Source organism: Methylotenera sp. G11, from assembly GCF_000799735.1.
Taxonomy (GTDB): Bacteria; Pseudomonadota; Gammaproteobacteria; order Burkholderiales; family Methylophilaceae; genus Methylotenera.
The window spans coordinates 1785995-1843665 of record NZ_JUHH01000001.1; the positions used below are offsets into that span (position 1 = coordinate 1785995).

Here is a 57671-nt window from a genome sequence, read left to right on the forward strand (position 1 = left end):
GAAGAACCATACTGCACGTTTATTGAAAACGCGCTTGCAAAAGCGCGCCACGCCAGTAAGCATACCGGCCTGCCGGCACTGGCGGATGATTCCGGCCTGTGTGTTGATGCGCTGCAAGGCGCGCCGGGCGTATTGTCTGCACGCTACGCCGGCAAAAATCAGGCGCACAGCCTGCTCACGCAGGACGAACGCAACAATGACAAACTATTGCAGGAAATGAGCAGCATGTCGAATCGCCATGCGCATTTCTACTGCGTCATGGTACTGGTACGCCATGAGCATGACCCTGAGCCTATCATTGCCGAAGGCTGCTGGCAGGGTGTCATTCTGCGCGAATACCGCGGCAGTGACGGCTTTGGCTATGACCCACTGTTCCTGGATGATAAAACCGGCAAGACCGTTGCGGAACTACCGCTGGATATCAAAAGCCGCATCAGCCACCGTGGCCACGCCATGGCTAAGCTGCTGCAAAAGCTGGAAAGGCTGAGCAATGAGTAGCCCTGATAAAACCACCTGGCCTAAATGGGTGCGCGATGACCAAAGCGTGGTGTCATGTACCGAAAAAGTCAAAGTGATGACCGAAAACTTTGACGAAATCAGACAAATCGCACAGGATGCGCTTGAAGACGGCCTGCTCATGGAAGTTTCCGAGCAGCAGATGCGCGATGCATTGCATCAGCTGGTTGAATCACTGATCAATCCTTACAAAAAGTAAATCCACAAAGCGCATCCATACAAAAGGTAACTGGTATCAAAAAAATCATCGAAATCAAACCTGCTGCCGGCTTCACTCAGGCACCGGTCAATACGGTCGCCCCGCTAACAGGTGCCAATACTGTCTCAGGTTTAACGAATCCGCCGCCTTTGTCGCTGTACATCCATATCCCCTGGTGTGTGCGCAAGTGTCCGTATTGCGATTTCAACTCGCATGAAAGCCGTTTCAAAAACGGTGAAATCCCTGAAGCGGCCTACATCGATGCTTTAATCGCCGACTTGGGGGCCGCTACCCCCAAAGTATGGGGCAGAAAAATCAGGAGCATATTTTTCGGCGGCGGCACCCCCAGCCTGTTTTCCCCAGAGGCCATAGACAGGATTTTAAGCAACGTGCGAGCACTCACTCCGCTTGAATACGATGCGGAGATTACACTTGAAGCTAACCCCGGCACTGTAGACAGCGCGCATTTCTCCGGCTACAGGCAGGCAGGTGTCAATCGCTTGTCGCTCGGCATACAAAGCTTTAATGCCGATTACCTGAAAGCGCTGGGCCGGATTCACGATGACAGGCAGGCCATCGCGGCGGCCGAACTCGCACTTGAAACCTTTGAGCGCGTCAATCTGGACGTGATGTATGCACTCCCCCGACAAACACTGGAGCATGCGCTGAAAGATGCAAAACAGGCCATCGCGCTGGGCCCTGACCATTTATCGTTCTACCATCTGACGCTGGAACCCAACACGCCGTTTCACCGCACGCCCCCCAGCCTGCCCGATGATGATACCAGCAGCGACATGCAAGTTGAAATCGAACACTTACTGGCCGCGCATGATTATGAACATTATGAAACTTCAGCCTTTGCCAAAAAAGGCATGCAAGCCAGGCATAACCTCAATTACTGGCAGTTCGGCGACTATCTGGGCATTGGCGCCGGCGCGCACAGCAAGCTGAGCTATCACGATAAAATCACCCGTGAAAGCCGGCCCAAACACCCTAAGGCCTATATGGAGCAGGCCATTCTCGGCAATGCGATAGAACGCGTATGGGATATTGAGCGCGATGAGCTCGGCTTCGAATTCATGATGAATGCACTGCGGCTGATTGAAGGCGTGCCCGCCAGCCTGTTCCGGCAGCGTACAGGGCTAAGCCTGCACACACTGGATAACGCCATCAGGACTGCGCGGAACAAAGGCCTGCTCACGGCGGACCAGGACCGCCTGCAGCCTACCCTGCTTGGACAGCGCTTCCTGAACGAATTGCTGGAGTTATTCCTCGAGTAACGCCAGCAGTAATTCCCGGTCGCCCACAAAATAGCACTTGCTACGCGCCAGGCATGCTAGTAGATTTATACGCACCCTCTTTAAAATCTGCGAAAGAATGACCATCATGTTTAAAACCACCATTGGCTTATTCATCATCTTTTTGCTGTACGGGTGTAGCTCCACCCCTTCTTCTTCCACCGGCGGAGAAAGCTCGACGGTAAAGACGCATACGATAGCGCTCGATAATGGTAAAAAATTCACATTCAAGTCTTCCGGCTGCAAGCTGGAACAAGGTTCATTAAGCAATACAGCAGACTTTGCCAGCGCCGGCTCATATGGCACCCTGGTCGCAGCCAACAGCAAGAGCAATACCACGGTAGACCAGTACCGGGTGTCATGCAGCGCCGTAGCGGCCGGAGCAAAATCTGCATGCGTGATACAGCGCGTTCAGGGCACCGGCACAGCGAATGATTTCGGCGGCCCCAATTGCCCGGACATGAATTTCAGCTTGATCAATTTCAGAAGCTTCTAAACCCGGAAAAACACGCCTGTTAATTAACAGCTATTGACGGCAAAGGGCCCGGGGCAATCCGGGCCCTTTGCTTTTCAGGCTTGCACAGGTCCTGGCGATACAGGCTGAATCCTGGACACAGATAACGAGCCATATCAACCGCATTAATTGATAGACACGGTATGCCTCTATCGGATATATTGATTCCATAATAACGGTAAAAATAATAATAATAGGATTAATTCGATTATGTCTATTCAAACGTCAGAATCCGAGTATTAGTTCAGAGCTGGAATTATCATGCGCACACTTAAAAACCGGCAATGATGTTCAGAGCTTTAGCCTTATTTCTTCTCTTATTGGTCAACGATAGCGTTGCTGCGGGCGACGAAGACGTCGTCATCGCCGTTAACCAGAATTTTACGGACAATCAGATTTCGCGCAGTTTCGCCCGCCGCATATTCACCATGAAAGCCAGGCAATGGCCGGATGGCAGCCCGGTGATTGTATTCGTATTGCCTGACGGAAGCCCGCATCACCTGACGTTTGCAAAGGAAATCCTGGAAACGTTCCCCTACAAACTGCGCTCCGTCTGGGATCGCCAAGTCTACTCAGGCACGGGTCAGGCGCCGCGTGAAGTTGCGACGATAGACCAGATGGTGACCAATATTGCCAACACGCCCGGTGCGATTGGCTACCTGCCAAGGGAAAAAGTTGATGGCATCAAAATACGTTTCATTGAGGTACGCTGACATGTCAAGAATCTATATTGCAGGCATGATTTCTTTATTAAGCGCGCTATGCCCAACCCCATCATCGGCACTGGAATTCAATGACGGAAAAGTACAGGTTCACGGCTTTGCAAGCCAAGGCATCGTATCCAGTACAGATAATAATTTTTATGGCGACAGTTCGCACAATATCAGTTTCGATTTCCGTGAAATCGGCATTAACGCTTCATACCGCCCCCGGCCAGATTTACAGTTCTCTGCACAAATCATCAACCTTGATGCCGGAGATGTAAGCGAAAATGGCCTGCTGCTGGATTATGCCCTGGTTGACTACACGATTTCGTCAACCGAGGACAGGCAGTTCGGCATCAGGCTTGGGCGGGTCAAGAATCCGTTCGGCCTGTATACCACGACCCGCGATGTGGCCTTTACGCGGCCGAGCATTGTATTGCCGCAGTCTATTTATTTTGACAAGGCGCGCAGCCTTGCACTCTCATCCGATGGCGTCGGGTTTTATCTGAACAAGGAAAGCAATTTCGGCAGCATCAATTTTGACCTGGTAGTCGGCAATGCCAACGTCGACCGGGGCAGTGAAGCAACATTCTTAAGGGCCGATTTGCCTGGCAGCATGCAGTCCGAAAAACCGTCGCGCCTGATGCGTATCATGTACATTACCCCAAATGACCGTTTGCGCATTGCCTTTACCGCTGCCAATATAGACCTTGAATACGATGCACGCTCCTATGAGTTTGATCCCAACCTGGCCGTACACCTCGACCCTAAAATCATTTCTGCACAATACAGCAATGAGAAATGGGAGCTGACAGCAGAATATTCACAAATGAAGTCATCGATCACCAGGAGCTTCTTTCCGAACTTCAATAATGTGATTGAGGGCTATTATATTCAGGGCAGCTACCAGCTCACCCCGGCTTTGCAGGCGGTCGTGCGCTACGATGCAAGTTTCAATAACAAAAGCGACCACTCCGGGAAAAAACTTTCCGCAGAAACAGGCCTGCCCGCCCACGTATTTTTCGCCAAAGACTGGATGGTCGGCCTGCGCTACGATGTCACGCCCACGTTCATGGTCCGGGGCGAATGGCATCATATCGACGGTACCGGCTGGCTATCCACCCTCGATAACAACTCAGACCCGGGAGCAATGGAGCGCAGATGGGACATGCTGATGCTCATGGGTTCCTGGCGGTTTTAATCCATCGTGAAACACGAAAGCACACCGCACCAGCACTTCCTCAGCCTGCGCTGGAAATTGCTGCTGATCCTGTTCATTGTTTCCGCAATCATCGGCATTGCCAGTTCATATTACTTCCAGCACCAGCTGCTGATCCAGTTCGACCAGGCACGTAAAGAGGCGCAGCTCAAATACACCAGACAGATTAACGGCCTGATCAGCCTCGATGTTGAACGGGTTCGCCAGCTGACCGCGACACTCCCGACTTTCGTCAGCCTGAACAATGACCTCATGGAATATGCCAGTCCCGCGTTCTACCGTTATTTTGATAACTTCTGGTCGAACTTCCAGATCGATATGGGCGTGAATGATGCCAAGCTATATGCCCCGGACGGACATATCATCGCCTCGTGGGGCAATGATGCACAAGACAACCTGTCTGTTCAGTCCAGGTCATGGAAAAGCAACTGGGAAGCGATCCTGAGTACAGAAACATCGAGCGGGCTGATCGAGTGCTCGTATACGTGCAGCATTTATGCCTTTGCCCCCATCCTTAAAAAAGGCGAGACCGTCGGTGTTTTCTCAATCGGCGCTTCGCTCGCCGATGCTGTCCTGTCATTCCAGAAAACATCCAAAGCAGACGTTGCCATTGTTTTCTCAAAACCTGGCGCAGGCAATATTCCAAAATCGCTGTGGGGAATGCATATCGCAGCAGCTTCCAACCCAGAATCCTTAGTGCCTTTAATCACCAGGGCTGCCAGCATCCATTCTTTTTCAGAATTATCTGAAAAACCCGTACGCTATGCGGAAGCAGATAACATCTATGAAATCAGCCTGGTTAAACTTGAACAATCCTACTGGACCGACGGCATGCAAATGATCATCGTCGAAAACATCACCCCTGACCTTGCCATCGTGCAGCAGAACAGCAAACAGATCATGATATTTGCAATGCTGGCGACTGTGCTGATACTTTCATTGCTTTATTTCCTGCTCAGCATCCCGTTAAAACGCCTGCGCCGCATCGCATCGTCAATGCCGCTGCTTGGCCAGGGGGCATTCCAGGAATTGCGCTCCGGCCTGAGGCCGCATCGTCATCAATTAACGGACGAAATGGATGTACTGGACCAATCCACGCTGGACCTGTCCAATAAACTGGAATCCCTGGAACATGAAGTGCTTGAAAAAAACCTTTCCTTGAAAAACCTTTTTAACGAGGTGTTGAGGGAGAAAGAATTTGCGACAAAACTCCTGAACCAGGCCGAAGCCATCATTGCCACCATCACCGTGGACGGACGCATTTTATCCATTAACCAGTTCGGACTGACCCTGACCGGGAAAAACAAAGAAGAGCTGATGTACAGCGACTTATCCCAGGCTGACTGGACTGCCCTCAAGGAAAAACTGGCGGAAGTTGCCAGCACGGATTTATATAATTATGCGCATGAGTCGGTACTCATTGCGGCCGACCGGTCTCCGCGCAATATTTCCTGGGTGCATACCCGGCTGCAGGATGATCTAAAAGGTGACACGATTCTTTTGTCGGTCGGCATGGATATCACCGAACGCATCCGCTCTCAGGAAGTCATCCATCATCTTGCAAACTATGATGCACTGACCAATCTTCCGAACCGGCGCCTGTTGATCGACAGGCTCAAACATGCCCTGAGTTCCAGCACCCGCAGCGGCCAGCACGGCGCATTGCTTTTTATCGACCTTGATAATTTCAAATCACTCAATGACACCCTTGGCCATAAAATTGGCGACCTATTACTGCAGGAAGTCGCCAAACGGCTCACCGTGTGCATCCGTGAAGGAGACACCGTCTCACGCATCGGGAGTGACGAGTTTATTGTCGTACTGGAAGACTTAAGCAACAAGGCGATTGAATCGGCAGGGCAAGCCGAACATGTTGCAAGAAAGATCCAGCATAGGCTTAACCAGCCATTCCAGCTCAAAGCGCACTCATACCAGAACACGGTCAGCATCGGTATCAGCTTGTTCAGCGACCACGATAAAGATACGGAAGAACTGCTGAAACAGGTCGATATTGCGAGTAACCAGGCCAAACGCAACGGTAACAACAGCATTTGTTTCTATGACCCCAAAATGCAGGAAAGCCTTACCGCGCACGTAACGCTTGAACGTGAACTGAACCAGGCCATCATTGCCCGGCAATTCATACTGTATTACCAGATCCAGGTGGACAATACAGGCAAGGCACTCGGTGCTGAAGTGCTGATCCGCTGGCAGCACCCGCAGCGGGGCATCGTGTCGCCTTTTGATTTTATCCCGCTGGCAGAAGAGACCGGGCTCATTATCCCGATCGGGAAATGGGTGCTGGACAATGCCTGCGCACAGCTCAGCACATGGCAGAAATCGGAGCACACCAGGCACCTCTCTTTATCAGTCAATGTCACCGCGCAGCAGTTCCTGCAAAACAACTTTGCGGCACAAGTGGAGTCTGCCATCCGGATCAATGCCATCGACCCTGCGCTGCTGAAGCTGGAACTGACTGAAAGCATGCTGGTGAATGAGCTGGATAAAACCATCGCCACGATGCACGCGCTGCAGAAAATCGGCATCAAATTCTCGCTGGATGATTTTGGTACCGGCTACTCATCATTGCAGTACCTGAAGCGTCTGCCGATCTATCAATTAAAAATAGACCAGTCTTTTGTGCATGAGCTTGCCAATAACCTCAGTGACCAGGCAATCGTGCGCACGATCATCGCTATGGCGCAGACCCTGAACCTGAACGTAATTGCAGAGGGCGTGGAAACGTCTGAACAAAGGCAGATGCTGCTGGATAACGGCTGCTATTGCTATCAGGGTTATCTGTTTGGCAAGCCGTTACCGATTGATGCGTTTGAAGCCTTGCTCAAGAAAAGCCTGGCCTTCTAGTTTTTTTAATCCCCCGCGTGCGCCGGCTGTGGACGCGGTTATGCCACGCAGCCTACCTCTTTTTTGACAGCTGCCGGATGCTTGGAATCAAAACCCGGTGTTCCTGCTCAAACACAGTCGTCGGCTGCAACTCAGGCTGCGTTTCGCGATTCAGCCTGATGGCTTCTGCAACGAAGCGCTGCTGCATGGACGCGCTTTTCGGGTAAATCAGGCGTGACAGATCCCGGATACTTTCTTGAGGCTGCAAAGGCCAGTCCATCGCTGATAGCGACTCATTACTCGCAGCGGCGGACAGCAATGGAACATGCAACAGCAGTGCTAGCGCGATGCGTGTCAATAGCTGTCTTGCCGCGTAAGCTTTCATGTTCAGCCCATTTCTTTTTTAGCCCGTGCAATAGCCGCTTTAACCTGAACCGGGGCTGTGCCGCCAATATGGTTACGGCTTTGCAGGGAACCTTCCAGCGTCAATACGGCATACACATCATCACTGATCTCCGCCGCGAATTTCTGCAGGCTTGCCAGCGGCAGGTCACTTAAATCCACGTTCTGCTCTACCGCGTGGCGTACAGCCAGCGCTACGACTTCGTGCGCATCCCTGAACGGCATGCCTTTTTTCACGAGATAATCAGCCAGGTCGGTCGCTGTCGCAAAACCTTCACTGGCGGCCTGGCGCATGTTTTCTTTATTGACGGTAATGCCACGCATCATGTCCGCATAGATTTCCAGCGTAACCAGTAAAGTATCCACCGTATCGAACAACGGCTCCTTGTCCTCCTGGTTATCTTTGTTATAGGCAAGCGGCTGGCCTTTCATCAGGGTGAGCAAGGCCGTCAGGTGCCCGTATACTCGGCCGGTTTTACCGCGCACCAGTTCCGGCACATCCGGGTTCTTTTTCTGCGGCATGATCGACGAGCCGGTACAGAAACGGTCCGCAATATCAATAAACGCAAACCGTGGTGAACTCCACAAAATTAGCTCTTCAGACAGGCGCGACAGATGCGTCATCACCAATGAAGAGGCAAAGGTAAATTCAATGGCAAAGTCACGGTCTGACACTGCATCCAATGAATTTTCACATACGCCGTCAAAACCCAGGTTTTTCGCAACCATTTCACGGTCAATCGGGTAACTGGTACCGGCCAGCGCAGCAGCACCCAGCGGCAGGCGGTTGATGCGTTTCCTGCAATCCACAAAGCGCGCGGCATCGCGTTTCAGCATCTCATAATAAGCCATCAGATGGTGGCCAAACGTCACAGGTTGCGCCACTTGCAGGTGCGTAAAGCCCGGCATTACCGTGTCGTAATGCTTTTCAGCCAGATCGAGCAGGCTGCCCTGCAATTGATGCAAGCCGGCAACCACCTGGTCTGCCGTCGCCCGCAGCCACAAACGCACATCGGTTGCCACCTGGTCATTACGGCTTCTGCCCGTATGTAAGCGCTTACCTGCGTCGCCAATCTTGTCGGTCAGGCGTTTTTCAATATTCAGATGCACATCTTCCAGATCCAGCAGCCATTCAAACTGGCCGGCTTCGATTTCCTGTGCGATTTCCTGCAAGCCTTTTTCAATCGCGGCGAAATCCTGCCTGGAAATAATCGACCGCTCACTCAACATGCGAGCATGAGCGATAGACCCCTGTATGTCATATGGCGCCAGGCGGTAATCGAAGCCCACAGAGGCTGTATATTTTTTTACCAGCTCTGCTACCGGCTCATTAAAACGCCCTGACCAACTGGTGTCTTTTTTATTGAGCGAATTTACTTTTTCTGTCAATTTCTTAACCTATCTATTTTAAACTTTGTCGTTAACGACGATATACTGTAAGTATAATGCAAAATAAATACTTTTAAGGCCGATTGTATCAATACGGCAACCCAAGCAAGGCAAAACCACACGCCAAACCAACATGAAAAATACCGGCCGTTTACCCAATATCCGTAATCTGGGCATACTGTTACGCGTACTGATCATCGCTAACACTGCCTTAATATTGGTTGCCTATACCTTGAGCGCAGACCCGGTAGATTTCTTCGAACACATGGCGGCCATCTCCGCGCTGGCGCAACCCATGCTGTTAGGCTGCCTGCTTTTACTTTATGGCTGCTACCCCCTGATTGTCAGGTTAAATTATCCACAGGGGCTGGTCGCGATATTCACCCTGGTCATGCTATGCACCTTAATCATCTATATGCTGTTTGCCCGGCTCTGGGTTTTCGATGACCTGCCGGCATTGTCACGCATACTTTTTACTGCCGCCGCCATCAGCGCAATCACGCTGTATTATTTTAACCTGCGCTATCGCGCGCAGTCGCCGGCCGTGACCGAAGCGCGGCTGCAGGCGCTGCAGGCACGCATCCGCCCGCATTTTCTGTTTAACAGCATCAATGCCGTGCTCTCGCTCATCCGCAGCCAGCCCAAGCAGGCCGAAACCGCTTTAGAAGACATGGCAGACCTGTTTCGCGTACTGATGGCCGACAACCGTGAATTGGTGCCGCTCGCACAGGAAATCGCACTGTGCCGGCAATACCTGGCACTGGAAAAGCTGCGCCTGAACGAACGCCTGAATATTCAATGGCAGATTGACAATATGCCACCGGATGCCATGATTCCGCCACTGGTGCTCCAGCCGCTGGTGGAAAATGCGGTTTACCACGGGATTGAGCCGCTGGCCAGCGGCGGCACTATTACGATTCAGATCTATACCAGATTGAACGAAATCCACCTGGTGCTGAAAAACCCCTACAATACGCAGAATAACCGCCAGCACGGCAATAAAATGGCGCTTGGCAATATCAAGGAGCGACTGGCACTGCACTTCGATCTTGAAGCCTCCCTTAAAAACAGTCAGGAAAAAGGCGAATATGTCGTGCATATCGTCCTGCCCCATCAGAAACAGACACAGAAACATTGATGCCCATGCTTAACATCCTGATCGCCGATGATGAAGCCCCTGCCCGCAATCGTTTGCGCGACCTGCTGACCGATATCGGCAACACCCATATTGTTGCCGAAGCCAAAAACGGGAAGGAAGCCCTGCTGCGTGCAGATGAGTTGCAGCCGGACATCGTGCTGCTGGATATCCGCATGCCGGAAATGGACGGCATCGAGGCTGCGCAGCACTTGCAGAATCTACCCAGGCCGCCAGCCGTTATTTTCACCACCGCCTTTGATAATTACGCTATCCAGGCCTTTGACATGAATGCCGTCGACTATTTATTAAAACCGATCAGGTTGGAGCGGCTGGAAAAAGCGCTGCAAAAGGCACGCGCCCTGCAGCCGCAGCAGCTTGCTGCAATCACACCGCTATCGCCAAGAAAAACGCACCTCACGATCACAGAGCGTGGCCGCATCCTGCTAGTACCTGTTGACGACATCATCTACCTGCGCGCCGAACTCAAATACGTCACCGTACGTACGGCAGAACGTGAATACCTGCTTGAAGAGTCGCTGACGCATCTGGAACAGGAGTTCGCGCATTTATTCATCCGCCTGCATCGCAACTGCCTGGTTGCACAGGCTTATATCCTCGGCTATGAAAAACGCAGCAGCGATGAACATGGCGAAAAACAATGGGTAGCGCTGTTAAAGCACGTGCCGGAAACCGTCACGGTCAGTCGCCGTCAGCAGCATCTTATCCGCATGACCTGATTCAGCTTGATATCAGGGCGCTTAAAGACTGTTTAGCCAAGGCTACCGTACAGCTTGTGATAAAATAAACGCTCATTATTTAAAATCAGCATAGCCTGTACTTAGCGCATGAACAACTCCGCCAACCCAACCCCAAATACACCGGCTCCGAAAAAACTGGTGATCGCATCCCGTGAAAGCGCGCTTGCCATGTGGCAGGCACGTCATATTCAAAGCCGCCTGCAGGCGCTGTACCCGGAAACCGAAGTCACTATCCTGGGCATGACGACAACCGGCGACCAGATTCTGGACACCCCCTTGGCCAAAGTCGGCGGCAAAGGTCTGTTTGTGAAAGAACTGGAAACAGCATTGGCAGATGGTCGCGCCGACCTTGCCGTACACAGCATGAAGGATGTGCCGATGAACCTCCCGGAAGGCTTTGTGCTGGCAGCCACCGGTGAGCGTGAAGACGCCCGCGATGCCTTTGTTTCAAACGACTTTGCATCACTTGAAGACCTGCCGGCAGGCAGCATCGTCGGCACCTCTAGCCTGCGCCGCCAAAGCCAGCTGCAGGCGCGTTTTCCGCACCTGAAAATCGAATCCCTGCGCGGCAACCTGCAAACGCGCTTACGCAAACTGGACGAAGGTCAGTATGCCGCGATCATTCTTGCAGCAGCAGGTTTAATCCGCCTGGAACTGGGCAGCAGGATCCGTCAGTTCATTACCCCGGAACAGAGTATTCCGGCTGTTGGTCAGGGCGCGCTGGGCATAGAAATAAACGCCAGCCGAACTGATATGGTCGCGGTGCTTGCACCGCTCAACCACGCTGACACCCAGGTATGCGTTGAAGCAGAACGCGGCATGAGCCGCACCCTGGCAGGCAGCTGCACCGTACCACTCGGTGCCTACGCGGTATGTGAAGGCGATAACATCCGTATCACCGGTTTTGTCGCCAGTGTCGATGGCACACAGATGCTGGTTGAAACTGCAACCGGCAACAGAAACGAAGCCGAAGCCTTGGGTAGGAAACTGGCAAGCCAGTTGATTGCGCAAGGTGCAGATAAAATCCTGGCTGCTCTGTAGCAAAAGCCAACAACCCTCCGGTATACCTGAATATGACTTCTGACCAGCTGCTGAAGAATTTGCATGTCGCGGTAACACGGCCGGTCGATCAGGCGCAAAGCCTTTGCAGGGCGATCGAGAAAAATGGCGGTGTTGCTATTGAGTTTCCATTAATTGCCGTTTCTGCGCTGGAGAATTATCAAACTTTTGAACAGCAGATAACACAGTTAGTTAACACTGACCTGGCCATATTCATCAGCACGAACGCCGTAGATTTTGCGGTGCCGCGTGTACTTGAAAAATATGGTCAATTTCCGCAGCAATTAAGATTTGCCGCTATCGGTCACCAGACTGCGAATGCCCTGCGCCAGTACGGGATCAATGATGTGCTGATTCCCGAAGGCCGTTATGACAGTGAAACCCTGCTGGCACTGCCTGAGATGCAGGAGGTTTCCGGCAAGACTGTCGCCATCTTCCGCGGCGCAGGCGGACGTGAGCTGATGGCAGAGACACTGAAAGCGCGTGGCGCCCATGTGTATTTTGCAGAAAGCTATCGGCGCATCAACCCGCAGCATAGCACCGAGGCTCTGAGCGGCAGTTGGCAGCAGCGCAAGCTGGACGCCGTAATCGTGACCAGCAGCGAAGCCATGCGCTACCTGCTGCAAATGGCCCAGGGCGAAACCTGGCTGCAGCATGTCACTTTATGCGTCAATCATGAGAGAATAGCTGAACTGCCAAGGCAGCTTGGTCTGAAAGTGCTGGTTGCCGAAGCCCCTGGAGATGCTGCAATGCTGCAATGCTTATCACAACTTGTTAATTCACAGCCTGTTAATTCACAGCCTGCTGGATCTGGACATGTTCAACATCATGAATGACCAGGATATGCAAGCGCAGCCGATGCAGAAAAACAAGCCATCCATGGTGAACATAAGCTGGGTTGTACTGGTAATCGCCGCACTGTCCACACTTGCCTGGCAATGGCTCAATACCCGGCATAAATTTAACGAGATCGAGCTATCGCTGAGCCAGAAGCTGGAACAATACCAGGCCATCAATAAACAAAGCCTGGCTCTCGCCAAGCAAGCTGAAGAACGCAGCGTCCAGGCCAATATGCGCACCATCGTGCTGGAACAGAAACTTGCTGAATCACGCGACCAGCAAGAGGCTCTGCAAACACTTTACACCCAGCTCGCAGAAAACCGTGAATCAACCGCAGTGGCCGAAGTAGAACAGCTGCTCACCATTGCCAGCCAGCAACTGCAATTGAGCGGCAATGTAAAATCAGCCCTGCTCGCCTTGCAGGCTGCCTATAAACGCCTCGAACCCCTGGAGTTGCCACGCGCTATCCAGCTGCGCGAAACCCTCAATCTCGAAATAGAGCGCCTGCGCGAAATACCGCAAGTAGATGTGATCAGCATGAGTTCGCAGCTTACCCATCTGTCGGAGCTGTGCGGAAAGCTGCCTTTAATCAGTGAGCGCCAGCCGACGCTGAATGCGAAGGCTGCTGCAGAGCAACTGCCGGTGCAAGCGGAAACTACCTTACAGAAACTGGTTAACGGCATCTGGGATGACATCAGGAACCTGGTCACGGTAGAGCGCATCAACAAACCGGAACCACCATTACTGGCGGTGGACCAGTCTTTCTATTTGCGGGAGAACCTGAGGCTAAGGCTGCTGACCGCACGCGTGGCGCTGCTGCAGCATGACGAGGCAACTTACAAAGCCGATTTGAACACCGTTAAAAACTGGCTGAATGAATATTTTGATACCAAACATCCGGACACCATCAAAGCCTTCGCTCTGCTGAACAAATTATCCAGCAACAATATCAGCATTGAATTGCCGCAGCTCGCAGAGAGTTTTGCCGCGGTCAATCGCTATAAGCTGACATTGGAACAGAATGACTGATAATCCATGATCAAGCATAGAATCTTCTGGTGGCTGCTGATGCCCCTGCTACTGGCAGGCTTGGTATGGCTGGCCAGCAATAATGAAGGCTACGTACTGATTGTACGCACACCTTACCGCATACAGGTTTCGTTTAACTTTTTCCTGGTTTTATATGTGCTGAGTTTTCTAGGCTTGCATTACTGCCTGCGCTTTGTGCATTTCCTGCGCTGGCTGCCTTTTAAAAGACGCAGCAAAAAAGAAACCCTGCGCTTGAAAGCGGGCAATGCGGTATTGCTGGAGGGCATGCATGCATTGGCGGAAGGCGACCTGGAAAAGGCCGAAGCCTCTGCCAAACTGGCACAGGAGCTGATACAGAATACTGACCTGGAAAAATTGATTCAGGCACTGGCGGCTGCAAAAAACAAACAGGGCCTGCTATTTAAATAAACAGGCCCCGTGCCGTGACCGCTATTAATTTATACGGCAGCAGCCGGCGGGGTTACCGGCTTGGCGTAATTGAAAGCATCCGAATAAAAGGCATCTTCCGGCAAGCCGGCCTGCTGGAAGCTGGCATGGGCAACTTCCACCATGGCCGGGGCACCGCAGCAATACACTTCATAAGCACTTAAATCCACAATATCATCCAATACGGCCTGGTGTACCAATCCGGTTCTGCCCTGCCAGTGATCTTCGGCAACGGCGTCCGACAATACCGGGATAAACTTGATATGCGGGTATTCTTTTGCCCACGCCTCCGGCAGCTCAGGCATATACAGGTCTGCGCCCGCCCTGGCACCCCAATACAGCGTGACCTCACGTTTAATATTGTTGTGTATCATATGCTCAATAATGCCCTTGATCGGCGCAAACCCGGTACCGCCAGCAACCATGACCATCGGTTTATCAGAGTTATCACGGTAATAAAAACTGCCAAACGGGCCTTCAATGCGCAAAATGGCTTTATCCGGCATTTCATTAAACACATATTCAGTAAACACGCCGCCCGGAATCAGGCGCAGATGCAGTTCCAGCAAGTTATCCGCATGTGGCGCATTCGCGAGTGAGAAAGCACGGCGCTTGCCGTCTTTGAGCAGGAATTCGACATATTGACCTGCCATGAACTGTAAACGCTCATTGCTCGGCAGTTTCAGAAACAGCGCCATGACATCATGTGATAACTGCTGCTTGCGTTCAACCCTGGCTGGCAGGATACGCGGCACGATGGTGCCGATAATCACTTCCCTGCACTCAACGGTCAGGTCAGACAAAGGCCGCGCGCAGCAGAAAAGCGCTTTGCCTGCCGCCTTTTCGTCTTCAGATAATGCGCTGCTTGCATAGTCCCCGTAATCAACTTCCCCGCTCAGGATCTTTCCCTTACAGCTGCCGCAGGCACCGTTACGGCATCCATAAGGGATATTAAAGCCAGCCTCCAGGGCTGATTCCAGAACTGTTTCGTAAACTTTGGCACTGCAAGTATGCCCACTGGGTTGAATCGTAATTTGATATGTCATGTCAGGTACTTCTAAGGGGTTGATTAAAGTTAATATCAGGGCATTTCTATAGATGCAGGGTTTGGTGCAGTATTACCCGCATGCCCGCGCAACAGTGTCATGCGTCCTGGCGGCTTAAGCAGGCAATCAGCCAGGCTGATACCCGAAAAAATGTATCGATAAAAATGTCTTCAGTCTTCACGGCGGAATTCTCCCTCTATTACATCGTCATTCGCGGCCTGATAAGGTGATGATCGATACGGTTCATCTGGAGAAGGCGCATTCAATGGCTGCGTATTTCTGATCGGGATCAACAGCAGGGTTACCGCAATAATATCAGTGATCACTCCGGGCAGCATTAACAATACGCCTGCAATGATATTGCGTAAACTACCGAATACCGCTTTTGCAGGGCTGCCGCCGCTGGTCAGATTCTGCATCATGCGTAAACTGAATGAGGATTTCTCCTCACGGATCAGGCGCAGCCCCAACCAGCCTACCGCGATCAGATACACCAGCAATAACCAGCCATAGCGATCTGCCAATTGAATCAACAGCCATATCTCTGCGATTGGAAAAGCGAGTAAAATCAAACCTACAAAAAAACGCATGTGATGCTACCTTTAAATGTCGAATCAAAAAACAGCCATACAAAATGAAGTCATTCTGGATGAAGTCATACTAGTGCTGACCAATATGCCGGACGAACCGAGCGCCAGGCACCTGGCGGAAACCCTGCTAATGCAGAAACTGGCGGCATGCGTCAACCTGCTGGCGGCCTGTCAGTCACTATACTCATGGCAAGGCAAGCTGGAACATGCCACTGAAATACCGGTGCTGATTAAAACCAGCCAGGCACAATACGGCGCAGTGGAAGCTGCCATTATAAAAATGCATCCTTATGAACTTCCTGAAATAATCACTATCAACGTAGATGGTGGCTTGCCCCGATATTTACAATGGGTAAATGCACAATTATCTGCTGAAGGCTCTACATGTTAAAAAGATTTCCATATTTTTTATTAATTCTGTTCACAGTCTTTACCGCCCAGTTGAGCCATGCCGGCAATGCCAGCAGCTTTACAAAAAGCCTGTTCAGCAACGACACGGCTGAAGATGAATTTCTGTCTCCGGATGCTGCATTCGCATTGGACATTGTTCAGGCCGACGGTCAGATCAATGCCGACTTCAAGATTGCGCCAGGATATTACCTGTACAAAGAGCGCATCAAATTTGTGTTATCGCCCGACCACGATCATGAAGTGAAGCTACCTGCCGGCGACATCAAGAACGACCCTAATTTTGGCAGGATGGAAGTCTATCATCATGATTTCACTGGCAATATCATACTCAAAGGCACTGACAGCGCCCCCATCACGATCAAAGCCACCTATCAGGGCTGCAGCGAGAAAGGCTTATGTTATGCGCCTCAGCACAAGACATTCATCGTCAATCCACAGGCGGCTGATAATTCAGATAATGCTGCCGGCCTGAAAGTTCCAGACAACGCAAACCCTGGTAGTGCCGCCAGCCGTGGCAGCATTTCCGATAGCGACAGCCAGGCGGCCAACCTGCTCAAAAGCGGAAAATGGTGGCTGATCATCCTGGGTTTCTTTACCGCCGGCCTGCTGCTGTCATTCACGCCTTGCGTATTCCCGATGATTCCGATCCTGTCTTCGATCATCATTGGCAAAAACGCACATGTTTCGCGCCTGCATGCATTCAACCTGTCCCTGGCTTACACATTCGGCATGTGCCTGACTTACACGCTTGCGGGTATCGCTGCAGGCTTATCCGGACAGATGCTGAGTGCCGCATTGCAAACGCCATGGGCACTGGGCTTTGGTGCGCTGGTGTTCGCACTCCTGGCACTATCGATGTTCGGTTTCTATGAGCTCAAGCTGCCGAGCAACCTTGAAAACGGGCTGATGTCCGCCAGCCGCCGTATCAAAGGCGGAAAATTCTTCAGTGATTTCCTGATGGGCATACTGTCGGCATTAATCATCAGCCCCTGCGTAGCGGCACCGCTAGCCGGTGCGTTGCTGTACATCAGTAAAACCAGCGATGTAGTACTGGGCGGCGTAGCCCTGTTTTCACTATCGCTCGGCATGGGCGCACCGCTCCTGCTTATCGGTGCATCTGCCGGTACGCTGCTGCCTAAAGTCGGCAGCTGGATGAATGCCGTACGCAACTTGTTTGGCGTACTCATGCTGGGGGTTGCGCTGTGGCTGATTACGCCGATTATTCCAGTCAGCCTGCAGCTTGCATTATGGGCAGCACTCCTCATCGTGCCCGCAATTTTCATGCATGCGCTGGATCCGCTGCCTGTTGATGCAAAACCGGCGCTCAGGTTCTGGAAAGGCATCGCCTTGATGCTGCTGGTCACCGGCCTGGCGATGCTGATCGGCGCATTATCCAATGCAAAATCACCACTGCAGCCGCTTGGTGGCCTGCTGGCAGCAAAAAACGGCTCATCCCAACAGCAGCCGCAGCATGCCAGCCTGGATTTTAAACGCGTCAAGAACCTGACTGAACTGGATGCCGCATTAAAATCCGCGCAAGGCAAACCGGTAATGCTCGATTTTTACGCTGACTGGTGCGTATCATGCAAAGAAATGGATCAGTTCACATTCAGTGACCAGCGTGTGCAGGCTGCACTGAAAGACACCGTTCTGCTGCAGGCTGATGTCACCGGCAATACGACTGAAGACAAAGCCTTATTACAGAAATTTGGCCTGTTTGGCCCTCCGGGCATTTTATTTTTCAACGACAAAGCACAAGAAGAAACCCGGCTTAAAGTGGTCGGTTATAAAAATGCCGATGATTTCCTGCAAATCCTGAACCAGCGGGGCAGCTGCCTGCCGGAAACTATCCAATGTTAAAAAAATCACTTTCCTTAACCGCCTACCTGGCAGTGATTATTATTTTGGGGCTGATTATCAGGCACTTTTCCATCAACCCGCCGGCCGGCAAACCGGCCATCAGCGCAGCGCCGCTATTTAACGCTCCGCTCACTGACATCCACGGCAGCAAACAGGATCTGAGCCAATATAAAGGCAAAATCATCGTGCTTAATTTCTGGGCGACATGGTGCCCGCCCTGCCGCGAAGAAATGCCGGAACTTTCCCAGCTGCACATGGAGTATAAAGACAGGAATGTTGTGGTATTAGGCGTCGCGGAAGATGAGCCGGCTCCAGTCAGAGAATATCTGCAACTTTCCCCTGTGGCATATCCGGTTTTTATTGCCGAAAATGAAAGCGCGGATCTCGGAATGCATCTGGGCAATGATAAAAGCGTCTTGCCTTATACAGTAATTATAGGGACAGATGGCAACGTGATAGGTACATTTTTTGGCAGAATAAACAAACCACTGCTCGAAAAATCGCTGCAAATCTTATTGCCGCAACAGAAATTGGCATATAATTAAAACACCGCCGTATAAAAAGCCTTGATCTGCAACCGCATAATTTATATGTAATTTCGCTTAATTACATTAATGTTGCTGGACAAAATCCATTAACTTCGGCAAACTTGCGTTTATGAAATACCGTAATAAACGCACAAATTCGCTCATAAAGGCACACCTCCATGCAATCTAAATCGATTTTAGTATTACATGGTCCCAATCTCAACCTGTTGGGGCTGCGTGAACCTGAACATTATGGCAGCGCTACACTGGACAGCATTAACCATGCACTCTCCAGCAAAGCAAAGTCAGCCGGTATCGCATTGGAGTCCTTTCAAAGCAATTCTGAAGCCGAGCTTGTCACTAAAATCCAGTCTTTAGCCACAAATAAGGCTGATTTTGTAATCATCAACCCGGCAGCATTCACGCATACATCAGTTGCCATGCGCGATGCATTAAGTGCAGTAAAAGTGCCTTTCATTGAAGTACACCTATCTAACGTTTTTGCACGTGAAACATTCCGCCACCACTCATATTTCACTGATATTGCAGTTGGCATTATCAGCGGCTTGGGCGCACAGGGCTATTCCTTGGCGCTTGACTACGCTATTCAACATATAAATCGTTCTAATTAATATAATTAAAATTAAAATTTTCAGAGGGTTATCATGGATTTACGCAAACTTAAAAAGTTAATCGATTTGGTAGAAGAATCTGGCATCTCAGAACTTGAGCTTACAGAAGACGGCGAGAAGGTACGCATTAGCCGCAATTTCACATCAAATGCAGCAGTACAGCAATACGCTCCCGCGCCTATGCAATACAGCACCCCGCAATTTGCAGCGCCTGCTGCTGCACCGGCTGCCGAAGCACCTGCGGCTGAAGAAGGCCATGCAGTTAAATCGCCGATGGTAGGTACTTTCTACCGCTCACCCTCACCGGACGCAAAAGCATTTGTAGAAGTCGGCGACACGGTTGCCGTTGGTGACACCCTGTGTATCGTTGAAGCGATGAAACTGCTCAACGAAATCGAGTCTGATAAAGCCGGTGTTATCAAAAAAATCTTAGTCGATAATGGTCAAGCCATTGAATACGGCGAACCACTCTTCATTATTGGCTAAAATTTTTTAAAGAATGGGATTCAACTTTCATGGCTATGTTTGACAAAATCTTAATCGCAAATCGCGGCGAAATCGCATTACGCGTTCAGCGCGCCTGTCGCGAGCTTGGTATCAGGACGGTCGCTGTTCACTCAGAGGCTGACCGTGATGCCAAATACGTAAAATTAGCAGACGAATCCGTTTGTATCGGCCCGGCTCCATCCAGCCAAAGCTACCTGAATGTTCCGGCCGTGATCAGTGCCGCCGAGGTTACCGATGCTCAGGCGATTCACCCCGGTTATGGTTTTTTATCTGAAAATGCCGACTTTGCGGAACGAGTAGAACAAAGTGGTTTTGTATTCATTGGCCCACGTGCCGAAACTATCCGCCTGATGGGTGACAAGGTTTCTGCCAAAGATGCAATGCGTAAAGCCGGTGTGCCGTGCGTACCGGGTTCTGATGGTGCCCTGCCTGACGACCCTGCAGAAATTATTAAAATCGCCAAGCATATCGGTTACCCGGTCATTATTAAAGCGGCCGGCGGCGGCGGCGGTCGGGGCATGCGCGTGGTACACACGGAAGCAGCCTTGCTCACATCCGTGAACATGACCAAGGCTGAAGCGCAGGCTGCCTTTGGCAACCCCATGGTTTACATGGAAAAATACCTGGAAAAACCACGCCATATCGAAATCCAGGTGTTAGCGGACCAGCATGGCAACGCAGTGTTTTTAGGTGAGCGTGACTGCTCTATGCAGCGTCGCCACCAGAAGATTATTGAAGAGGCGCCTGCGCCCTTATTGAATACTCGCCTGCGCGACAAAATCGGCGAACGCTGTGCCGAAGCATGCCGTAAAATCAAATATCGCGGCGCCGGTACTTTTGAATTCCTGTATGAAAACAACGAGTTTTATTTTATTGAAATGAATACGCGTTTACAGGTGGAGCATACCGTTACCGAAATGATTACCGGTATTGACCTGGTGCAGCAGCAGATTTTCGTGGCCGCCGGCGAAAAACTGAAATTCCGCCAGAAAGACGTCCAGCTGCGCGGACACGCGATTGAATGCCGTATCAACGCAGAAGACCCTTACAGCTTCGTACCGTCACCCGGCAAGATCAACCGCTTCCACATGCCAGGCGGACCCGGCGTTCGCGTCGATACACATGCTTTTGGCGGCTACACAGTGCCTCCGCACTATGACTCCATGATCGGCAAGTTGATTACCTACGGCGATACGCGCGAACAGGCGATAGCACGGATGCGCATTGCACTGTCTGAAATGTATGTCGAAGGCATTCACACCAATATCGAACTGCACGCGGAGTTAATGGCAGATGCAGCGTTTCACCTGGGCGGCACCAGCATTCATTACCTTGAGCAGAAACTCGGTATCTACAATAAATAAACAGGGTAAGTATGACTTGGGTATCACTTAAAATTGAAGCACAGGATAATACCGCTGATCTGATCAGCGATACCCTCATGGAGCTGGGCGCATTGTCTGCAATCATTGAAGACGCCAATGCAGAAACCATCGATGAACAGCCTATTTTCGGCGAACCTGGCGATCCGCCGCCAGGCATCTGGCAACAGAACCTGGTCAGCGCCCTGTTTGATGAAGGCGTAGATATTGATGCCGTGATCGCTGACTTGCAGTCACAGACTAAGTTACCCAACTTCAATTACACCACTGAAATCATTCAGGAACAGGATTGGGTGCGTGCAACACAATCTCAATTTGACCCGATAAAAATTACCGATACCTTGTGGATCGTGCCAACCTGGCATGATTCCCCCAATCCGGACGCCATCAACATCATCCTGGATCCTGGCTTGGCATTCGGCACCGGCAGCCACCCGACCACACATTTGTGCCTGGCTTGGTTAACGCAGACTGTCAAAGCCGGTCAAACCGTGCTTGATTACGGTTGTGGCTCGGGTATTCTGGCAATTGCAGCTAAAAAACTGGATGCAGGTAAAGTAGTAGGGGTTGATATTGACCCGCAGGCGATTCAATCCAGCCTATACAATGCTGAACAAAACTATGTAAGCGCTGATTTTTATCCGGCCACTGAATATCAGTCTGCGGAATTCGACATTGTCGTTGCCAATATTCTATCCAGTGCATTGAGTGTGTTAGCCCCGGCGCTCGCCAGATCATGCAAAGCTGGAGGAAGAATCGCACTGTCCGGCATTTTGCGTGAACAGGAATCCGCCGTTTCTGATATTTATGCCGAATGGTTTGATATGGAAACGCCGCAGTATATGGACTCCTGGGTTTTGCTGACTGGCACTAGAAAATGCGCGTCATAACCCATTGCCCAGCCTGCCAGACTCAATTTTTCGCTACTGAAGAACAGCTCAATCAACATGGCGGCAAGGTTCGCTGCGGGCAGTGCATGCAGGTTTTCGATGCCAGAGCACAACTCGTTTCCATCAATGAAGGCACCGAGAACATCACCAATGCCGACGGCAACTTCAAAGAGGATACGCCTGCAATTGATAGCGCAGCGCCTGTACAGGCGACCCCAGAGCAGGAAGCACCAGATAGCGTGATTGAAATAACCGCTCCGGAAACTGCAGCGGATACGGCTAAGCAGCCCGCGTACTTGGGCGATGCCATCAAAAAAAACAGGCTCCGCACCAGCCATGCCACCGGCAGTAAATCCCGTAAATGGCTATGGGCTGCGGCCTCGCTGCTTATGGTTCTGCTTGCAACGATACAGAGTGTATATTTTCTGCGTGAAGAAATCGCAATCTATTATCCGCAGGCTAAACCTTTCCTGGTGCAAGCCTGCCAGAAACTATCCTGCACGATCAATCTGCCTAAAAAAATTGAATCCATTGCCATTGATGACTCAGATATGCAGGAAGATGCAGATCACCCGGGATTGGTACATTTTGCAAGCACCCTGATCAATAGCGGCCACCATGTACTGGCTTACCCGAACCTTGAACTGACACTGACAGATGTTGAGGACAAACCCGTGCTGCGCCGGATTTTCAAACCCAATGAGTATCTGCCGGCCGGAACCAATATTGCCGAAGGCATTCAGGCCGGTGAAGAATCCAGGATCAAACTGGCGATCTCGACTGGCGACATTGCCGTCGCCGGCTATCGCGTATTTGTTACCTACTGAATCCAGGCCGCAGTTACATCCAGTTTCTAATGATAATCATGAGTATCATTTAAGCGGTTTACATAGCGCTATTTTTCCTGGGCCGGGTATTATTCTTTCCATAAAGTCTGTACTTAACTAAATAACTTCAGGAGATTTATCATGTGGACAAAACCAGCTGCTACTGAAATGCGTTTCGGTTTCGAAGTAACAATGTACGTTTGCAATCGTTAATTTTCAACGCAACAGATATACATCGAACTTACTGAATCATAATGATTTAAACCATAACGATAAAATCATAAACAATCAGAGTCAGTAAGATTAAAAAGGATACCTCGGTATCCTTTTTTTACACCCGGAGCTTTGCTTTACTCACTCAGGCTGCATCAATCATCTGCAGGCATTCCGATTCAATCTGTCTGATGGAATCAGCCACACAGCTGATCGCAAGTTCACGCGCATAACTTTTGCGCCATGCCAGCGCCACCCTTCTCACCGGTACCGGCTCAGAAAACGGAATCACCCTGACCAAGGGATTAACATAACGCTCGCTGGCCGCGCTGCACGGCAGTACGGTAACCCCCAGATTGGAAGCCACCATATTCCGTATCGTCTCCAATGAATTTCCCTGCAGCACCTGCCCCTTGCGTGACAGGTCCGGGCAAGCCTGCAGCACCTGATGGCTGTAGCAATGACCGCTATTCAGCAGCAGCACATTTTCATCAGCAAGCTCTTCTGCGCTGATAGACGCACGATCTGCCCAGGCATGACCTACGGGTACCATCACCACATAATTCTCATCGTAGAGCGGCATAGTATTGATTCCAGGCACATCAAACGGCAGCGCAATCACCGCAGCATCAATAACGCCGTTTTTCAACTGTATTTCCAGCTGGGCTGTCAGGTTTTCTTCGATTTCCAGCGGCATATCCGAAGCACTATGGCGCAGGATAGGAATCAGTTCCGGTAATAAATAAGGCCCCACCGAGTAAATCAGGCCCAGGCGAAAAACACCGCTTAGCTGGTTATTGCCTTGCTTTGCAATTTCACGGATATGGTTGATTTCTTCCAGCGCCTTGATCGCCTGCTCGATAATTTTTGCACCGATCGGCGTCGGGCTGATATCGGTACGGCTGCGTTCAAAAATCATGACGCCCAAATCGTCTTCGAGCTTTTTTATAGCCAGGCTGAGCGCAGGCTGGCTGACATAGCATTTCTCAGACGCACGCCTGAAATTGCGCTCTTTAGCTACCGCTACTACAAAACGTAATTCGCTTAGAGTCATGATGTATTTTTGGACATGTTTTTGATAAATTCAGTATATCAACAAAAACCGGATGTTCAATAATTCAAATCATGACCATCTGATATTGAACTCCGGTTATTAAGGCTGCTGTTTCCGTGTCGCGATCAGGCTTAATAAAATGCTGGTGCCAATTACGGCAACCACCACACCTAATGAAACTGCTACAGGAATCTTGAACCATTCCACAATCAGCATTTTCGTACCCACAAACACCAGCACTACAGCCAATCCGAATTTAAGCAGATGGAAACGTTCTGCCATGTCGGCCAGCAGGAAATATAGTGCCCGCAAACCCAGGATCGCAAAGATATTGGATGTAAATACGATAAATGGATCACTGGTAATCGCAAAGATTGCCGGAATACTATCCATTGCAAAAATCACATCAGAAAACTCGATCAACACCAGCACCAGGAACATAGGCGTAAACCAACGCACGCCTTTCTCCATGATCCAGAATTTATCACCGTGATAATCATGCGTGATGCGCATGTGTTTTCTTACCCATTTCAGCAAAGGGTTATTTGACAGGTCAGGCTCATGGTCGGCAAACAAAAACATCTTGATACCAGTCGCCACCAGAAAAGCCCCGAACACGTATAACACCCAGTGGAACTGGGCTATCAGCCAGGCACCCAGAACAATCATCAACGCACGCAGGATGATCGCACCCAGTACGCCATAGACGAGTATGCGCTTCTGGTATGCCAAGGGCACTGCAAAGTAACTGAAAATCATCACAAAGACAAAAATATTGTCCATCGCCAGGGTTTTTTCCAGGAGATACCCGGTCAGATACTCCATGACTTTGGCATCTGCAATCTCGCGACCTGCCGTATGATCCAGCCAGCCCCAAAGCACGGCACCAAACAGCATCGCCATGGCAAACCAGACCAATGACCAGACAAGCGCTTCTTTCGCGCCCACTTTCTGTGCGCCATTACGGTCCAGCAGGAACATATCTACCGCCAGCATCAACAGTACAAATACCCCAAAACCACCCCACATCCACCAGTTACCTATCGATTGCAGCTCGCCCATGTATCTCTCGTCAATATTAATAACTACTATTATTTGCAACAGCTCACCTTGCGGTGATCTGTTGCAGGCCACATCTTATTGCTGGCGTAATGCCGCGATACGGTCATCCAGGCTTGGGTGACTTGAAAACAGTTTTGCAAAACCGCCGCCGCCTGAAATACCGAATGCCGCCATCTGCTTAGGCAACACGGATGGCTCGTGCTGTGCCTGCAGGCGCTCCAGTGCGGCAATCATCTTGCCCCTGCCGGATAACTTGGCTGCACCTGCATCCGCGCGGAATTCACGTTGGCGTGAGAACCACATCACGATCATGGAAGCCAGCACCCCCAGTACCAATTCGGCAATGATCATCGTTACAAAGAAAGCCGGGCCGGTACCGCGTTCTGTTTTAAAGATCACTTTATCAACCGTATAGCCAATCACGCGCGACAGGAACATCACGAACGTATTCACGACACCCTGAATCAAAGTCAGCGTCACCATATCGCCATTCGCAATATGCGACACCTCATGCGCAAGCACCGCCTCAGCCTCATCCTTGGTCATGGCATCCAGCAAGCCGGTAGATACCGCAACCAATGAGCTGTTTTTAGTCATTCCCGTAGCAAAGGCATTGACCTCCGGTGAGTTGAACACGGCCACTTCCGGCATTTTTATACCCACGGCATCAGCCTGCTGACGCACTGTTTTGATTAACCATATTTCAGTCGGGGTACGTGCTTCTTCAATCACTACCGCACCAGACATACGCTTGGCCGACCATTTCGACATGGCCAATGAAATAAAGGCACCGCCAAAACCCATAATGGCGGCAAAAGCCAGCAAGTTACCTAAATCCAGGCCGTTAGCATTCAAATATGGTTCTACGCCCAATAAACGCATGGTGAAAGAAAGCACCAGCATAATGGCTACGTTGGTAGCCAAAAAATAAAGAATACGTTTCATAATATTTTTCCTCTAATGAATTCTTACCGTGTCCAACTTATCGCATCCAGGCATGCAGCCATCACTGCATCAGGATCATCTGATGATAATACCCCGTAATGTAGTACGTTTTAATATTCATAAAAAGCAGAATGTTTCTGATTGATTATTCGGTTTTTTCGAGCTATTGTTTGGTGATGGTCAATTACAAACAACTGCATTATTTCTGGGCGGCAGCAAAAGCCGGCAGCATCGTACGCGCGAGCAGGCAGCTGCATATCACACCGCAAACCCTGAGCGGCCAAATCGGTATTCTTGAAGAATCACTGGGCGTCGCCTTATTCAGGCGCGTAGGCCGCGGCATAGAACTGACCGAGACCGGCCAGCTGGCACTGAGCTATGCCGATGATATCTTCCAGACCGGCAATGCCCTAGAAGAAGCATTGCGTACCGGAACAAAAGAACGCTATCGCCTGTTCAAGGTGGGCATTTCGGATTCCGTACCAAAATCTATCGCCTATCGCCTGCTCGCACCTGCAATGTCGCTAAAAGAACCTATTAAGATCGTTTGCCGTGAAGGGAAGCTGGAACCGCTGCTAGGTGAGCTTGCTATCCATAAGCTGGATCTTGTCCTGGCTGATAGGCCTATGCCAAGTGAAATGGATATTAAAGGCAGCAGCAGGTTATTGAATGAATGCGGTATCAGTTTTTTCGCGAGTGAAAATCTCGCCCGCCAGCATGGAAAATCATTCCCGAAGAATATCAATAACGCCCCGCTGCTGGTACCCGGTGTAGACAGTACAACCCATAAACGCCTTATGCAATGGCTAAGTGCGCAGCGTATCCATCCGCAAATTGTCGGTGAATTTGATGACAGCGCCCTGATGCGGGCATTTGGTCAAGCGGGCATCGGTATTTTTACTGCACCCAGTATTATTGAAGAGGAAGTACTACAGCAGCATAACGTAACTAAATTAGGCCAAACGGATGAAGTCATTGAGCGGTTTTATGCGATTTCTGTTGAAAAACGCGCCAATCACCCCGCAGTAGTCGCAATCAATGCCGCTATATTTCAGAGAAATGCGCCCTTGCAAGCTGATCTTGAGCCAGCCTGAGTTTTCACTTAGGGCATTATCCTGCTCAGGATAATGCCTCGATCTTTTTATACAACCATCCACCGAGATAAAAACTGCAGCCAACCACAAGCAGGCTGCCTATTCTTACCAACGGCGCTGATGAAGATAAATCATAAATTAAAACCTTAGCCGATGAAATTGCAAATATCAGCAGCGATGACTTACCCAGCAACTTGTCCTTGTATTTAAGCGCTAGCAACAGGCACGCCAGCGCCAGCAAGCCCCAGGTAAGCGAGACTACAACCCGGTTATCAAAAATATGTACTGCCGCCGCAATTGCTGCCAGATGCCCTCCCACCAATAACAGCGGCCAAAATGCCCTGAGCGTCGCTGATCTGCGTGACCAATAATAGGCTGCGTAAAGTTCACAGGCATATAAAACGGAAAGTATATCCGGAGCGATTACCGCCTGGCGGTCGAATCCGGTCACGATACGCAGGTAATTGAGCATAAAAATAATAAACACTGCAAGCCAGATAAAGGCTCCAGGTGCTGAGATGTTGTTACGCAGTACTCCATAAAAGGCGACTATCAGTACTAATACGAACGCCACCCACGGTTCCCACGCGGATGAAACAGACTCAAGATAGCCGACATGAAACAATACCAGTGCTACATAAGCCTGCAGCAACATCCTGCCGCCTGCAAGTTCCTGCTTTGACAGACGGCTAGCTGCTGCATAACATATGAAAATAAATACAGCACTGCCCACAGCAACCCATGGCGCAATTGCCGGGATGTTTTTTTGCAATAAAGAATATTGCAAAAAATAAAAAATCAGCAACGCCGGCAGATGCGCAAATGCTGCATCCTGCTGCATAGGAGCATTATTCCTCACTGTATAATAAGCCGCAGCCAGGCCGAAAATGATCACTAACACCAATTGAAACAAAACAGCACTTATCCATTGCTGTGTATCACTATCCATATGCCAGCTCAGGTCAAAACCTATCATCGCCATATAAAGCGCGAGCAGATAAACTGCTCTGCTACGCACCCATAATGCAAATATGCTGAATAGAATGCTCCAGCAAGTGTAATAAATTGCCAGGTCAGTAATATCCAGCATTAAGCTGCGCATTAAGAACGGGACGGAATATGCACCTGTCACAGCAAAAAACGCGTAAAGCGTGCTTTGAAATAAACGGCAAAGCCACAGCGACAGCAGACACACGAAAGTGACCATAGCCAACGCCGATGACTGGCCTATGAGACCATAATATAAATGTGCTCCATATATCGCGATAAAAAGTATGGTGACACCGCCGGCAGGCAGTAAACTGGCGTAACTACGGTCGTTTTGACGCAGCCTTATACCCAGGCCTATCATGAGCAATGCACCGAGAACTGCAACACTCAATTGTCTTTCCGGCGTGAGCCAGCCTGATGATAAAGCCAGTTTTATAATATATGAAGCCGCAAGTACCAATGCAGCCGCCCCTCCCCAGCCTAGCAGCTGTGCTGCCAAGGGCGGACCTGCATGTACAGGTTTGTCTGCTGTCATTGATTTCACTGGCTGCACTTTTGGTAAAGGTGCTGTCACATTACCCTGCTTTTCCAGTGTACTGATACGCGCTTCTAGTGCCGCAAGACGTTCTTCCATCGTTGGCATATCATTTATTCCTTGCATTAAAAACGGTAATTGACTGTAAACACTCAATCACCCCATATTTAAGCACCTCTGATTTCGCCAGAATTATAAAATCCTGTATTTATGCACTCGCCACTGCCTGAGGCGGCGCTGCGGCTGGCACACTGATTGCCGCCTGGAGGTTTTGAGACTCTTCTGGCTCTTCTTCCTCTTTTGGTTCTTCATGCAATGATAATTTATCTGCCAAACCTGATTTTTCCTGGTTCTTGCTCTTGAGTTTGAATCTCAGCCTTAATTCATTAATTGAGTCTGCGTTTCTCAGTGCATCTTCCTGCGTAATCCTGCCCGACTCCGCCAAGTCAAACAGAGCCTGGTCAAAAGTCTGCATGCCTAACTCTGTTGATTTAGCCATAATCTCTTTGATCATATTAGTCTCGCCTTTAAGGATCAGATCCGCAATCAAAGGTGAATTCAACAGTATCTCAATTGCGGCAACACGACCACCACCTGCTTTTGATACTAGGCGCTGCGATACGAAAGCCTGTAAATTCAGCGAGAGATCCATATGCAGCTGTGCGTGACGTTCCTCAGGGAAAAAGTTAATAATGCGATCAAGCGCCTGGTTGGAACTGTTTGCATGCAAGGTTGCCATGCACAAATGGCCGGTTTCGGCAAAAGCCAAAGCAAACTCCATGGTTTCCTTGTCGCGTATCTCACCTATCAAAATAACATCCGGCGCCTGCCTTAATGTATTTTTCAGCGCATTAAACCAGCCATTGGTATCACGTCCGACTTCACGATGGGTAACCAGGCAGTTTTTACTTGGGTGTACATACTCAACAGGATCTTCCACAGTAATAATGTGGCCATAACTATTTTCGTTTCTATGATTGATCAATGCTGCCAGGGTCGTTGATTTACCGGAACCGGTGCCGCCTACCAAAATAATAAGACCGCGTTTTGCCATCATGACGTCTTTTAATACCGGAGGTAATCCAAGGTCGTCAAATTTAGGGATACTTGTGGTAATGGTACGCAGTACCATTCCTATTTTTTCCTGCTGAACAAATACATTCACACGAAAGCGGCCAATTTCCTTTGGCCAGATAGCAAAATTACACTCTTTTTCTTCAGCAAATTCTTTACGCTGTTTTTCGTTCATTAAAGCATCAGCAAACGCTTTTGTATGCTCTGCACTTAATTTTTGCTGGGTGACCGGTGTCATTTTCCCATCGATTTTCATGGCTGGCGGGAAATCTGCAGAAATAAATAAATCAGAAGCTTTTTTATCCAACATGCCTCGTAATAAATTATGCATGTAACTCAGTGCTTGTTCGTTAGTCATTTTTTTATTTTATTAATTATTATCGATAAATACTGATTTAGTCTTTAGAAAATCCCTATGGGGGACTTTTAAATTATTTTATTCGATAATCAATTAACAAAGTAAATTTAAATTTACATTCGTTTAGTTTGGGTGAAGTGAAGAATTTTTAATATTCTTGTATTTAAGTTTTATATTGAATATATAAAATAATAACAATAATAATGAAGTTAATTTCTGTGTATAACTTGTTATTTATATTTAAAATCAGCAGCTTGATTTAAATATGGTTTTCTTGGTAAAGCCATAATCTGTTGTGGATAGATTGTTGAGTAAAAATCCGGTATTTTAAAAACACAACCTTATCCTAATTCTATCCACAAGCTATCCTTAACCTTTATATGAAAAATCATCTATAAATAGAGTTTAAACAGGATCAATATTGTTATCTTTACACCAATCCAGTAATGCAATCTCGGATGCATTCGCTTCAAAAACATGCCATTTTTCCAACTTTCCTTCTGATCGCAGCAGCTCTTTAAAACGTCTATATGCCCCTCTTTTACGAAATAAACTGGCAGCAAAGTTGTAATCATGCGGAATTTCTTCACTGACAAAAGATAGCGCCAAATTCTGTCCAAGTTTTAAGTTGTTTTTATGAGGAACGGGAATATATCGATCAGATGTTTCAAGGTCGTCCGGACCTTTTTCTTCCAGGTCAATGACAGTCGATTTCCAGTAAATAGTGCCAGTATTCATGCATATATAGGCACTGTGTTGAGATGATGGTCCGGAACTTACAAATTCAAATGCATTACGTAATTCGTTGAAATTTATACTATGCATACCGTTCCATAAAATTTAAATAGTGATCATGAAGTATCAGTTACAAAAAAAGCCCTTAGAGGGCTTTTTTTGTTTGTATTGCGAATGTTTTTTAAGAAGTTTTAAACATCCAGGTTATTAGCGCCTAATGCATTATTTTCAATAAACGCACGTCTAGGTTCTACGTTATCTCCCATCAGCGTTGTAAAAATCTCGTCTGCTGCAATTGCATCATCAATCTGTACTTTCAATAAACGGCGGACTTTTGGATCCATTGTTGTTTCCCACAACTGCTCAGGGTTCATTTCTCCCAGACCTTTATAGCGCTGGATATTCAATGTATTTTTAGCTTCGCCTTGCAGCCAGTCCAATGCCTGTTTGAAAGTGGTGACTAGTTGCTCTTTTTCATTACGTTTAATCGTTGCACCCTGGCCTACCAGGCCTTGCAGCATGGTAGAGGTTTTCAGGATCTGCCTGTAATCACCACTGCTCAGAAACTCTGCATTAATGACGCAGCATTGCAGATTACCATGTACATATTTGTTGATTTCCAGGCGGTAGGCATTGGTTTCCGCATCAAACGCTACAATCACTTCACTGCCCACTGCACCTAGAATTGGCCGCAGTTTCTCAGCAATCTTGTTTGCACTTTGTTCGTCAGACAGGTTAATCTCGCCGGCATCCTGGATTGCACGCAATACGCTTTCGTCATACAGGGATGATATGCGACGAATCACTGCTTCAGTGAGCACTACCTGCCTGGCAATTTCTGTAAGCTGATCACCGGTCAACACACCTGCTCCGGTCTTGGTATCCAGCTCAGCGCCTTTTAAGGCTGACTGCAATAGGTAGATGTCCAGTTCCTGCTCATCTTTAAGGTAGCGCTCATCCCTACCCTGTTTCACTTTGTAGAGCGGCGGTTGCGCGATGTAGATATGGCCACGTTCCACCAACTCGGTCATTTGGCGGTAGAAGAAGGTTAACAGCAAGGTGCGGATATGTGCACCGTCAACGTCAGCATCGGTCATGATGATAATGCGGTGATAACGCAGTTTTTCAGCTTTAAAATCCTCTTTGCCAATGCCGGTACCCAGCGCGGTAATGAGTGTGGCAATCTCTTGCGACCCTAATAATTTATCAAAACGTGCTTTTTCAACGTTGAGAATCTTACCTTTAAGCGGCAGAATAGCCTGGTTTTTGCGGTCACGGCCTTGCTTGGCAGAACCTCCGGCAGAGTCACCCTCGACCAAGTAAATTTCACACAGTGCCGGGTCTTTTTCCTGGCAATCTGCCAGCTTACCCGGTAAACCCATGGTATCCATAACCCCTTTACGGCGGGTAATATCGCGTGCTTTACGCGCAGCTTCCCGTGCACGGGCTGCTTCTACCACTTTACCGCAGATAATTTTCGCATCTGCCGGGTTCTCTTGTAAGAATTCTGCCAGTTTTGCAGAAACAACTTCAGATACTACCGGCTGCACTTCACTTGAAACCAGTTTATCTTTTGTTTGTGATGAGAACTTTGGATCCGGTACTTTGACTGACAATACGCAGGTAATCCCTTCACGCATATCATCGCCGGTAGTTTCCACCTTAGCTTTTTTCGCGATTTCACTTTGCTCGATATACTGATTCAAGGTACGCGTCATTGCGGTACGCAAACCTGTTAAATGGGTGCCGCCATCACGCTGTGGAATATTGTTGGTAAAACACTGTACGGTTTCCGAGTATGAATCGTTCCACTGCATGGCAACTTCGATAGTCATGCCGTCCTTTTCACCCATTGCATAGAATGTTTTGGGGTGCAGCACGGTTTTGGTACGATTCATGTATTCTACAAAACCTTTTACACCACCTGAATAAGCAAAGTTTTCGCTTTTTCCGCTACGCTGGTCTATCAACTCGATTTTCACGCCATTATTCAGGAATGAAAGTTCACGGATACGTTTAGCCAGAATCTCAAAATGATATTCAACCAGGCCGAAAGTTTCAGTAGATGCCAGGAAATGTACTTCGGTTCCTTTTCTGTCGGTAATCCCTGTTTCCAATAGCGGCGCCACTGCTTCACCACGACGGAATTCCATCTGATGCACTTTTCCATTTCGGTAGATTTTTAATTTGAGCCAATCAGAAAGTGCATTCACTACAGAAACACCTACCCCATGCAGGCCGCCGGAAACTTTATAAGAGTTCTGGTCAAATTTTCCGCCTGCATGCAGTTCAGTCATTACAATTTCAGCAGCGGAGCGTTTTACCGCCCTGATATCATCATGTTTGATATCGGTTGGAATACCGCGACCATTATCAGATATGCTTACGGAGTTATCAGGATGAATGATGACTTTAATATCATCGCAGTGACCGGCCAGCGCTTCATCAATTGCATTATCCAGCACCTCGAACACCATATGGTGTAAACCGGAACCATCTGAGGTGTCGCCAATATACATACCTGGACGTTTACGTACCGCATCCAGGCCTTCCAGGATTTTGATACTGGATGAATCGTACTCGGGTGATATTGCTTGTTTATCAGTCATGCCATTAAGTCTTTATAAAATTTGATTAAAATGATGTTTCACGTGAAACAGGCCTTTGTTTAGATGCGCATCGGCATTACTACATATTTATAATCAGCATTGCTTGGTACAGTGATCAGGCAACTGCTATTAGCATCTGCAAATGAGAATGTCACCTGATCGCTATTGGTATTATTGAGTACATCAATTAAATAAGTAACATTGAAGCCTATATCCAGACTGTCACCGTTGTAATCGATTTCCAACTCTTCCTCAGCCTCCTCCTGATCGCTGTTAGTGCTGATCAGCTTTAGGTTGTTATTACTCAATACCATACGGATACCGCGATATTTTTCATTAGATAAAATTGAAGCGCGCTGCATGGCCAGTAAAACATTTAAACGTTCGGCAGAAAATGTATTCTTATGCCCGGTCGGGATAACACGGTTGTAATCAGGGAATTTCCCATCGATGACTTTAGAAATAAGTTTGATATTGCCAAAGTTAAAGTTCACCTGATTGTTCGAAATCTCTACCGTTACGTCTTCTTCGCTATCATCAAGTAATTTAATTAATTCGATGACGGTTTTTCTAGGCAGGATTACTTCCTGTTTTTCATAATTCTGTTTAAGTTCGGTAGATGTGAAACTCAGGCGATGTCCGTCCGTACCTACGATATTCAAACGATTGGCATTCACTTCAAATAGCAAACCATTCAGGTAATAACGAATGTCCTGCTGGGCCATTGCAAATTCAACCTGCTTCAGCAGATCTTTCAATTGCCCCTGACCGATATTGATTAAAGTCGCCTGGCTAGTGGTTTTAGTCATTACCGGGTAATCGGCAGCAGGCAATGTCTGCAGGTTAAAACGGCTTTTACCGGCTTTTACGGTAATGCGGCTATCATTGGTAGCCATATTGATTTCCGAACTGTCAGGTAAAGATCTGCAGATATCGAGTAGTTTTTTTGCAGAGATGGTGGTTGAAAAATCACCGCTAGTGCCGCTATCTACTGACAATGAAATCTGCATTTCCAAATCTGTAGCAGTCAGATGAATCTTATTCTGTTTTGCTTCAAGTAACAGATTGGACAGAATAGGTAATGTATGCCTTTTTTCTACAATGCTTGTTACTGAAGTTAATGGTTTTAATAAAGTTTCACGGTTGATTTGGATATTCATCTTTATAACCTAAATAATGTATATAAAATAATAACAATAATAATGAAGTTAATTTCTGTGTATAACTTGTTATTTATATTTAAAATCAGCAACTTGATTTAAATACGGTTTTCTTGGTAAAGCCATAATCTGTTGTGGATAGATTGTTGAGTAAAAATCCGGTATTTTAAAAACACAACCTTATCCTAATTCTATCCACACGCAATCCTTAATATTAACCTCTTATTACTTGTACTAAAAATCCGATATCCCTGGCTATTGTAGGATCATTTTGCCTTAATTGATCGACTTCATCACATGCGTGCATGACAGTTGTATGATGCCTGCCGCCGAAAGCCTCACCAATCTCCGGAAAACTGTGATTGGTAAGTTCACGTGACAACGCCATAGCTATTTGCCTAGGTCTTGCAAAGTTACGTGTTCGTTTTTTGCTGTACATTTCCGCTACTTTGATTTTGTAGTAGTCAGCTACTGTTTTCTGAATATTTTCCATGGTCACTTGCCTGCCGCGTACAGCGATTAAATCACGCAAGGCATCTTTGGCTAAATGCACATCAATTGCATGGCCGGTAAACTTCGCCATGGCAATAATACGGTTAAGCGCCCCTTCCAGCTCACGTACGCTGGATCGAATCTGTTTGGCAATAAAAAATGCTACGTCTTCGGGTAGGTTTAAATGTACAGCTTCAGCTTTTTTAAGCAGGATGGCTACCCGCATCTCAAGTTCCGGCGGTTCAACCGCAACGGTTAAACCCCAGCTGAAACGTGTTCTTAAACGTTCATCCACATCTGCGATTTCTTTCGGGTAAGTGTCGCAGGTAATTACAATCTGTTTTTTAGTTTCAATCAGCGAGTTGAACGCGTAGAAGAATTCTTCCTGGGTGCGAGTTTTTTTTGCAAAAAACTGAATATCGTCAATCAGCAGCAGATCCAGAGAGTGATACTGGCGTTTAAACTCATCGAACGCTTTATGCTCGTATGCCTTGACTACATCAGAAACATAGCGTTCTGCGTGCAGGTAACGGATCTTTGCGTTTGGGTTGTGAATTCTCAACTCGTTGCCTATAGCCTGCAACAAGTGTGTTTTACCCAAGCCTACGCCACCATAGATAAACAAAGGGTTGTAAGCGGTGCCTGGATTTTCTGCAACCTGTATAGCGGCTGCACGTGCCAACTGGTTGGCGCGGCCGGTCACATAATTGCTGAAATTAAAACTTGGATTTAGGCCGGAGTCATCACTCTTTTTATGTGTGGATTTCGAGCTGCCCGAACTTTTTCCGGCTGTTGAATTCAGTGCTTTAGCTAAGTTGATTTTAATGTTCTGCTGTAGTTCTGCTTTAAGATTTTCTTCATCCAGCAGATTTTCTTCACTCAGGTTCTTTTCAACAGTGTTTTGCGGGGTATTGTTTTTAGTTTTTGGCTCCGCTTTTTTGCTGGCAACCGGATTGGCAGCCTTTCCCTTGGATTCACCGACGATGAATTCTATTTTTAAACCAGCAAGATTGAGTTCATCGGCAAATTGTTCTATTTTTTTAAGAAACCTGTCTTTGACCCACTGCATTACAAAGCGATTGGGCGCACAAATAACCACTTTTTCGCCATCTATATTGGCATTAAGTGGTTTGATCCAGGTGTTGAATTGTTGTGCAGAAAGCTCGCTTTCAAAACGGCTGATACAAGCAGGCCAAAAATTATCCATCAGTTGAGCGTTACCCTTATTTGTACCTGTGTTAAAAGGTATTGTTATTTAAGTTATTGTTTTTAATATATAAATAATATTTATTGTTAATATTATCTTCGGTGTAATCAGCCATTCATTCTAGCTGTTTTAGGCAAACTTATCCACAGCCATTTGTATAATTTGCCAATATAAATATTATTCGACCAGAACCTGATGCATTTAAGTGGCTAAATCTAAATAAACATTGACAAAAGAGCGTGTAATCGGGTTTAATAACGCCCTTTGTAGCATTTTGCTAGCCGGAGATTTACATGAAACGTACATATCAACCATCTAAAACACGTCGTGCCCGTACGCATGGCTTCTTAGTTCGCATGAAAACTAAAGGCGGCCGCGCTGTGATTGCAGCTCGTCGTGCTAAAGGTCGTTCACGCTTAGGTCTTTAATAATAAAGCTCCTTGGGAGCTTTGTTTTTATACCACTGTGCTATTTTTAGCGTTTTTTACATTAAAACACTATATTAATAACAGTGCCTACGCTTAGATTTACAAAAAAAGCTAAGCTGATTAAAACGGATGAATTTTCATCCGTTTTTAATTTCCGCAAACGCATTTCAGCCAGGTATTTAGCGGTACACTATCAGCCTAATGATTTTGGGTTTGCACGGTTGGGTTTGGTAGTGGGTAAGAAAGTTGCCAAGCGGGCTGTAGATAGAAATTATATGCGCCGCGTATTGCGTGAGTTTTTCAGAGCTCAACAATATAAAATCAATCCTGTTGATTTAGTAATACGCGTGCAGAAAAAGTTTGAAAAAGAAGATTTTTTGCAGATTAAACAAGAGTTTGAATCGTTGATCGAAAAAGTAAATCGACGTACACAAGCGCAGTTGCCAGTAATCTCTGTTGTTCCGGTGCAGATTAGTGAGTAGGTGCAAATTAAGTGGTGATAAATGATGATGGCACGTTTACTGATCTGGATTGTTAAAGTCTATCAATTGGTGTTGAGTCCATTTTTTGGTCAGCAATGCCGTTTTTACCCCACTTGCTCACAATATGCATTAGATGCACTTCACAAGCATGGCGCTATTGCCGGCAGTTATTATACCGTTCGCAGACTGTCACGTTGCCACCCATGGTGTGACGGCGGCCATGACCCTATCCCTTAAGTTACATTAAATTTTTAAAAGATCGCCAATAAAAAATTATGGATACAAGACGTTTAGTTTTATTTGTAATATTTTCTATGTCTATTTTGATGTTGTGGGATGCCTGGCAGCGTCATCATGCACCTGCGGAAACTGCACCGCAGGTTGCTGCTGCCAACCAGAATGTGGCGCCTGCGGCTAGTCCTGCTGATGTGCCGGTGAATGGCGATTACAAATTGCAGACAGGTCAGCGTATTCAAGTTACAACAGACTTGTTCAAGGCTGATATTGAAACTACGGGGGGTGACCTGCGCAGGCTGGAACTGCTGAAGCATCGTGCGGCAGATGACGAGAAGGCAAACTTTGTATTGCTGGATGATGCTGCCAAGCCGATGCTCTATGTAGCACAGACCGGCTTGATCGGAGGGGATTTGCCTTCGCATAATGCTGTATTCACCAGTGGTGCGAGCAGTTATCAGATGGCGGATGGCCAGGATAAGCTTGAAGTACGCTTAAGCTGGGCTAGTGCAAATGGCATTACTGTCGATAAAGTCTATACTTTCCATCGTAATCGTTATGATATTGATGTCAGTTATGAAATTAAAAACGGTACAACAGCAGCAATAACGCCCACCGTTTACTACCAGATTGTACATGACAGTGAATCTAACCAGGGCTCCGCGTTAATGCCTACATTCACCGGTGGTTCGTATTACACCGAGGCAACAAAATTCAAGAAACTTGCATTCAAGGATATGCTGGAAAAACCGCTTAACATCACTTCGAAAGATGGCTGGGTTGGCTTACTGCAGCATTATTTTGTGAGCGCTTGGATTCCTCAGGATGGTCTTGAACGTAAGTTTTACACCGATAAATTGAGCAGCAAAATTTACCGTATTGGTACCAAGAGCACGTTAAGTACGATTGCACCGGGTGCAAGCCTGACTGTACCGGCTCGCCTGTTTTCTGGCCCGCAAACCAAGCAGGATTTACATGCAACGGCACCTGGTCTTGAGTTCACTGTTGACTATGGCTGGCTGACTATCATTGCTGCTCCACTGTTCTGGCTGTTGGCTAAAATCCATGGTGTGGTACAAAACTGGGGTGTGGCAATTATCCTGCTGACCTTGCTGATTAAAGCTGCATTCTTCAAGCTTTCGGCTTCAGGTTACCGTAGCATGGCGCAGATGCGCGAGTTGGCACCACGCCTGCAATCAATGAAAGAAAAGTTTGGTGATGATCGCCAGAAAATGCAGATGGCGATGATGGATCTCTACAAAAAAGAGAAAATCAACCCTATGGGTGGCTGCTTTCCTATCTTGATTCAGGTGCCGGTATTCATTGCGCTTTACTGGGTGTTGCTGGGTTCTGTCGAATTGCGCCATGCGCCGTTCTTTGGCTGGATTAAAGACCTGTCTGCAATTGACCCGTATTACATCCTGCCGATTCTCATGGGGGCTACCATGATTATCCAAACCAAGCTGAATCCTAAACCTACAGACCCAATGCAGGCTAAGGTCATGACCTGGATGCCGGTGGTATTCAGCGTGTTCTTCTTCTTCTTCCCGGCTGGTCTTGTATTGTATTGGCTTGTGAATAACGTGCTATCCATCGCTCAGCAATGGTATGTGAACAAGATGATCCATGCTGAAAATCTGGCTAAAAAACAAGGTCACGTTAAAAAATCAGGTGAGCATCACTAGTCCAATAGACACTATTGCCGCTATCGCCACCGCCAGTGGTGCTGGCGGCATTGGTGTTGTCAGGGTTTCTGGCCCGTTAAGCCGTGCTATAGCGACCGAAGTGCTGGGGCATTGCCCTGCCCCGCGTCATGCAGCTTATCTTGATTTCAAACAGGCGAACGGTGATCTGATTGATCGCGGCATCGCTATTTTCTACCCCAATCCCCATTCCTATACAGGTGAAGACGTGCTTGAATTACAGGCGCACGGCGGTACTGCGTTGATGCAGATCGTATTGTCACGCTGTATAGCTTTAGGTGCGCGCCAAGCGGAGCCGGGTGAATTTACGCGCCGCGCTTACCTGAATGACAAGATGGATCTTGCTCAGGCAGAGGCTGTTGCTGATGTAATCAATGCGGCTACGATGGAGGCTGCAAAAAGCGCGGTACGTTCTTTATCTGGTGAATTTTCACAGCGTATCAATAGTCTGTTGCTCAAGTTGATTGATCTGCGTATGTATGTTGAGGCGTGCCTTGATTTTCCGGAAGAGGAAATTGATTTCATTACGCAGGGGCGCGTGGCTGAGAAATTGGCGGCAATTGTGATAGAGCTTTCTTCTGTATTTGCAAAAGCAAGGCAAGGCAGTTTGTTGCGAGAAGGTATTAATGTTGTTTTGGTCGGCCAGCCTAATGTCGGAAAATCAAGCTTGATGAATCAGCTTGCTGGTGAAGAGGTTGCGATTGTAACTTCAATTGCAGGCACAACCCGCGATACTATTAAAAACGCAATTCAGATTAACGGCGTACCTTTGCATATTATTGATACTGCTGGTTTGCGTGAAACAGACGATGAGGTGGAAAAATTCGGTATTGCCCGAACTTGGCGAGCCACAGAAACGGCCAATATCGCATTATTATTGGTAGATGCAGCCCATGGCATTACCGAGACTGAAAAATCGATTTTAGATAGGTTGCCGCAAGAAATCGCCAAAATCTGGGTGCATAATAAGATAGATGTGACCCAAGAACCGGCTTTGATTGAAGAAAAAAATCAGGCAACGCATATTTACCTCTCTGCAAAAACCGGAGTTGGAGTTGAATTGCTTAAGGCGCAATTGTTGAAGCTGGCTGGGTATCAGAATAATTCAGAGGGTGTTTTTATGGCGCGTGCCAGGCATTTGCAGGCTCTGGCTGAGGTTGAAGCGCATTTGCAATTGGCGGGTAATCAGATGGATTCTGCTGAGTTGGTGGCTGAAGAGTTGCGGCTGGCGCAGGAATCTCTTGGTGGCATCACTGGTGAATTTACTCCAGACGACTTGCTTGGCGAGATATTCTCTAAATTCTGTATCGGCAAATAAACTCGGCTATTACTGCCGAGTTTATTTGTATCTTCTAGCTACCTTTCAATTATGCACTGGCTTCAATGACCTGCGCTTCCGGCGCATTTTTTTTGACGGATTCAATGCCGTTGTCACGCGAGGCTTCGCTTTCGTATTGCTGGCTTTGGCCGATAATCTGATGGTTACCGGCTTTTAGCGTGAAGTACGGTTTTCCGGATTTTGATACCAGGCGTTCGTAGCGGTTGTCATCGGGGGCATTTTTCTGGACAGAGGCAATGCCGTTAAGTGCGCTGGCTTTGGTCTCATACATCTCTGACTGTAGAATCACCTGGCCATTGCCAGCTAATAGATTGAAGTGGAATTGCCCATTTTTAGCTACTTTTAATTCGAATTTACCGGCCATGGTAATGCTCCTTATTGGTTATTATAAAACTGTTGCAATGTTAAATTTTCTGGTTTTTCAACGCAAATATAAGGTTGTGTAGGTAAATTACGCTACATTGTAATTCACAGCCCAGTATAGGCCTTTAATTGTTGTCGTGTAAAGTTGGTTTGATATGTTTCACGTGGAACGTGGTTGGAGAATATGCATGGTGTTCGGCTCATCAATCTGTCCGATTTTGTATACATTACCCATGACTTCCCTGCTCAATCTGGAGTATTTTCGAATAGTCGGATTAATATTGACCAGGTAAATTTAGTATATTGGCAGTATATGTTTATTGCAGGGCGCAATGCGGAATGGGTGGTGATATTGTTATTGGGCGTTAAAAAAGCAGTGTTTCACGTGAAACACTGCTTTTTAATTTTGCTTCCTATTAACGGGGTAGCACTATTGCTAATGCAACCCTGCAATGTTCAGCGCAAGTAGCTAATTATTTTTTAGCTGTTGGTGTTTTTTCAGTTAATAGATAAGCGATGTAGTTTGCTTTTTCAGCGGCTGTACAATCGGCGCCGATTACTTCATTACAGTGTTTAGTAAATTGTTCTTCAACTTTATCAACATCTGCAAAGCGTTTTGGATTTACGTTAGGTGATAATGGAGCGATTTTCTTACCGGTAACGATGTGCTTGCCTTCGTTAGCTGGGTTTTGTGTGTGGCATGATGAGCATGAAGTCTCTTTGCCGTTGGCGCCTTTGATCTTGCGGTTGAAGAATAGTTTACCGTCAACAGCTGATGGGCTGCCGTATTCTGGGTTGGCGGTTTTAGCGAATGATTTGTATCTGGTTTGCAGCTTAACTGCATTATCTACATCAGCATATGCTGAGAATGCAGCAAAGCCTAACAAGGCAGCCAAAACAATACTTAAGTTTTTCATTTAATTCTCCGAAGTGTGAATAAAGATACCAGCTTTATTAGAATGTATTGAGTAGTTGGTAATGTAACTCTGTTAATTCTAAACCAATTTAACGCGCCGTAAAGTTATTGGAATACATTTTATGCAAATTTTGTTAAGAAATTGTTTCATTGTTGTAATTTACGTGTTGTTTCACGTGAAACAGTTATTTAAAACATCGTTTTACATGACCTTGTAACGAGATTGCGTTAAACTTTCATACTCTTGGTTTTATAGATATTTTTGTGGTTAAAACATGAATTTTCCTGATATTTTTGATGTAATCGTAGTGGGCGGTGGACATGCCGGAACTGAGGCGGCGCTAGCTGCTGCGCGCATGGGGCAGAAGACCCTATTGCTCACGCACAACATTGAAACTTTGGGGCAAATGTCCTGTAACCCGAGTATTGGTGGCATTGGCAAAGGTCATCTGGTTAAAGAGGTGGATGCGCTTGGTGGCGCTATGGCGGCGGCAACAGATCAGGGAGGCATACAGTTCCGGATTTTAAATTCCAGCAAAGGCCCTGCTGTGCGTGCAACGCGCGCGCAGGCCGACCGTGTATTATATAAAGCTGCTATTAGACACAAGCTGGAGAATCAGGAAAATCTGTGGCTGTTTCAGCAGGCAGTTGATGACATTATTCTGGATGGTGAGCGCGCTGCCGGTGTGGTCACGCAATTAGGTCTCCGTTTTGCCTCAAAATCTGTGGTGCTGACGGCTGGTACTTTCTTGGGTGGCCTGGTGCATGTGGGTTTGGAAAATTACAGTGCCGGTCGTGCCGGTGATCCACCTTCCATATCATTGGCGGCACGCTTGCGTGAAATAGGCTTGCCAGCCGGGCGTTTAAAAACCGGTACGCCACCACGTATTGACGGCCGCACGATTGATTATTCCGTCATGACCGTGCAGCCTGGGGATGACCCGGTGCCGGTGTTTTCATTTTTAGGGAATGCTGCACAGCACCCTGCACAACTCCCCTGCTGGATTACGCATACCAATGAACGTACGCATGAGATTATTCGTAGCGGCCTGGATCGTTCGCCGATGTATACCGGCGTGATTGAAGGTGTGGGGCCGCGTTATTGCCCAAGCGTGGAAGATAAAATCCACCGCTTTGCAGATAAGGAATCACATCAGATATTTCTGGAGCCGGAAGGTTTAACGACCAACGAGATTTATCCGAACGGTATCTCGACCAGCTTGCCGTTTGATATTCAATTGGCGCTGGTGCGTTCTGTTAAAGGTTTGGAGAACGCACATATCCTACGTCCGGGTTATGCGATTGAATATGATTACTATGATCCGCGCGCTTTAAAAAGCACGCTGGAAACAAAGTCTGTACAAGGCCTGTTCTTTGCAGGGCAAATCAACGGTACGACCGGTTACGAAGAGGCTGCTGCCCAAGGTTTGCTCGCCGGTGCTAATGCCGGGTTGTATGCGCAAGGTAAGGAGGGTTGGTGCCCTGCCCGTGATGAGGCTTATTTAGGCGTGCTGGTAGATGACCTGATTACGCGCGGTGTCAGTGAGCCGTATCGTATGTTTACCTCCAGGGCAGAATACAGGTTGCAACTCAGGGAGGATAATGCCGATATGCGCTTGACGGAAATCGGCCGTAAACTGGGCCTGGTGGATGATGTGCGTTGGGAAGCGTTTAGCCGGAAGCAGGAAGCAGTGGCGCGCGAGCAGGAGCGTCTGAAGAAGACTTTTGTGCAGCCGGCCAATCTGAGCGCAGAATTAATGCAGTCTGTTTTTGGCAAGCCACTTGAGCATGAGTATAGCTTGTTTGAATTGTTGCGCCGTCCAGAGGTGAGTTATGAGCAGGTGTTGTCACTGGGTGAGATAGGTCTGGGTGAGGTGGAGTCTGCTGTGCGTGAGCAGGTTGAAATTGCGGCCAAATACCAAGGATATATTGATCGTCAGATAGATGAGGTTGCGCGCAGTCGCGGCCAGGAAAACACTAAGTTGCCGAGCGACCTTGATTATCGTGAGATTCACGGCCTGCCGATCGAAGCGCAGCAAAAGCTGAATGCACATAAGCCGGAAACCATTGGCCAGGCTAGTCGTATATCAGGCATTACGCCGGCAGCGATTTCATTGCTGCTGGTATACCTGAAGCGTAAATCACGCGCTAAGGCAGCCAATCTGGATGGTGCGCCGGGTGATGTCGGGGATGCGGCATGAGTGCACCTGGTTTGAATAAGAGCATGCCTGCCAACTTGAAACCTGACGCCCTTGCACAGCTGCGTGCAAAATTGGAAACCGGTTTGCAGGAAATGGGTTTGCAGGTGACGGTTGAGCAGCAGCAGAAGCTGCTTGATTATGTTGCGCTGATCTATAAGTGGAATCAGGTACATAACCTCACCGCAGTGCGGGAACCGATGGAAATGGTAACGCTGCATATCTTGGATAGCTTGTCCGTATTACCTTACATTGATTGTAAGCGCTTACTTGATGTGGGTGCCGGTGCCGGCCTGCCCAGTATCCCGCTGGCAATCTGTTTGCCGGGGTTGCAGGTAACGGCGATTGATGCGGTGCAGAAAAAAGTGATCTTTATGCGGCAGGCAAAAGCGCAGCTGGGCCTGGCTAATTTCAATGTGATACATGGCCGTATTGAAGATCAGGAAGTGCCCAGTAAAGAAATGCCCGAGAAGTTTGATGTGATTACTTCGCGTGCATTTTCGGAAATCGGCCTGTTTGTAAAGCTGACAAAACATTTGCTGGCAGATGGTGGAAGATGGCTGGCAATGAAAGGTATCGTGCCCCAGCATGAGTTTGATAAGAGCGGATTGCGGCCAGTGGATATTAAAGTATTGAAAGTGGCCGGGCTGGATGCTGAACGGCACTTGATCATTCTGGAATAGATTCTTTAGTAAGGTAGTGTGTTTGCAGTAGAAATCTTTTTAAGCGGGTTTCGTAAATCGCTGGTTACGTAATACTGAAAGCCTAGAAAAATAACATGAAAATATTAGCAATTACCAATCAAAAAGGTGGTGTGGGTAAAACTACAACCTGTGTCAATTTGGCAGCTAGTCTGGCTAGCCTGGGTAAACGAGTGCTGTTGATTGACCTTGATCCGCAAGGCAATGCCAGTACCGGCAGCGGTATTGATAAGGCGCACCTGAAATTGAGTATCTACCATGTGTTGATTGGTGAGAAGTCGTTGCAGGAAGTTGTGGTTAACAGCGAAAAAGGCGGTTTTGATATCGCGCCTTCAAATCGCGAGCTTGCAGGGGCGGAAGTCGAGCTGGTCAATGAACTGGCACGCGAGAACCGCTTAAAGTCTGCAATTGCAAAAATAAGCGGCGATTATGATTTTGTATTGCTGGACTGCCCCCCTGCCCTCAACTTGGTTACGGTCAATGCGTTGACGGCTGCCAGTGCGGTCATGATTCCCATGCAGTGTGAATATTATGCTTTGGAGGGCTTGTCGGATCTGGTGAATACGATTAAAAAAGTGCGCGCGCATTTGAACCCGACACTTGAGATTGAGGGGTTGCTACGCACTTTGTTTGATAACCGCAACATGCTGGCGCAGCAAGTGTCGGCACAGTTGATCAGCCATTTTGGCGATAAAGTCTACAAAACGGTGATTCCACGTAATATTCGATTGGCAGAGGCTCCCAGTTACGGCGTGCCGGTGCTTAGTTATGATAAGAGTTCTAAAGGCGCATTAGCTTACATGGAGTTGGCGCAGGAAATTACCCATAAAGAAAATATACGCAAAGAGAAAACACATGGTTAAGTTAAAAGGTTTGGGGCGCGGTCTGGATGCCCTGCTTGCTGGGGATATGGGCAGTGTGGGCGAGGCTGATTCACTGTTGATGCTGAAAGTGGAGCAGTTGCGTCCGGGTAAATACCAGCCGCGCAGCTATATGGATGAAGCGGCTTTGCAGACCTTGGCCGATTCCATTAAAGCACAAGGCATCATGCAGCCGATTCTGGTGCGCCAGTTGGCGGATGAGCAGTACGAGATTATTGCCGGTGAACGCCGCTGGCGTGCAAGCCAGCGTGCCGGTTTAAAAGAGGTGCCGGTGCTGGTGCGCGAAATTGCAGATGAAGCAGCACTGGCGATGGCACTGATCGAGAACATTCAGCGTGAAAACCTGAATCCTCTGGAAGAGGCGCAAGGGATCAAGCGTCTGATTGATGAGTTTGACATGACGCATGAAAAAGCGGCCGCGGCCGTTGGCCGGTCACGCGTTGCAGTGTCAAACCTGTTGCGCCTGCTGACTTTAAGCACTCCTGTGCAGGATATGTTGATGCATGGCAAGCTGGATATGGGGCATGCGCGTGCGCTGGTTGGCCTGGATGGCGCGCAGCAGGTGCTGATGGCGGAACAGATTGTGTATGACGGCTTGTCAGTGCGTGATGCCGAAGGGTTGGTTAAAAAACATCATGACGAGCATGAAAAGCCTGCTGCTAAAGCTGGGCTGACAGGCGCCAAAAAGGCGAATGCGAGCCAGGATATCCTGCGCCTGCAGGAGTCGCTGAGCGACAGCCTGGGTGCTGCAGTGACCATCAAAGCTGGCGCTAACGGCGCAGGTATCTTGAAAATCAATTATGCCAGTCTTGACCAGCTGGATGAAATTATCGCCAAAATATCGCATTAGTAGTTTGTCGGCGAGATTGTGAAAAATAATCGTTAAAACAATCAGGGTTGGGTTGTAAATCTGGCAGCAGTTGCGTATTTTTACGCTAAGTGTTTAATTTACTTAACTTAACCCTTGACTAAAAAGTGCTAATAATTCAAAATCGCGGTCTTTGCTAGCTAATGCACGGTCTTTGAATTACCTGAAGCAGGTGCAAATTGCTCTGCAAGCAAGTCTGTGTCGAACGCTAAAGCTGATATTTCACGCGTTTGTAAATAAATAGTGTTTAAATTAATTGGGTTTAAGTCATTGTCAGCATCAAATACAACAGATGTTTTTAGTAAGATGCTTAAAATCCAGGCAATTGCTACGGCAGCAGTGGCTGTCGTTGCGCTGGTTCTGGCGGGGTTAAATGCAGGATTGTCCGCCGTTTTGGGTGGTGCCAGTGTGATTGTTGGTGCGTATGCGGCAACAATGGTTGCCAGACGCAGCAAAAATAAAAATGAAGCTTCGGCAATCCTGATCAATTTGCTCAAGGCAGAAGCAGTAAAGATTCTGGTGATAATCGTACTTTTGTTTATCATCTTTGTAGTTTTTAAGCAGTTGGTGCCGTTTGCACTGATTGCAGGTTTGGCGGCTGCTGCTCTTTTTTCCGGCGCAGCCCTCAGTAAGTTAAACGTGTAATTTAAACAACCGTTTTTAGAAAAATATTGGATTATGGCCACAGAACACGCAGATAACGCACAACATGCTGAACACGCTCTTACACCATCAGGTTATATCGAGCACCATTTAAGTTTTAATGCGCATCCTATCAATGAAGGTGCTGGGTTCTGGACCTTGCATGTTGACACTTTTGTGATGTCGGTAGCGCTGGGTTTATTGGTGATGGGTTTGGTGTGGCTGGCGGCGCGTAAGGCTACTGCCGGTGTTCCTGGCCGCGGCCAGGCCTTTGTTGAACTGGTGTTCGGTTTTGTAGATGACCAGGTTAAGAATATTTTCCACGGCAATCGCCACAGTTTCATCGCCCCAACCGCTTTGACCGTGTTTTTATGGGTGTTCGCAATGAACTCCATGGACTTTTTACCGGTTGACTGGGTTGCCGGCCTCGTTTCATTCTTTGGTGGCGAGCATGCCAAGTGGCGTGCGGTACCTACCTCAGACATCAATACAACATTCGCGTTGGCGCTGTCTGTATGGATTCTTATGATTTTCTTTGCTATCAAGGTCAAAGGCCTGGGCGGTTTCATCCATGAGTTATTCTGTGCCCCATTCGGTACCAAAATCTGGGTGTGGCCTGCTAATTTCCTGTTCAATCTGATTGAATATGTTTCAAAACCGCTTTCACACTCATTGCGTCTGTTCGGTAATATGTACGCCGGTGAAGTGATCTTCCTGCTGTTGGGTCTATGGGCTGCTACAGGCGTAACGGGCACTATCGCCGGTGCGATCCTGGGAGCTGGCTGGTCAATCTTCCACATTTTGATCGTTGCGTTGCAAGCGTTCATTTTCATGATGCTGACAGTGGTTTACTTAGCTATGGCGCATGAGTCACATTAAGATATTCAGGTTTTAAGCAGTACCGTTTTTGTAATTCAGTAGTTTTATTTTTAGTTGTAGTTTGATTGTAAGTTTAATTTTAGAGAGGGTAATAACATGGATGCATTAGCATTGATTCAAGCCTACACAGGCGTTGGTATTGGTTTAATTATTGGTTTGGGCGCTGCTGGTGCTTGTATCGGTATCGGTATTATGTGTGCTAGCTTCCTGGAAGGCGCTGCACGTCAACCAGAAATGATCCCGGCTTTGCAAGGTAAAGTGTTCTTGCTGTTAGGTTTGATCGACGCGTCATTCATTATCGGTGTTGGTCTTGCAATGATGTTTGCATTTGCTAACCCATTATTGAGCGTAGTTGCCAAGTAATTGAAGCTGGGTAATTAAGCAAAATTAAGCCAACTAGTCATTAAACGATGTTTAATGACTAGTGCTTTTATGATTAACAATATGGATCAAAAATGAACATTAACTTTACACTTATCGCACAAGCTATCGCATTTGCTGTGTTGATTTGGTTCACAGTGAAATTCGTTTGGCCGCCGCTGTTAAAAGCGATTGAAGCGCGCCAAAAAGAAATCGCCGATGGTTTGGCTGCAGCGGCAGATGGCAGAAGTGCTCTGGAAGTGGCTGCCAAGAAATCAGAAGCGACATTGACTGAAGCTAAACAAAAGGCAAGTGAAATCATTGCACAAGCTGAAAAACGCGGCACACAAATCATCGAAGAAGCTAAAGGTAATGCCAAAGTTGAAGGTGACCGTATTATCGCTGGCGCTAAAGCTGAAATTGACCAGGAAGTTAACCGTGCAAAAGAAGGTTTGCGCGCACAAGTTTCTACATTGGCAATTGCAGGTGCTGAAAAAATCCTGCGTAAGGAAATTGACGCAGCAGCTCATAGCGAATTGTTAGCGAAACTCGCGGCAGAACTTTAAGGCCTAGAGAAACAGGCAAGGGATAAAGGAAAATCACATGGCTGAAATATCAACCATCGCAAGGCCTTATGCTGTAGCTGCCTATAAATTAGGCCGCGAGCAGAATGCACTGGGCAAATGGTCTGAGATGTTGGGTTTTGCTGCTGCAGTTGCAAACGACGCGCAAATCAAGGCTTATATTCAAGACCCAAAAGTAGTGAGCAGCGAGCTGCAGGCAACTTTCTTGAAGGTGTGCGGCGATAAACTGAATGAAAACGGGCAAAACCTCATCAAGGTTTTAGTTGAGTATGGCCGTTTATCCATTCTGCCGGAAATCTACAGCGCATTTGAAGCACTCAAAGCGCAGGACGAAGGTACATTGGACGCAGAAATCATTGCTGCAGCTAAAATCAGCGCAGCAGATACCAAGGATTTGGTAAAGCGCTTGGAAGCAAAATTCGGCAAGAAAATTGAAGCTAGTGTTTCTGTAGATCCAGAAATCATCGGTGGCATCAAGATTATCGTTGGCGATACCGTAATAGACGCATCCGTCAAAGGCCAGTTACAAAATTTAGCCTATACGCTTACAGCTTAAGGCACAGGAGACAAAGCAATGCAGTTATCTACATCAGAAATCAGTGAACTGATTAAAAGCAGATTAGAAAATTTTTCGACCAGTGCTGAAGCGCGTACTCAAGGTACGGTAATTTCAGTCACTGACGGTATCGTTCGTATTCACGGTCTTTCAAACGTGATGTCTGGCGAGATGATCGAATTCCCAGGCAATACATTCGGTCTGGCACTTAACCTTGAACGTGACTCAGTGGGTGCTGTGGTTCTGGGTGACTACGAACACATTACCGAAGGCGATACATGTAAATGTACAGGCCGCATTCTGGAAGTGCCGGTGGGTCCTGAACTGATCGGCCGCGTTGTGAACGCGCTGGGTCAGCCAATCGATGGTAAAGGCCCTGTTAACGCTAAAATGACCGACAAGATCGAAAAAGTTGCTCCTGGCGTTATTGCACGTAAATCAGTTTCACAACCAGTGCAAACCGGTCTGAAATCAGTTGACTCAATGGTTCCGGTTGGCCGTGGCCAACGTGAACTGATCATCGGTGACCGTCAGACAGGTAAGACTGCGGTTGCAGTGGATGCGATCATCAACCAGAAAGGTCAGAACATGACCTGTATCTACGTTGCGATCGGCCAAAAGGCTTCTACTATCGCTAACGTGGTGCGTAAACTGGAAGAAAACGGTGCTTTAGAGTACACGATCGTAGTTGCAGCAGCAGCTTCTGATTCTGCAGCATTGCAGTTCCTGGCACCATACGCCGGTTGTACTATGGGCGAATACTTCCGTGACCGTGGTCAAGATGCATTGATCGTTTATGATGACTTGTCAAAACAAGCGGTTGCTTACCGTCAAATCTCATTGCTGTTGCGCCGTCCACCAGGCCGTGAAGCTTACCCAGGTGACGTGTTCTACATCCACTCACGTCTGCTGGAGCGTGCTGCTCGTGTAAACGAAGAGTATGTAGAAAAGTTCACTAACGGTGAAGTTAAAGGCAAAACAGGTTCATTGACTGCATTGCCAGTAATTGAAACAGCGGCTGGTGACGTTTCCGCATTCGTTCCAACCAACGTGATTTCTATTACTGACGGCCAGATCTTCCTGGAAACTGACTTGTTCAATGCCGGTATCCGTCCTGCGATCAACGCTGGTATTTCAGTGTCACGCGTAGGTGGTGCAGCGCAAACCAAAGTCATCAAGAAACTGGGTGGCGGTGTACGTTTGGCTCTGGCTCAGTACCGCGAATTGGCAGCGTTCGCGCAGTTCGCATCTGACCTGGATGAAGCGACACGTAAACAATTGGACCGCGGCCGTATGTTTACCGAATTGATGAAACAAGCACAATATGCACCGTTAAGCGTATCAAACATGGCAATTACCCTGTTTGCAGCGAATAAAGGTTACTTTGATGATGTTCCAACCAACAAGGTATTGGCATTTGAAGGCAAGTTGCACGGTTTCATTGCTTCTAAATACAAAGCATTGGCTGATGCGATTGAAACAAGCAAAGATTTAAGCGGCGATAACGAGAAAGCACTTGAAGCAGCTATTCAAGACTTCAAAGCGACAACTGCTTACTAATATCTAACTATTAGGACACTAAAATGGCTGGTAGTAAAGAAATTAGAACCAAGATCAAGAGTGTAGAGAATACACGCAAGATCACTAAGGCGATGGAAATGGTGGCCGCTTCTAAAATGCGTAAAGCGCAGGATAGAATGCGTGCATCACGTCCATACGCCGAGAAAATCCGCAATGTTGCAGCTCACCTTTCACTCGCGCATTCTGAATACAAACACCCTTTTCTGTTAAAACGCGATCAGGCCAAGAATATCGGCATTATCGTTGTAAGCTCAGACAAGGGTCTTTGCGGCGGTTTGAACACCAACGTGCTGCGTATGACAGTGAACCAGATGAAAAACTGGGAAGCTGAAGGCAAGGAATTATCTGTCAGCGCCATTGGCAACAAAGGCTATGGTTTCATGAACCGTATCGGCGCCAATGTGAAATCACACATTACCGGATTAGGCGATGTACCGCATCTGGATAAACTGATCGGTACGATCAAGGTGATGCTGGATGCTTATACATCTGGTGAAATCGATCAGCTGCATATCTGCTACACCCGCTTTATCAATACCATGAAGCAGGAGCCGGTAATGGAGCAGTTGCTGCCATTGACTGCTGAGCGTTTAGGTACACATCCGACGGAAGATAAAGCGGAAGCATTGAGCACCAGTGCAGTAGTTAAGAGTGTTGTGCAGATCGGCGCAGCAAAAGGCCATTGGGATTATATCTATGAGCCTGAAGCGCAGCCGGTGATTGACGAGTTGATGGTGCGCTACATTGAATCATTGGTGTACAACGCAGTTTCTGAAAACATGGCGTCCGAGCAGTCATCACGTATGGTTGCGATGAAGGCGGCTTCCGACAATGCGAAGAACGTGATTGCCGAACTGAAACTGGTTTACAACAAAGCGCGTCAAGCGGCGATTACCAAAGAGATCTCGGAGATCGTTGGTGGCGCTGCCGCGGTTGCATAAGCGATAAAGAATTTAATTAAAGTAATATCTGACTAACAGTACGTTTGAGTCGAGGAAAAAAGATGAGTACAGCAAATATTGGTAAAGTAGTGCAATGTATTGGCGCTGTGGTGGACGTTGAGTTCCCACGTGATCAAATGCCAAAAGTATTTGAAGCGTTGATCATTGATGACGCATCAAGCCAAGCGGAAGCTGGTTTGACATTGGAAGTGCAACAGCAATTGGGTGACGGCATTGTGCGTACTATTGCCATGGGCTCATCTGATGGCCTGGCACGTGGCACAGCATTCAAATCAACCGGTGCGCAAATTCAAGTGCCGGTAGGTACAGGCACTTTGGGCCGTATCATGGACGTATTGGGTCGCCCAATCGATGAGGCTGGCCCTATCGATTCTGACGAGCGTCGTTCAATTCACCAGAAAGCACCTACATTTGAAGAGTTATCTCCATCTGTAGACCTGCTGGAAACCGGCATCAAGGTGATTGACCTGGTTTGCCCATTCGCCAAGGGTGGTAAAGTTGGTCTGTTCGGCGGTGCCGGTGTAGGTAAAACCGTTAACATGCTGGAACTGATCAACAACATCGCTAAGCAGCACTCAGGTTTATCAGTGTTTGCAGGTGTGGGTGAGCGTACTCGTGAAGGTAACGACTTCTACCACGAGATGGCTGAAGCTGGCGTTATCAAGCTTGACGACATGAAAGAATCAAAAGTAGCGATGGTTTTCGGTCAGATGAACGAACCGCCAGGCAACCGTCTGCGCGTAGCTTTGTCAGGCTTGACCATGGCTGAGAAATTCCGTGACGAAGGTCGTGACGTGTTGTTCTTCGTTGACAACATCTACCGCTACACATTGGCCGGTACTGAAGTATCAGCGTTGTTAGGCCGTATGCCTTCAGCTGTAGGTTACCAACCTACCCTGGCTGATGAAATGGGTCGTCTGCAAGAGCGTATTACTTCAACCAAAACGGGCTCTATTACTTCTATCCAAGCGGTTTATGTGCCTGCGGATGACTTGACTGACCCATCACCAGCAACAACATTCCAACACTTGGATTCAACAGTTGTGTTGTCACGTGACATCGCTTCATTGGGTATCTACCCAGCGGTTGACCCATTGGATTCAACATCACGCCAGTTAGACCCATTGGTGGTTGGTGAAGAGCATTACCAAGTTGCACGTTCAGTACAGTCAACATTGCAACGCTATAAAGAATTGCGCGACATTATCGCGATTCTGGGTATGGACGAGTTGTCACCGGAAGATAAATTGGCTGTTGGCCGTGCACGTAAAATCCAGCGTTTCCTGTCACAACCTTTCCACGTTGCTGAAGTGTTTACCGGCGCACCTGGTAAATACGTGCCATTGAAAGAAACAATCAAAGGCTTTAAAGCGATTGTTGCCGGCGAGTACGATCACCTGCCAGAGCAAGCGTTCTACATGGTAGGTGGTATTGAAGAGGCTGTTGAGAAGGCTAAGACTCTTAACTAAGTTTTGCTTGGTTAATTAGTTAAACGCTTTAAGGAAAAAAAATGGCAAATACTGTTCATATTGATGTAGTCAGTGCAGAAGCAAGCATTTTCTCAGGTGAAGCTGAGTTTGTGGTTGCGCCTGCCAGTGCCGGTGAAGTGGGTTTGTTCCCTAATCACGCACCTATGATTACTACCATCAAGCCTGGCGCTTTGCGTATCAAGCAAGCCAATGAAGCGGAAGAGACTTTGATTTTTATCTCAGGTGGTTTGCTTGAAGTGCAGCCTGGCGTAATCACGGTTTTAGCTGATACGGCAGTGCGTGGTCATGATCTGGATGAAGCAAAAGCGCTTGCAGCTAAAGAAGCTGCAGAAGAAGCGCTCAGAAACAGGACTTCAGATATCGATTACGCAACAGCGCAAGCTGAGTTGTCAGAAGCGGTTGCGCAGATTCAGACAATTGAGCGCTTACGTAAAAAAGCACACTAATTGTTGTGAAACAGATGGTGTAACAAGCAAAAAGGCAGCCTCGGCTGCCTTTTTTGTTATACTTTGACTATGACCATGCGCTTTTACGGCGCGCTATCAGATTGATTATGAGCAAATTAAACATTGTGATTCTTGCTGCGGGTAAAGGTACCCGCATGTATTCAGACCTGCCGAAAGTTTTACATGCCGTTGGCGGCAAGCCGATATTAGGACATGTGCTTGACTGTGCCAAATCACTTGATCCACACAAAATAATCGTAGTGTATGGCTTTGGCGGCGACATCGTAAAACAGGCTTTTGCACATGAAAATATTATCTGGGTCAACCAGGCTGAACAGCACGGTACGGGCCATGCGGTACAGCAGGCGGTGCCGCATCTGGATGCGGACGCCGACACGCTGATCTTGTTAGGTGACGTACCGCTGATAGAGGCGCAGGCATGCCGCAATCTGCTTAAGCAAGCGCAGAACAGACTGGCGATCCTGTCTTTCAATAAAGCAGACCCAACAGGTTACGGGCGCATCGTGCGCAATGCCATGTACGGCGTAACGGCGATCGTGGAACACAAAGACGCGAGTGAAGAGCAGCACAAGATCACTGAAGTAAATACCGGCATCATGGCAATGCCCAATGCAAATCTAACGCAATGGCTGTCCAGGCTGGATAATCACAATGCGCAGGGCGAATATTATTTAACCGACATTGTGGCAATGGCGGTTAAGGATAATATTGATGTCGTGGCTGAGATTACGTCAGATGAATGGTCGGTGACCGGCATTAATTCCAAGACAGATTTAGCGCAGATGGAACGTGTACATCAAAGCAGAATCGCAAATAAACTATTACAGCAAGGAGTCACTCTCAAAGACCCTGCCCGCCTCGATGTCCGTGGAGCGCTTAGCTGTGGCCGCGACGTAGAAATTGACGTGAATTGCGTGTTTGAAGGCACCGTGACCTTGGGCAGCAATGTGAAGATCGCTGCGAACTGCGTGATAAAGAATGCAGACATTGCAGCGGGCACCCACATTGCACCATTCACCCATATTGACGATACGCATATCGGCGAGAACGCCCGTATCGGGCCTTATGCGCGTTTGCGACCCGGTACTACACTGGCGGCGGAAACGCATATCGGCAATTTTGTGGAACTGAAAAATGCCCAGGTGGATGTCGGCAGTAAGATCAACCACCTGAGTTATGTCGGCGACAGCACGGTAGGCAAGAACGTCAATATCGGTGCCGGCACCATTACCTGCAACTATGATGGTGCCAATAAATTCAGGACGGTGATAGAAGATGATGCTTTTATCGGCTCGGATTCACAGCTGGTAGCGCCAATTACGATAGGCCGCGGCGCTACGATTGCTGCGGGTTCAACGATCACCAGGGATGCCCCGGCGGAGCAGTTGACGTTCTGCCGCGCCAAAGAACAGAAATCCATTGCCGGCTGGAAACGACCACAGAAGATAAAGAAATAGCAGAAATCTTAATGATCCCGTCATTCTTGCGCAGGCGGGAATCCAGTTCAGTATGTAAAGCAGCCTAGATTCCCGCCTGCGCGAGAATGACGAAGCTGATATTTTTTAAAATGACGCACTCGATGCCACTTCGAAGCGCGCTCTAAAAAATGAAAGAATAAACAAATATGTGCGGCATTGTAGGTGCAGTAGCAAATAGAAACGTCGTTTCAACGCTGATAGAAGGCCTGAGCCGCCTGGAGTACCGTGGCTATGACTCGGCCGGTATTGCGGTTCTGAACGGCTCCGGCATCGAACGCGTGCGTGCCGTGGGCCGAGTATCTGCCATGACAGAAAAAGCCAATGACGTCGGTTTGAATGGCCAGGTGGGCATTGGTCATACGCGCTGGGCAACGCATGGCGGCGTCACTGAGAGCAATGCGCATCCGCATGTATCGAAAGGTGAGCTAGCCGTGGTGCATAACGGCATCATTGAAAATCACGATGAGCAGCGTACACGACTGAAAGCACTAGGTTATGAGTTCACTTCGCAGACCGATACCGAAGTGATCGCTCACCTGATTCATTATTACCACCAGGACCTGAGCCTGCTGGCTGCTACGCAAAAAGCGGTGAGCGAGCTGACCGGGGCATTTGCAATCAGCGTGGTCTCCATTAAGGAACCGGAGCACATGGTAACGGCACGCCTGGGCTGCCCATTGCTCATTGGCCTGGGTGAAGACGAGAATTTTATTGCTTCTGATGTTTCAGCCGTGCTTTCAGCCACGCGCAAAGTGATCTATCTCGAAGACGGCGATGTCGCGGATGTCTGCCGTGATGCGGTAACAATCTATGGCCGCGATGGCAGCATTGTCGAGCGTAAAATCCATATGAGCGATGTATCGCTTGCGAGCATGGAGCTTGGCCCATACTCGCATTTTATGCAGAAAGAGATCCACGAACAGCCACGTGCCCTGACTGATACGATTGAAGCGCTGATTGATGACAATCGTTTCTCTGCTCAATTATTCGGTGCCAACGCGAGTGAAATCTTCAAACAGGTGGATAGCATCCTGATTCTGGCAGCCGGCACCAGCTATTACGCGGCACTCACGGCAAAATACTGGCTGGAAAGTATCGCCAGGCTGCCGACCAATGTTGAAATTGCCAGTGAATACCGTTACCGTGAATCTGTGCCTGATCCGAAACAGCTGATCGTGACGATTTCGCAATCCGGTGAAACATTGGATACGATGGAAGCGCTGAAACATGCCAAAGCACTCGGTCAGAACCTGACGCTGGCTATCTGCAATGTGCAGGAAAGCGCCATTCCAAGGGCTTCGCAACTGGTATTTTACACCCGTGCCGGCGCCGAGATTGGCGTTGCATCAACCAAAGCCTTCACCACGCAACTGGTCGCTTTATTTACCTTGGCGGCAACGCTGGCAAAACAACGCGGCTTGCTGAGCGCGGAAGCAGAACAGGAGCATTTAAGCGCGTTGCGCCAGCTGGCAGGTAGCGTGCAGCATGCACTGAATCTGGAACCGCAAATCCGTGAATGGGCGAAATCATTTGCCAATAAACAGCATGCTTTGTTCCTGGGTCGCGGCATACATTACCCGATTGCGCTGGAAGGCGCATTGAAGCTCAAAGAGATTTCTTATATCCACGCCGAGGCTTACCCTGCCGGCGAGCTTAAACACGGCCCCCTGGCGCTTGTAGATAGCAATATGCCGGTCGTTGTGATTGCCCCGAATGATGCATTGCTGGAAAAAGTAAAATCCAATATGCAGGAAGTGAAAGCGCGCGGCGGTGAATTGTTCGTATTTACGGATGCAGACAGCCACTTTACCGCATCGGAAGGCGTGCATGTGATCCGCACCCCGCGCCACGTGGGTGTGCTCTCCCCTATTCTGCATACCATACCGGTACAGATACTGGCCTACCATGCGGCGCTGATTAAAGGCACAGATGTGGATAAGCCGAGGAACCTGGCGAAGAGCGTAACGGTGGAATAGCGGTAATAGCTCTGCCGGCAATGTGAA

At 48.2% G+C, this 57671-nt stretch carries 58 protein-coding genes (1 of these 58 cut by a window edge); 43 read left to right on the top strand and 15 right to left on the bottom strand.

Annotation, left to right across the window (positions count from 1 at the left end; translation table 11 throughout):
- From rdgB to GQ51_RS12310, 7 genes are all read left to right on the top strand, one after another.
- Nucleotides 1–498 carry the 3' portion of an RdgB/HAM1 family non-canonical purine NTP pyrophosphatase gene (gene rdgB / locus GQ51_RS08285; protein WP_047552024.1) on the top strand. Its footprint begins 120 nt before the window's first position, so only the last 498 of its 618 coding nucleotides appear in the window; its start codon lies beyond the left edge, outside the window; it ends in the stop codon at nucleotides 496–498.
- Nucleotides 491–715, top strand: a complete 225-nt coding sequence (locus GQ51_RS08290) for a hypothetical protein (protein WP_047552026.1) — start codon at nucleotides 491–493, stop codon at nucleotides 713–715. Before rdgB ends, GQ51_RS08290 begins: the two co-directional genes overlap by 8 nt.
- Nucleotides 716–750: 35 nt before the next feature.
- On the top strand, nucleotides 751–1995 hold the full coding sequence (gene hemW / locus GQ51_RS08295; protein ID WP_047552028.1) for a radical SAM family heme chaperone HemW: 1245 nt from the start codon (nucleotides 751–753) through the stop codon (nucleotides 1993–1995).
- A 106-nt stretch (nucleotides 1996–2101) separates the two neighbouring features.
- A complete protein-coding gene (locus GQ51_RS08300) occupies nucleotides 2102–2509 on the top strand; it encodes a hypothetical protein (RefSeq protein WP_047552030.1) in 408 nt (135 codons plus the stop codon).
- A 305-nt stretch (nucleotides 2510–2814) separates the two neighbouring features.
- Nucleotides 2815–3240 (top strand): hypothetical protein, encoded by a 426-nt coding sequence (locus GQ51_RS08305; RefSeq protein WP_235276195.1) that lies wholly within the window; start codon nucleotides 2815–2817, stop codon nucleotides 3238–3240.
- A gap of 1 nt (nucleotide 3241) precedes the next feature.
- On the top strand, nucleotides 3242–4432 hold the full coding sequence (locus tag GQ51_RS08310) for a hypothetical protein (RefSeq protein WP_047552034.1): 1191 nt from the start codon (nucleotides 3242–3244) through the stop codon (nucleotides 4430–4432).
- A 6-nt stretch (nucleotides 4433–4438) separates the two neighbouring features.
- Entirely contained in the window at nucleotides 4439–7315 is a 2877-nt protein-coding gene (locus GQ51_RS12310) for a bifunctional diguanylate cyclase/phosphodiesterase (protein WP_081987126.1), read from the top strand.
- A 52-nt stretch (nucleotides 7316–7367) separates the two neighbouring features.
- Here GQ51_RS12310 and GQ51_RS08320 read toward each other — a convergent pair whose 3' ends face one another.
- Both GQ51_RS08320 and argH read right to left on the bottom strand, forming a co-directional pair.
- A complete protein-coding gene (locus GQ51_RS08320) occupies nucleotides 7368–7679 on the bottom strand; it encodes a hypothetical protein (protein ID WP_047552036.1) in 312 nt (103 codons plus the stop codon).
- Nucleotides 7680–7681: 2 nt separating this feature from the next.
- Nucleotides 7682–9085 (bottom strand): argininosuccinate lyase, encoded by a 1404-nt coding sequence (argH, locus tag GQ51_RS08325; protein ID WP_047552038.1) that lies wholly within the window; start codon nucleotides 9083–9085, stop codon nucleotides 7682–7684.
- Between the two features lie 133 nt (nucleotides 9086–9218).
- Here argH and GQ51_RS08330 point away from each other — a divergent pair, with 133 nt between their 5' ends.
- From GQ51_RS08330 to GQ51_RS08355, 6 genes are all read left to right on the top strand, one after another.
- Nucleotides 9219–10223 carry a sensor histidine kinase gene (locus GQ51_RS08330; protein WP_047552041.1) on the top strand — a complete coding sequence of 335 codons (1005 nt, stop codon included), beginning with the start codon at nucleotides 9219–9221 and terminating at the stop codon, nucleotides 10221–10223.
- On the top strand, nucleotides 10223–10960 hold the full coding sequence (locus tag GQ51_RS08335; protein WP_442922099.1) for a LytR/AlgR family response regulator transcription factor: 738 nt from the start codon (nucleotides 10223–10225) through the stop codon (nucleotides 10958–10960). Before GQ51_RS08330 ends, GQ51_RS08335 begins: the two co-directional genes overlap by 1 nt.
- A gap of 108 nt (nucleotides 10961–11068) precedes the next feature.
- Entirely contained in the window at nucleotides 11069–12022 is a 954-nt protein-coding gene (hemC, locus tag GQ51_RS08340; protein WP_047552043.1) for a hydroxymethylbilane synthase, read from the top strand.
- Between the two features lie 32 nt (nucleotides 12023–12054).
- A complete protein-coding gene (locus tag GQ51_RS08345) occupies nucleotides 12055–12876 on the top strand; it encodes a uroporphyrinogen-III synthase (protein ID WP_052177771.1) in 822 nt (273 codons plus the stop codon).
- Nucleotides 12857–13909, top strand: a complete 1053-nt coding sequence (locus GQ51_RS08350) for a uroporphyrinogen-III C-methyltransferase (protein ID WP_235276196.1) — start codon at nucleotides 12857–12859, stop codon at nucleotides 13907–13909. Before GQ51_RS08345 ends, GQ51_RS08350 begins: the two co-directional genes overlap by 20 nt.
- Before the next feature lie 6 nt (nucleotides 13910–13915).
- Nucleotides 13916–14338, top strand: a complete 423-nt coding sequence (locus tag GQ51_RS08355; RefSeq protein WP_047552045.1) for a heme biosynthesis HemY N-terminal domain-containing protein — start codon at nucleotides 13916–13918, stop codon at nucleotides 14336–14338.
- 29 nt (nucleotides 14339–14367) lie between these two features.
- On the opposite strand, the gene GQ51_RS08360 is transcribed toward GQ51_RS08355, so the two are convergent.
- Both GQ51_RS08360 and GQ51_RS08365 read right to left on the bottom strand, forming a co-directional pair.
- Entirely contained in the window at nucleotides 14368–15402 is a 1035-nt protein-coding gene (locus GQ51_RS08360) for a CDP-6-deoxy-delta-3,4-glucoseen reductase (protein ID WP_047552046.1), read from the bottom strand.
- A 170-nt stretch (nucleotides 15403–15572) separates the two neighbouring features.
- The gene (locus GQ51_RS08365) at nucleotides 15573–15992 is read right to left on the bottom strand and encodes an FxsA family protein (RefSeq protein WP_047552048.1); all 420 of its coding nucleotides are present in this window, start codon (nucleotides 15990–15992) and stop codon (nucleotides 15573–15575) included.
- Between the two features lie 16 nt (nucleotides 15993–16008).
- On the opposite strand from GQ51_RS08365, the gene cutA reads away from it, so the two are divergent.
- The 9 genes from cutA (at nucleotide 16009) to pqqA (ending at nucleotide 23241) form a co-directional block, all read left to right on the top strand.
- Nucleotides 16009–16383 (top strand): divalent-cation tolerance protein CutA, encoded by a 375-nt coding sequence (cutA, locus tag GQ51_RS08370; protein ID WP_047552049.1) that lies wholly within the window; start codon nucleotides 16009–16011, stop codon nucleotides 16381–16383.
- Nucleotides 16377–18263, top strand: a complete 1887-nt coding sequence (gene dsbD / locus GQ51_RS08375; RefSeq protein ID WP_081987127.1) for a protein-disulfide reductase DsbD — start codon at nucleotides 16377–16379, stop codon at nucleotides 18261–18263. Before cutA ends, dsbD begins: the two co-directional genes overlap by 7 nt.
- Nucleotides 18257–18808 carry a TlpA disulfide reductase family protein gene (locus GQ51_RS08380; RefSeq protein WP_047552050.1) on the top strand — a complete coding sequence of 184 codons (552 nt, stop codon included), beginning with the start codon at nucleotides 18257–18259 and terminating at the stop codon, nucleotides 18806–18808. Before dsbD ends, GQ51_RS08380 begins: the two co-directional genes overlap by 7 nt.
- Nucleotides 18809–18969: 161 nt before the next feature.
- Complete coding sequence (aroQ, locus tag GQ51_RS08385; protein WP_047552052.1) at nucleotides 18970–19422, top strand: type II 3-dehydroquinate dehydratase; 453 nt, start codon at nucleotides 18970–18972, stop codon at nucleotides 19420–19422.
- A gap of 33 nt (nucleotides 19423–19455) precedes the next feature.
- Nucleotides 19456–19908 (top strand): acetyl-CoA carboxylase biotin carboxyl carrier protein, encoded by a 453-nt coding sequence (gene accB / locus GQ51_RS08390; RefSeq protein ID WP_047552054.1) that lies wholly within the window; start codon nucleotides 19456–19458, stop codon nucleotides 19906–19908.
- Between the two features lie 35 nt (nucleotides 19909–19943).
- On the top strand, nucleotides 19944–21293 hold the full coding sequence (accC, locus tag GQ51_RS08395; RefSeq protein WP_047554056.1) for an acetyl-CoA carboxylase biotin carboxylase subunit: 1350 nt from the start codon (nucleotides 19944–19946) through the stop codon (nucleotides 21291–21293).
- Nucleotides 21294–21304: 11 nt separating this feature from the next.
- Nucleotides 21305–22201 carry a 50S ribosomal protein L11 methyltransferase gene (gene prmA, locus GQ51_RS08400; protein WP_047552056.1) on the top strand — a complete coding sequence of 299 codons (897 nt, stop codon included), beginning with the start codon at nucleotides 21305–21307 and terminating at the stop codon, nucleotides 22199–22201.
- Nucleotides 22189–23028: a DUF3426 domain-containing protein gene (locus GQ51_RS08405; RefSeq protein WP_047552058.1), complete on the top strand. Its 840-nt coding sequence runs from the start codon at nucleotides 22189–22191 to the stop codon at nucleotides 23026–23028. The genes prmA and GQ51_RS08405 overlap by 13 nt, the downstream gene beginning before the upstream one ends.
- Before the next feature lie 141 nt (nucleotides 23029–23169).
- A complete protein-coding gene (gene pqqA, locus GQ51_RS12315; RefSeq protein ID WP_081987173.1) occupies nucleotides 23170–23241 on the top strand; it encodes a pyrroloquinoline quinone precursor peptide PqqA in 72 nt (23 codons plus the stop codon).
- 145 nt (nucleotides 23242–23386) lie between these two features.
- Here pqqA and GQ51_RS08410 read toward each other — a convergent pair whose 3' ends face one another.
- The 3 genes from GQ51_RS08410 to htpX form a co-directional block, all read right to left on the bottom strand.
- Complete coding sequence (locus GQ51_RS08410; RefSeq protein WP_047552060.1) at nucleotides 23387–24295, bottom strand: hydrogen peroxide-inducible genes activator; 909 nt, start codon at nucleotides 24293–24295, stop codon at nucleotides 23387–23389.
- A 99-nt stretch (nucleotides 24296–24394) separates the two neighbouring features.
- Nucleotides 24395–25357, bottom strand: a complete 963-nt coding sequence (locus tag GQ51_RS08415) for a TerC family protein (protein ID WP_047552062.1) — start codon at nucleotides 25355–25357, stop codon at nucleotides 24395–24397.
- Between the two features lie 75 nt (nucleotides 25358–25432).
- The gene (gene htpX, locus GQ51_RS08420) at nucleotides 25433–26302 is read right to left on the bottom strand and encodes a protease HtpX (protein WP_047552065.1); all 870 of its coding nucleotides are present in this window, start codon (nucleotides 26300–26302) and stop codon (nucleotides 25433–25435) included.
- 176 nt (nucleotides 26303–26478) lie between these two features.
- Here htpX and nhaR point away from each other — a divergent pair, with 176 nt between their 5' ends.
- Nucleotides 26479–27396 (top strand): transcriptional activator NhaR, encoded by a 918-nt coding sequence (gene nhaR, locus GQ51_RS08425; protein WP_047554057.1) that lies wholly within the window; start codon nucleotides 26479–26481, stop codon nucleotides 27394–27396.
- A 25-nt stretch (nucleotides 27397–27421) separates the two neighbouring features.
- Here the strand turns inward: nhaR and GQ51_RS08430 are convergent, their stop codons facing one another.
- From GQ51_RS08430 to dnaA, 6 genes are all read right to left on the bottom strand, one after another.
- Nucleotides 27422–29029 (bottom strand): DUF2339 domain-containing protein, encoded by a 1608-nt coding sequence (locus GQ51_RS08430; RefSeq protein ID WP_160280005.1) that lies wholly within the window; start codon nucleotides 29027–29029, stop codon nucleotides 27422–27424.
- 100 nt (nucleotides 29030–29129) lie between these two features.
- Complete coding sequence (locus GQ51_RS08435) at nucleotides 29130–30353, bottom strand: PilT/PilU family type 4a pilus ATPase (RefSeq protein ID WP_052177773.1); 1224 nt, start codon at nucleotides 30351–30353, stop codon at nucleotides 29130–29132.
- Between the two features lie 405 nt (nucleotides 30354–30758).
- Nucleotides 30759–31091: a UPF0158 family protein gene (locus GQ51_RS08440; protein WP_235276197.1), complete on the bottom strand. Its 333-nt coding sequence runs from the start codon at nucleotides 31089–31091 to the stop codon at nucleotides 30759–30761.
- A gap of 188 nt (nucleotides 31092–31279) precedes the next feature.
- A complete protein-coding gene (gyrB, locus tag GQ51_RS08445) occupies nucleotides 31280–33697 on the bottom strand; it encodes a DNA topoisomerase (ATP-hydrolyzing) subunit B (protein WP_047552070.1) in 2418 nt (805 codons plus the stop codon).
- Nucleotides 33698–33756: 59 nt separating this feature from the next.
- Nucleotides 33757–34857, bottom strand: coding sequence for a DNA polymerase III subunit beta (gene dnaN, locus GQ51_RS08450; RefSeq protein ID WP_047552072.1), 1101 nt, complete (start codon nucleotides 34855–34857; stop codon nucleotides 33757–33759).
- A 214-nt stretch (nucleotides 34858–35071) separates the two neighbouring features.
- Entirely contained in the window at nucleotides 35072–36556 is a 1485-nt protein-coding gene (gene dnaA, locus GQ51_RS08455) for a chromosomal replication initiator protein DnaA (RefSeq protein WP_047552074.1), read from the bottom strand.
- Nucleotides 36557–36849: 293 nt separating this feature from the next.
- Between dnaA and rpmH the strand changes: the two genes are divergently transcribed.
- The 5 genes from rpmH to mnmE all read left to right on the top strand — a co-directional run bounded on the left by rpmH (nucleotide 36850) and on the right by mnmE (nucleotide 40721).
- Nucleotides 36850–36984: a 50S ribosomal protein L34 gene (gene rpmH, locus GQ51_RS12320; RefSeq protein WP_015833284.1), complete on the top strand. Its 135-nt coding sequence runs from the start codon at nucleotides 36850–36852 to the stop codon at nucleotides 36982–36984.
- Between the two features lie 83 nt (nucleotides 36985–37067).
- Nucleotides 37068–37466, top strand: coding sequence for a ribonuclease P protein component (rnpA, locus tag GQ51_RS08460; protein ID WP_047552076.1), 399 nt, complete (start codon nucleotides 37068–37070; stop codon nucleotides 37464–37466).
- A 27-nt stretch (nucleotides 37467–37493) separates the two neighbouring features.
- Nucleotides 37494–37703 carry a membrane protein insertion efficiency factor YidD gene (gene yidD, locus GQ51_RS12325; RefSeq protein WP_200884412.1) on the top strand — a complete coding sequence of 70 codons (210 nt, stop codon included), beginning with the start codon at nucleotides 37494–37496 and terminating at the stop codon, nucleotides 37701–37703.
- Between the two features lie 38 nt (nucleotides 37704–37741).
- Entirely contained in the window at nucleotides 37742–39385 is a 1644-nt protein-coding gene (gene yidC / locus GQ51_RS08465) for a membrane protein insertase YidC (RefSeq protein ID WP_047552078.1), read from the top strand.
- On the top strand, nucleotides 39327–40721 hold the full coding sequence (mnmE, locus tag GQ51_RS08470; protein WP_052177774.1) for a tRNA uridine-5-carboxymethylaminomethyl(34) synthesis GTPase MnmE: 1395 nt from the start codon (nucleotides 39327–39329) through the stop codon (nucleotides 40719–40721). The genes yidC and mnmE overlap by 59 nt, the downstream gene beginning before the upstream one ends.
- A 49-nt stretch (nucleotides 40722–40770) precedes the next feature.
- On the opposite strand, the gene GQ51_RS08475 is transcribed toward mnmE, so the two are convergent.
- Together GQ51_RS08475 and GQ51_RS08485 are read right to left on the bottom strand one after the other, a co-directional pair.
- The gene (locus GQ51_RS08475) at nucleotides 40771–41106 is read right to left on the bottom strand and encodes a YegP family protein (RefSeq protein WP_047552080.1); all 336 of its coding nucleotides are present in this window, start codon (nucleotides 41104–41106) and stop codon (nucleotides 40771–40773) included.
- A gap of 472 nt (nucleotides 41107–41578) precedes the next feature.
- On the bottom strand, nucleotides 41579–42022 hold the full coding sequence (locus GQ51_RS08485) for a DUF1924 domain-containing protein (RefSeq protein ID WP_052177775.1): 444 nt from the start codon (nucleotides 42020–42022) through the stop codon (nucleotides 41579–41581).
- A gap of 274 nt (nucleotides 42023–42296) precedes the next feature.
- On the opposite strand from GQ51_RS08485, the gene mnmG reads away from it, so the two are divergent.
- The 15 genes from mnmG (at nucleotide 42297) to glmS (ending at nucleotide 57644) form a co-directional block, all read left to right on the top strand.
- Complete coding sequence (mnmG, locus tag GQ51_RS08490; protein ID WP_047552084.1) at nucleotides 42297–44222, top strand: tRNA uridine-5-carboxymethylaminomethyl(34) synthesis enzyme MnmG; 1926 nt, start codon at nucleotides 42297–42299, stop codon at nucleotides 44220–44222.
- Nucleotides 44219–44902 carry a 16S rRNA (guanine(527)-N(7))-methyltransferase RsmG gene (rsmG, locus tag GQ51_RS08495; RefSeq protein ID WP_081987130.1) on the top strand — a complete coding sequence of 228 codons (684 nt, stop codon included), beginning with the start codon at nucleotides 44219–44221 and terminating at the stop codon, nucleotides 44900–44902. The genes mnmG and rsmG overlap by 4 nt, the downstream gene beginning before the upstream one ends.
- A 95-nt stretch (nucleotides 44903–44997) precedes the next feature.
- A complete protein-coding gene (locus GQ51_RS08500) occupies nucleotides 44998–45783 on the top strand; it encodes a ParA family protein (RefSeq protein WP_047552086.1) in 786 nt (261 codons plus the stop codon).
- Complete coding sequence (locus GQ51_RS08505) at nucleotides 45776–46651, top strand: ParB/RepB/Spo0J family partition protein (protein ID WP_047552088.1); 876 nt, start codon at nucleotides 45776–45778, stop codon at nucleotides 46649–46651. Before GQ51_RS08500 ends, GQ51_RS08505 begins: the two co-directional genes overlap by 8 nt.
- A 288-nt stretch (nucleotides 46652–46939) precedes the next feature.
- Entirely contained in the window at nucleotides 46940–47314 is a 375-nt protein-coding gene (locus GQ51_RS08510; RefSeq protein ID WP_047554062.1) for an ATP synthase subunit I, read from the top strand.
- A gap of 33 nt (nucleotides 47315–47347) precedes the next feature.
- On the top strand, nucleotides 47348–48190 hold the full coding sequence (gene atpB / locus GQ51_RS08515) for a F0F1 ATP synthase subunit A (RefSeq protein WP_047552090.1): 843 nt from the start codon (nucleotides 47348–47350) through the stop codon (nucleotides 48188–48190).
- Nucleotides 48191–48286: 96 nt separating this feature from the next.
- Nucleotides 48287–48553, top strand: a complete 267-nt coding sequence (gene atpE, locus GQ51_RS08520) for a F0F1 ATP synthase subunit C (RefSeq protein WP_047552092.1) — start codon at nucleotides 48287–48289, stop codon at nucleotides 48551–48553.
- 92 nt (nucleotides 48554–48645) lie between these two features.
- Nucleotides 48646–49116 carry a F0F1 ATP synthase subunit B gene (locus tag GQ51_RS08525; protein ID WP_047552096.1) on the top strand — a complete coding sequence of 157 codons (471 nt, stop codon included), beginning with the start codon at nucleotides 48646–48648 and terminating at the stop codon, nucleotides 49114–49116.
- 37 nt (nucleotides 49117–49153) lie between these two features.
- Complete coding sequence (locus GQ51_RS08530; RefSeq protein WP_047552099.1) at nucleotides 49154–49690, top strand: F0F1 ATP synthase subunit delta; 537 nt, start codon at nucleotides 49154–49156, stop codon at nucleotides 49688–49690.
- A gap of 18 nt (nucleotides 49691–49708) precedes the next feature.
- Nucleotides 49709–51250, top strand: a complete 1542-nt coding sequence (gene atpA / locus GQ51_RS08535) for a F0F1 ATP synthase subunit alpha (RefSeq protein WP_047552102.1) — start codon at nucleotides 49709–49711, stop codon at nucleotides 51248–51250.
- 23 nt (nucleotides 51251–51273) lie between these two features.
- Nucleotides 51274–52212, top strand: coding sequence for a F0F1 ATP synthase subunit gamma (atpG, locus tag GQ51_RS08540; protein WP_047552104.1), 939 nt, complete (start codon nucleotides 51274–51276; stop codon nucleotides 52210–52212).
- 62 nt (nucleotides 52213–52274) lie between these two features.
- A complete protein-coding gene (atpD, locus tag GQ51_RS08545; RefSeq protein WP_047552106.1) occupies nucleotides 52275–53702 on the top strand; it encodes a F0F1 ATP synthase subunit beta in 1428 nt (475 codons plus the stop codon).
- A 41-nt stretch (nucleotides 53703–53743) separates the two neighbouring features.
- Nucleotides 53744–54169 carry a F0F1 ATP synthase subunit epsilon gene (locus GQ51_RS08550; RefSeq protein WP_047552108.1) on the top strand — a complete coding sequence of 142 codons (426 nt, stop codon included), beginning with the start codon at nucleotides 53744–53746 and terminating at the stop codon, nucleotides 54167–54169.
- Between the two features lie 107 nt (nucleotides 54170–54276).
- The gene (gene glmU, locus GQ51_RS08555; protein WP_047554063.1) at nucleotides 54277–55647 is read left to right on the top strand and encodes a bifunctional UDP-N-acetylglucosamine diphosphorylase/glucosamine-1-phosphate N-acetyltransferase GlmU; all 1371 of its coding nucleotides are present in this window, start codon (nucleotides 54277–54279) and stop codon (nucleotides 55645–55647) included.
- A 167-nt stretch (nucleotides 55648–55814) separates the two neighbouring features.
- Entirely contained in the window at nucleotides 55815–57644 is a 1830-nt protein-coding gene (gene glmS, locus GQ51_RS08560; RefSeq protein WP_047552110.1) for a glutamine--fructose-6-phosphate transaminase (isomerizing), read from the top strand.
- Nucleotides 57645–57671: the final 27 nt, after the last annotated feature.

What these genes read in the sequence shown, in the direction of transcription:
- GQ51_RS08290 (WP_047552026.1), top strand. Translation starts at nt 491, where the DNA reads ATGAGTAGCCCTGATAAAACCACCTGGCCTAAATGGGTGCGCGATGAC.
- GQ51_RS08300 (WP_047552030.1), top strand. Translation starts at nt 2,102, where the DNA reads ATGTTTAAAACCACCATTGGCTTATTCATCATCTTTTTGCTGTACGGG.
- GQ51_RS08305 (WP_235276195.1), top strand. Translation starts at nt 2,815, where the DNA reads ATGTTCAGAGCTTTAGCCTTATTTCTTCTCTTATTGGTCAACGATAGC.
- GQ51_RS08310 (WP_047552034.1), top strand. Translation starts at nt 3,242, where the DNA reads ATGTCAAGAATCTATATTGCAGGCATGATTTCTTTATTAAGCGCGCTA.
- GQ51_RS08320 (WP_047552036.1), bottom strand. Translation starts at nt 7,679, where the DNA reads ATGAAAGCTTACGCGGCAAGACAGCTATTGACACGCATCGCGCTAGCA.
- GQ51_RS08330 (WP_047552041.1), top strand. Translation starts at nt 9,219, where the DNA reads ATGAAAAATACCGGCCGTTTACCCAATATCCGTAATCTGGGCATACTG.
- GQ51_RS08335 (WP_442922099.1), top strand. Translation starts at nt 10,223, where the DNA reads ATGCCCATGCTTAACATCCTGATCGCCGATGATGAAGCCCCTGCCCGC.
- hemC (WP_047552043.1), top strand. Translation starts at nt 11,069, where the DNA reads ATGAACAACTCCGCCAACCCAACCCCAAATACACCGGCTCCGAAAAAA.
- GQ51_RS08345 (WP_052177771.1), top strand. Translation starts at nt 12,055, where the DNA reads ATGACTTCTGACCAGCTGCTGAAGAATTTGCATGTCGCGGTAACACGG.
- GQ51_RS08350 (WP_235276196.1), top strand. Translation starts at nt 12,857, where the DNA reads ATGTTCAACATCATGAATGACCAGGATATGCAAGCGCAGCCGATGCAG.
- GQ51_RS08355 (WP_047552045.1), top strand. Translation starts at nt 13,916, where the DNA reads ATGATCAAGCATAGAATCTTCTGGTGGCTGCTGATGCCCCTGCTACTG.
- GQ51_RS08360 (WP_047552046.1), bottom strand. Translation starts at nt 15,402, where the DNA reads ATGACATATCAAATTACGATTCAACCCAGTGGGCATACTTGCAGTGCC.
- GQ51_RS08365 (WP_047552048.1), bottom strand. Translation starts at nt 15,992, where the DNA reads ATGCGTTTTTTTGTAGGTTTGATTTTACTCGCTTTTCCAATCGCAGAG.
- cutA (WP_047552049.1), top strand. Translation starts at nt 16,009, where the DNA reads ATGTCGAATCAAAAAACAGCCATACAAAATGAAGTCATTCTGGATGAA.
- dsbD (WP_081987127.1), top strand. Translation starts at nt 16,377, where the DNA reads ATGTTAAAAAGATTTCCATATTTTTTATTAATTCTGTTCACAGTCTTT.
- GQ51_RS08380 (WP_047552050.1), top strand. Translation starts at nt 18,257, where the DNA reads ATGTTAAAAAAATCACTTTCCTTAACCGCCTACCTGGCAGTGATTATT.
- aroQ (WP_047552052.1), top strand. Translation starts at nt 18,970, where the DNA reads ATGCAATCTAAATCGATTTTAGTATTACATGGTCCCAATCTCAACCTG.
- accB (WP_047552054.1), top strand. Translation starts at nt 19,456, where the DNA reads ATGGATTTACGCAAACTTAAAAAGTTAATCGATTTGGTAGAAGAATCT.
- accC (WP_047554056.1), top strand. Translation starts at nt 19,944, where the DNA reads ATGTTTGACAAAATCTTAATCGCAAATCGCGGCGAAATCGCATTACGC.
- prmA (WP_047552056.1), top strand. Translation starts at nt 21,305, where the DNA reads ATGACTTGGGTATCACTTAAAATTGAAGCACAGGATAATACCGCTGAT.
- GQ51_RS08405 (WP_047552058.1), top strand. Translation starts at nt 22,189, where the DNA reads ATGCGCGTCATAACCCATTGCCCAGCCTGCCAGACTCAATTTTTCGCT.
- GQ51_RS08410 (WP_047552060.1), bottom strand. Translation starts at nt 24,295, where the DNA reads ATGACTCTAAGCGAATTACGTTTTGTAGTAGCGGTAGCTAAAGAGCGC.
- GQ51_RS08415 (WP_047552062.1), bottom strand. Translation starts at nt 25,357, where the DNA reads ATGGGCGAGCTGCAATCGATAGGTAACTGGTGGATGTGGGGTGGTTTT.
- htpX (WP_047552065.1), bottom strand. Translation starts at nt 26,302, where the DNA reads ATGAAACGTATTCTTTATTTTTTGGCTACCAACGTAGCCATTATGCTG.
- nhaR (WP_047554057.1), top strand. Translation starts at nt 26,479, where the DNA reads ATGGTCAATTACAAACAACTGCATTATTTCTGGGCGGCAGCAAAAGCC.
- GQ51_RS08430 (WP_160280005.1), bottom strand. Translation starts at nt 29,029, where the DNA reads ATGCCAACGATGGAAGAACGTCTTGCGGCACTAGAAGCGCGTATCAGT.
- GQ51_RS08435 (WP_052177773.1), bottom strand. Translation starts at nt 30,353, where the DNA reads ATGACTAACGAACAAGCACTGAGTTACATGCATAATTTATTACGAGGC.
- GQ51_RS08440 (WP_235276197.1), bottom strand. Translation starts at nt 31,091, where the DNA reads ATGAATACTGGCACTATTTACTGGAAATCGACTGTCATTGACCTGGAA.
- gyrB (WP_047552070.1), bottom strand. Translation starts at nt 33,697, where the DNA reads ATGACTGATAAACAAGCAATATCACCCGAGTACGATTCATCCAGTATC.
- dnaN (WP_047552072.1), bottom strand. Translation starts at nt 34,857, where the DNA reads ATGAATATCCAAATCAACCGTGAAACTTTATTAAAACCATTAACTTCA.
- dnaA (WP_047552074.1), bottom strand. Translation starts at nt 36,556, where the DNA reads ATGGATAATTTTTGGCCTGCTTGTATCAGCCGTTTTGAAAGCGAGCTT.
- rpmH (WP_015833284.1), top strand. Translation starts at nt 36,850, where the DNA reads ATGAAACGTACATATCAACCATCTAAAACACGTCGTGCCCGTACGCAT.
- yidD (WP_200884412.1), top strand. Translation starts at nt 37,494, where the DNA reads ATGGCACGTTTACTGATCTGGATTGTTAAAGTCTATCAATTGGTGTTG.
- yidC (WP_047552078.1), top strand. Translation starts at nt 37,742, where the DNA reads ATGGATACAAGACGTTTAGTTTTATTTGTAATATTTTCTATGTCTATT.
- mnmE (WP_052177774.1), top strand. Translation starts at nt 39,327, where the DNA reads ATGCTGAAAATCTGGCTAAAAAACAAGGTCACGTTAAAAAATCAGGTG.
- GQ51_RS08475 (WP_047552080.1), bottom strand. Translation starts at nt 41,106, where the DNA reads ATGGCCGGTAAATTCGAATTAAAAGTAGCTAAAAATGGGCAATTCCAC.
- GQ51_RS08485 (WP_052177775.1), bottom strand. Translation starts at nt 42,022, where the DNA reads ATGAAAAACTTAAGTATTGTTTTGGCTGCCTTGTTAGGCTTTGCTGCA.
- mnmG (WP_047552084.1), top strand. Translation starts at nt 42,297, where the DNA reads ATGAATTTTCCTGATATTTTTGATGTAATCGTAGTGGGCGGTGGACAT.
- rsmG (WP_081987130.1), top strand. Translation starts at nt 44,219, where the DNA reads ATGAGTGCACCTGGTTTGAATAAGAGCATGCCTGCCAACTTGAAACCT.
- GQ51_RS08500 (WP_047552086.1), top strand. Translation starts at nt 44,998, where the DNA reads ATGAAAATATTAGCAATTACCAATCAAAAAGGTGGTGTGGGTAAAACT.
- GQ51_RS08505 (WP_047552088.1), top strand. Translation starts at nt 45,776, where the DNA reads ATGGTTAAGTTAAAAGGTTTGGGGCGCGGTCTGGATGCCCTGCTTGCT.
- atpB (WP_047552090.1), top strand. Translation starts at nt 47,348, where the DNA reads ATGGCCACAGAACACGCAGATAACGCACAACATGCTGAACACGCTCTT.
- atpE (WP_047552092.1), top strand. Translation starts at nt 48,287, where the DNA reads ATGGATGCATTAGCATTGATTCAAGCCTACACAGGCGTTGGTATTGGT.
- GQ51_RS08525 (WP_047552096.1), top strand. Translation starts at nt 48,646, where the DNA reads ATGAACATTAACTTTACACTTATCGCACAAGCTATCGCATTTGCTGTG.
- GQ51_RS08530 (WP_047552099.1), top strand. Translation starts at nt 49,154, where the DNA reads ATGGCTGAAATATCAACCATCGCAAGGCCTTATGCTGTAGCTGCCTAT.
- atpA (WP_047552102.1), top strand. Translation starts at nt 49,709, where the DNA reads ATGCAGTTATCTACATCAGAAATCAGTGAACTGATTAAAAGCAGATTA.
- atpG (WP_047552104.1), top strand. Translation starts at nt 51,274, where the DNA reads ATGGCTGGTAGTAAAGAAATTAGAACCAAGATCAAGAGTGTAGAGAAT.
- atpD (WP_047552106.1), top strand. Translation starts at nt 52,275, where the DNA reads ATGAGTACAGCAAATATTGGTAAAGTAGTGCAATGTATTGGCGCTGTG.
- GQ51_RS08550 (WP_047552108.1), top strand. Translation starts at nt 53,744, where the DNA reads ATGGCAAATACTGTTCATATTGATGTAGTCAGTGCAGAAGCAAGCATT.
- glmU (WP_047554063.1), top strand. Translation starts at nt 54,277, where the DNA reads ATGAGCAAATTAAACATTGTGATTCTTGCTGCGGGTAAAGGTACCCGC.
- glmS (WP_047552110.1), top strand. Translation starts at nt 55,815, where the DNA reads ATGTGCGGCATTGTAGGTGCAGTAGCAAATAGAAACGTCGTTTCAACG.